The organism is Delftia sp. DLF01, from assembly GCF_014852125.1.
Taxonomy (GTDB): domain Bacteria; phylum Pseudomonadota; class Gammaproteobacteria; order Burkholderiales; family Burkholderiaceae_C; genus Comamonas; species Comamonas acidovorans.
The window spans coordinates 1,183,442-1,239,122 of the sequence record NZ_JACVAZ010000003.1 but is presented as its reverse complement, the minus strand read 5'-3'; the positions used below and the strand labels follow the sequence as shown (position 1 = coordinate 1,239,122).

Genomic DNA, 55,681 nt, shown 5'->3' with positions numbered 1-55,681 from the left:
ATGTGTGATCTCTGATTTGGTGCAGGCATTAATTGGCAATATCGCCAAGAAAAAGACGCTCGCGTATTTCACGAATAATAATGGCTGGAATATCCATTGATTTGAATTGATTCAAGCGCTCAACTATCCATTTTGAGCATTCTTCTTTGGTAAGATCGTTGTGAGCAATCCTTTCATACAAGGCAACCGCGCTCATGCGGGAAAGGCCGAGTTCCATAAGCGAGAGAAGTGTCATTGAAGAAACGCCGAATTCGAGTTGAGTACCGATATCCAAGCCATCGTCAATCAAATCTTCACGGTTCGTTTCTCGAAGATGCAAATGCAGCACATCCATATAAGCGGAGAGGTATTTTGGCGCCCTAAATCTGGCAATTTGTTCTACTAGTTCCATCGTGCTGCGGATGAGTTCCGGTAGTTTGAAAGATTTACCTGCTTCTTGATGCCATTTAATGCTATCACTAATTATTCTGGCTAATGAATACCCTTTTAACCATTTGAAAACAATTAATGCATATAGCCTAATGCGCCCTTCGGGTGTAAAGGCTGGGAATAAATGGGTGTTTATTCTTCCCATAATTGTGATTAGCCGGTCGTAGCTGTCATTGCTGGCTATCTCTGCTAATAGTAGGTTTTCGATATCACCGGCATATGATCGAAAGGCTTCGAGAAGGCGTTGAAGACCGATTGCGCTAACTCCTGGATGTCTAGCCGCTAGATTGACGTCGATTTCTATCTTTGCTGCCGAGGCAGCGAGGGTCTGATCTAGTTTTTCGATCAATGCCGTGTCATGACGTTTTGAAAAGCTCGCCGCTGATATGGAGCCTATTCGCATGAAGGTGGTGAGTAAATAAGCGCCAACTTGCTCAAACTTTTCCATATCAGAAATACTGGAAAAATTCGATTCCCAGCGCTCGGAAAGGTAGTTTTCCATGCCTCCTCCAAGCTCGAGTACGGCATCGCTTTCACGTTTAATTGGATAGCGTGCTCGGCTAGGAACTCCTCCGGGCCAGGCTTGCAGGTCCTCCGGATCAATACAAATAATATTTCCCTGAAATTCATCGCCCCATCGACCGGCACGGCCTGCCAGATTCCAGAAATCGTGCGGCTCCATCGGGTGGCCTTTCCCCTTCCTTGGACCTCGCACAACGATTGTGCGGCATGACAGGTTGACACCCTCGATTAAAGTTGAGGTGCATACCAAGAAGCGGATTTTTCCTGAGCGGAATAGCCTTTCTATCTCTAGCCGAAGCAATGATGGCATGTTTCCGTAGTGGAAAGCAACTCCTTGAACAACTAACGGTGCAATCCGAAAGTCCTGATGTACGCCCTTTCGAGCAAGTTCAGCAAGCTCTAAAAGCTCCAAATCGTTGGAGTCAAGTTTTGGCAAGAGCTGGCTAATCAGATCAGCAACCTCTTCAGCCTCTCCAGCACCATTGGCGTAGACGAGCGTTCCACCTCTTTCTCCGACAGCAGCGGCGATGAATGCGAGACGCTTTTTGAGTCCATCCGGCGTGCTTGCCAACTGAAGGATTCCTACTGGGAGTGCCCCCCCTTCCTGTCGAAGAGTAAGCGTCCAGAGTTTTGATTTTCGCGGTACCTGGGTTGCAACCATCAAATTCTGAAGAACAGTCGAGGAGTCGCTATCGACGGTGACAGTTTGCATGCCCTCGGGCGCATCCGAGAGTAACTCTTCCGGGTTTTGGGTTGCCGGACTGATAAATACAGCCTTCAGATTCGGATTGGCGCGGGTGGCGCGCTCTATTGCATCCTGCAAAATGACGCCGCGCTGGTTGTCACCGATCTTGTGTGCTTCATCTACAATGAGTAGGTCGATAGAGAAAACGTCACTGAGAACGTTGGCGAGAAAATGCAGCCGCTCCTGAGTAAAAACGAGAATTAATCTTGAACCCCCAGAGCAAGCAGATTTATATTTTTCGGGAAGAGGTAGGGATGACACCTCAATCACCTTGATATTTTCCAGGAGTATTTTAAGATTTGTCTCGATTTCAGAAACTAAAGCTCTTGTCGGTGCGAGGTAAACGGCAACCCTTACCTCATTCGCTAATATTTGATCGATCAACCACTGAAGTACGAGAAATGTCTTGCCCGATGCGGTGGGGGCGGATGCCGAAAGCCAACACTTTCCATCAGCATTTTTCCAGAAGCGTTGCTGAAAATCGTTTACTTGTAGCCAGGCACCGCTCGACTGAATCAAAATTGATCGTTCCATCTCACGGCGCTGAGATTCGAGACGTAATGCGACGCCTAATCGTTCATCAAGATTGGCGTTTAGCAGGTTCCGATTGGTGGCTAGTGAAATAGCCCTGAAGTTGGAGAGCTTACCCAAGAGGACTGCGCCTGCATCTTTTAGAGATTGACTGTCTGATAAAGAAATTACGGCGGTTGCTATTCGGAGTGCGGCTTCTTGATCGCTCCTTTGATCAGATCGAGCTAAAATGCTACCTGCAAGCAGCATTCTGGGCCAATCAATTGCTATTGAGGACGATGCGGAAGGATCCGGAACCAGATTATCTAATTCATTGCGTACTGTAAGCCGAGTGATTGCATTGAGCTCGTCTCGAACGCCTTCTTGGAGAAGCCATGATTGGAGATCGGTGAGACTCATTGGTTATTTATCCCCATTGCCTTGAGAAAGGCTGTGCGGAAACCCTCTGCTGATGGCAAAGGGATGCAGAATATTTCGATATCCATCTGCTCAAGCTTTTCCAATTTGAGCCGCTCTCCAATCCGATCGCGCCAACCTGTGAGCTCTGTCCGAGATGCCTTGACAATTTCCTCAGCAACTGCCTTTGCACTGTCTTGCGGGTAGAAGGGCGCATCAAAACCTACAAGAGCCATGCCGCAATATTGAACCCGCTTCGACATGACCGACGACTTGTCAAAATATTTCTTCAGCGCATCGGTTAGCGTAGGATTGCTCAGATCAGCTTTGTCGCTCAGGAGCATCAAATCGCGCTCCCGCCCCGCTTCTTCGTGCTCAAGCTCTGTTAGAAAGGGGGCCAGGGAATTAATGCACGCGCGAATCGCAGCGCTTGCATCTTGGTAGATTTTTGATTCACCCCAGTAGAGCTTCAAAGTCCCTTCCGATGTCACCCCTGCATAGACTCCATCCGCGCCGTGATAGTGCATCCGCGTGTCCGTCTTGAGATCCATCTTGCAAAGAATTTGTGGCAGCTTTAGGAAGCGCTCTGCCAGTAGGAACAGCAACATCTCTCCACCCTCACCAGTGTTCGCCAGGTCCGTAAACGAGCGCTTGGCTCGTTCGACGAGTTCGGCGACTGCCTCGGTGCTGTTAAACCTGTTGTCGCGCGCTTTTGCATCTGCAAGCTTGGAGCGCGGGATCGCATAGTCAACGACGGCGTTCCGCATGAACTCAGCTAGGCGATGTGGTTGAACACGGCCATTACCGTCAACGGAAAGGCAGTGACAGTGAATTTTGACCACATTTCCTTCGATAGACACGTCTCGCTCTACAAGCGTGAGATGAACTTCAAGTGCTTCTGGGTTTCCTGTCAAAGCAGATTCGAGATCGGTGCTGGTGATGGTTGACAAATGGCCTCCATATCGTCTATCCGTCAGATGGATTGCAGCAAGCAAATGTAACCTCATGAGCGGCCGTAGTCCATGGATTGGCTGACCTTCAAGTCACTTTAAGATGTACGGTCCCAGGAAGTCATGGTGCATTCTTCAGCCTGAAACCATTGTTCTGTGTTTCACTGCGGTCGTCCGCTTCTTGCCGGGAGCGGTAGCGAAGCCGGGCGCCAGTCAGCAGCCAGTCATGTCCCGCAGCAGCGGTGTTCGAACCAAGACTGCGGGATTTTCACCACGTCAGATCTCCGTCTGCTCGGAGATCGCAAGGGCGTCATCTACCTCAATGCCGAGATATCTCACGGTCGACTCTAGCTTGGAGTGCCCCAGGAGCAATTGCACGGCGCGCCAATTCTTGGTGCGCCGATAGATCAGCGTCGCCTTGGTTCTGCGCATCGAGTGCGTCCCATAGTCGGTGCGGTCCAGCCCGAGTTCATCGACCCAGTGGCCGAGGATCCGTGCGTATTGCCGCGTACCGAGGTGTGGTGAGCCGTGAAGTCGGCTGGGGAAGAGGAAATCCTCGTGCTTCAGCCCAGCCTGCTTGATCCACGCCTGCAACGCCTCCCGGGTGGTCTGGGGTATCACGAACTGAACCGGGCGCTTGGTCTTGTGCTGCATGACGATGGCGCGCGTCGCCACCTGATCGCCATGGCACACGTCCCGAACCTAGAGAGCGACGAGGTCACAGCCGCGCAGCTTGCTGTCGATGCCGAGGTTGAGCAAGGCGAGTTCACGAACCCTGCCGTCCATTTGGAGCCGAACGCGTAGCGCCCAAATGTCCTTGAGTTTGAAGTGCACCTTTTGGCTGACGAGCTTGCCATTGTTCCATGGTTCGCGATGAATGAAGTTGCCTGTGGTTTCCATGATGGTCTCCCATCGGGTAAAGAACACTGCAGGATGCACTTCTCAACGGACCGAAGTCGTCGCGTTGCCGGTGCTCCACGCCGGCTACGCGGGAATTTTCGACGTCGGCTGACCTGCGTGCTTTTGGAATGTCAGTCTCGGCCAGAAGAGGACATTCCATCAGCGGTCTTTGAACTACTTACAGCAAGTTCCAACCTCGAAATTTTTAGGTTTGCCTAAAAAGTTTGTTTGCGATTGCTCACTCTCATAAATTCGAATAGATTCAATCTTATGAGCACGACAAGATTTTGTGCCTGTCGTGTAAATCTAGTTAGAAGTTTCGAAAGAGGATATCTTGAATCAATACATAAATGTTAGCAGTTGGGTCCTGGGTGGTATTCCGACATTTGCTATATTTTTCTTTATTTGGACCAACCGAGGTGAACCTTGGAGAATTAGTAACTTACTGTCAGCACTTATTCTCATCGGAATATCCGCCTTCATGATTGGACTGCTTACGGACATGATCGCTTTAGTCGAAGAATTGCATAAGAAAGAGAAAATTACCGATAGCTTAATTAAAGAGTTGAAGACATCTGGTGCAATTTGGTTAGTCATTTTCCCCGCAGTAGCCGGTGGCGTTGGAGTCAATACTCTCTACAGTTTTCTTTCTTCGAAGAAACTATAATTTCTAACCCCGCGCTCAAGCCGACTCGCCTTCGGCGGTCGGCTTAGTTTGTTCATTAAGCCCGATAAGCAAAAATTATGGACATATAACGCGTTAATGCTCTTGGAGCAACCGTACCACATTCGCTTTGCTTTCAAAGTCTTTGTGGCCGTGGAACACTTATGTCCGAACACTACCTTAGCCAGCCTATTGGCGAATGTTTGCTACATCATCACTCCGGACCGCTAGATTCCGAAGTTGACCATCCAAACCTCAATCCTGCTGGGAGGCGCGGTCGTCCTCGTTACATCGACTTCTGCCTTTCCAGTCGAGAGACAAACCGACTTACAGCCGCTTTTGAATTGAAGTGGGTTGGCGATGGTGCCTTTGACAAGCAGCGGGTAACTGATGATTTACTAAGGCTTGAGGCCTTACGCAATGTAGAGTCCCAGCACGTTTTTCGCTATTTCCTAGTGTCAGGTGAAACAGAAAACTTCGAAAATAACTTCCAGAATTCAAAGGCAAACCTAGGGGCCGGCGGCGGTAGAGTAGATTTGTTTTCAGAATTTCTGGATTTTTCAACCAACAATGACAAAACAATTGTCGTCAATTCTCTAAGTGCCCCACAACTTGAAGCTTTCAATGAATTCTCTAGCTACTACCAATCACGATGTCCTCGTCGTTTCATAACTCATCGAGTTCATGCAATAAGCATGAATGGATTTACTGTTTAAATTTGGCGCATAAGAAGTGCTAAGCACCGTACAACGATGCCACCCCCCACTACGCAGCCATAAATGCGGCCCCTAACAAGTCCATGAAGTAGACCCGCCAAAGGGGGGCGCTTATGTCCAGCGTTAGTGATATAAGTGGCTGCTTTGGGTCGGCCTACGACAGCCGCAAGCGGCCAAAAGCAGTCATTTTTTATAGCCTTCAGATTCTCGATCTGACTCGTTGTTAATATCGCTATGGCTTCCGCCGTTGTACAGTTCGAGCACTGAAGAAGAAAGCCAGAATTGTTAAGCCATCGAACTTAGGTAGAGATTTAAATTTATACAGGGAATTGCTTGTTAAGTGTTTATTTAGCGGTAAAGATCCTGATGCCAAAGAACATGAGGTGCCATTGTGGCTTCAAAAAAGAATGAAGCTTGGAAAAGGAATTTATAAGCTTCCAAATAATTCTTTATTGCAGTACAGGCATGCAGTAGTTCCCGCGAAAAGCTCCCACAATACAAAGTTCTCGGAAATCGAATCGAGAATATCTCAAGGCATCTTGAAAAGTGAAGAGGTTTACCTTTGGGTGTTAAAGATTTACGTAGGACTTCTGACCATAGACTTAAACCTTAGAGATGATATCAAAGACCAAAAATCAAAAAACTATAATTGATTTGAATGGATTTGGTTATCATGTAAATGTATTTCGCACTTTGTACCAGAATTGGGCTAATGAAGGATCTACTGATCCATCTCCATTCGGGAGCGTGTTTATCCTCGACTCGTTGACCACGGAAGACCATTTCGATTTATTCCATTGCGGATACACTGGTGCGCTAGGTATTGATGTAGGTAAGAAATTTATATTTGTCACTTTTTGAGATCGAGGGAGAAGCTTAAAATCAAATGCGCTGGCCCTGCGGCACGAAAATCAAGTTCTTCGAGTTGGGGAATTGAAAGACACTTCAGAGCATGGCGGGCAATGCCACCTAACGCATCGAGTCTGGCCCTGTGAAATAGCATTTTTTCAATTTCTGACCAGGCCGAACTCCATGACGATACTGAAAACTCCAAATAAAGTGGCTGTACCTCCGTATCCGATTATTCCCGATCGCCTAGTTGACGTACTTGAGTATGTTCGAGTGTGCAAAAATTTTGGTCTTCAGCGGGATTTGTCGAGAGGGAAAAACTCATATACTCAGTTCACAACCATTGAATAAGCTCTAGAGGCTGCAAACCTTAAAGTCGCTACCAAAGACTAGGCAAATTAGAGCGCTAGGCAGGTGCTAGTTCATTTGGGGCTGAGATGTACTATTTTCAAATGGCCGTTATGGGTCGACAGGAGCCAACCGCGCTGCGCGAAGTCGATCCTTCAAACCGATGCAGGACGAATCGAGCAATCGGCTGGCAGCTTCCAAGGATGGAGCGGTCGCCCATGACTGGAGTCGCTCAACGACCGGTGTTGGTTTTTTCGGTCACTCGCGCACTGCACCGTGAATGGCTCAGATCAGCCTTAAGCCGCCGCTCCAAAGTCTGCCGTGGCTTACCACTCCTGACCGAGCGCAGCGACTAAACCTCATTTCCGGCAGCGACAAATCCATCTTCGCTCGGAGCCCATCGGATTCCTTGTACCGCTTCCTTCTTGGCAGTCTCCAAGTCAGCGTAGAAGGATGACTCTGACGGGCAGGAGGCCCACCCCTCGATGCCGGCGGCTGCGTTGTCGAAGTAATACTGTTCGACAAATCCAAAACTTCCCACCTCTCGACGAAAAAGCGCGATGCGACGTTGGCGGTCTTGAGAATAGAAAAAGCAGATGTCTTGATCCATTGCGCACTCAGCAAGGAAATAGGTTAATTCTGCCTCAGCGCCAACCCATCTCTTTTGGCGGTGTAGTCAACCGGTCAATGAAGCAGTTTGAAGCGCGGCTCTTTAGAAGTCACCGTCAAGGCGGAAGCCATCAAGCTCGTGGGCGCGCCGGCGCGCCTGTCCACTGCCTTTGGTCTTTTGGCCAGCGAGCACGCGAACCTCAAATCCTTCACGCTAGAAGTCTTTGCCGTAGAAGTCTGCCTGGAGATCGCCGAGGGCTGAGCGGCCAGCCCATTCGCTGTCCGTCCCGCGCTTGGCCAGGCCAGAGTAGCTTGTAATCAATGCCGGTGGACAAGAGGCAGGCACTACTTGGTGCCTGCGCCTGAGGGGGATTGGGTCGGCCTGCAGCAACCCTCCACAAGCACCTCAACAGTGGGCGCTGCGGGTCGCCGCAGCGCCCCTCAGAAGCTATGCATCAACCCCGCAGTCACCCCCGTAGCCACATCCTTGTTCTGCCCGCCCTGAAACCCTCCACTCCAGTGCGTACGGTCCAGCTCCGCATACAGCTTGCTGCGGCGTGAGAGCTTGTATTCCGCAAACAGCAGGGCACGGGTGTAGCCGTCTGCGGCGCGGCCGCTGCGTTCGCGTTCCACGCGGTACAGGGCGGCGGTCAGGTCCAGCGTGCTGCGGGCGGACCAGGTGGCGCCCAGCGAGTGCACGCGCTGCACGGTGCGGCTGGTGGTGGCGTTGGTCTGGCCGTCGCTGCGCGCAGTGTTCAGCGCAAGGCGCAGGTTGTCCCATTTGTAGCTGGCGCCCAGGGTGGCGGCTTTCAGCTCCCACTGGTCTGCGGTCTCGAAGCGCTGGTAGGCGCCGGAGACCGTCCATGTCTGCGTGCCATAGGCCAGGCCTGCGCCGGCCGATGAGCGGGCGGAGCCGCCTTGTGCCGTCTCGCCAAAGCTGTACATGGCGCGGGCGGTGAGGCCGCCGAAGCGGCCCGTGTACTTGACCGAGTTGTCCAGCCGGTACGAGCCGGTGGTGGCGCCCGCGCTGCCGTATTCCACGCCCAGGCCGTGGCTGCTCAGGGCCGCTGTGGCGATGTTGGGGTTGAAGGCGGCGAAGCGCATGCCCCCGGGGTCCACGGGGCTGATGGCATCTGCCAGCAGGTTGGTCTGGCGGCCGGCCGTGACCTGGCCCCAGCTGCCGCCCAGGCCCACGATGGCCGCGCGGTCGAAGAATTTGCTGGAGTTGGCGGTGGTGCCGGTGTCCAGGTTCAGGCCGGTTTCCAGGTTGAACAGGGCGTACATGCCGCCGCCCAGGTCTTCGCGCCCGCGAAACCCGAAGCGGCTGGTGGTGTTGACGCCGCTGGACAGCGCGGCGCCCGAGGTGTTGCTGGCCGCGTTGGCGGCGGTGAGGCCGCTGGTGTAGCGCACGCCGGTATCGGCAATGCCGTAGAGCGTGATGCTGGATTGCGCAAGGGCCGACAGCGGTGCGGCGGCGAGGGTGATCAGCACCAGGGTTTTGGTGTTCATGGGTGTGGCGAGGGTGATAAGGCTGGGCAGCGGCATGCCGCAGCAGTGCCGTTGCAGCGCCGCTGAATGGAGGTCGAACTGGGGAGGGGTGAAGGCCCCCTGTGTGTCGAGGGCCTAGAGGGCCTTGAGTGCCTAGAGAGCCTTGAGGGCTCGGGGGCCTGCCGTCAGGGCTTGGCCGCCGGCTCCATGCCGGTGCTGCGCACGATGGGCGCTGCGGCGGGGGCTGCCAGGAAGCGGATCAGGTGGCGTGCCGTCTCAGGGCTCTTGGCGCCGGTGGCCACGCCTGCGGAGAAGAAGACGCGCTGCTGCACTTCATCGGGCAGGGGGCCGACGAATTCCAGTTCCTTGAACGGCAGCAGTTCGCTGACCTGCTGGAAGCCGATGTCCGCATCGCCCCGCAGCACCACGGCGCCCACGCGCTCGCTGAGGATGCGGGTGGCCTTGCCCTTCATCTGCTCGGCCACGCCCAGGCGCGGGAACAGTTCGTTGGCCAGATAGGTGCCGCTGGCGCTGGCCGAGTAGGCAATGGTCTTGGCATCCAGCAGGGTCTGCTTGAGCGCGTCCACAGTGCTGATGTCGGGCTTGGGCGTGCCCTTGCGCACGCTCATGCCGATCATGGAACGCGCCAGGTCCACGCGGCTGCCCGCTTCCACCTTGCCTTGGGCGGCCAGATTGTCCAAGGCTCCATCCGCAAGGATGACGATATCGAACTGCTCGCCCCGCGCCAGGCGGCTGGGAATGGAGTCCTGCGCATTGCCCATGGAGGCACCGCGCGAGGTGACGACCTTGTGGCCCGTGGCCTGCTCGTACAGGGGTATCAGCTGGTCGTAGGCGGCAGAGAAGCCGCCCGAGGTGACCACGCGGATTTCATCTGCGGCGGCGGTGGAAGGCGTGGCAGCGCCCAGGGCCAGGCCCAGGCTGAGGGCGCCGCCCAGCAGCGCGCCCAGGGTGCGGCGGCGCAGGGTGGATGGCACGGAGGACTGCAGAGAGGACTGCTGGGGGGTGGAACGGATGGCGGTCATGGTTTGTCTCCTGGTTTTTTATGGTTGGGGAACGGCTAACGGCTGCCGAGGGAATCAATCGGCGGTGATTTTTCGCTCGCGGATGATGCGGCCCCACTTGGCGTGCTCGGCGGCAATGAACTGGCCCAGTTCCTCGCGGGTGCCCGGGGCGGCGGTCTGGCCGTGCTTGAGCAGGTTGTCGCGCACTTCGGGGGTGTTCAGCACCTTGACCAGCTCGGTGTTCCAGCGGTCCAGCAAGGGCTTGGGCGTCTTGGCGGATGCCACGAAGGCGTACCAGTTGGTGGCGTTGAAGCCGGGGAAGCTTTCGGCCACGGTGGGCACGTTGGGCAGGTAGGCCGGGCGCGTGAGGCCCGTGGTGGCCAGCGGAATGAGCTTGCCGGATTCGATGTGGGGCAGGGCCGTGGGCGGGGCTGCGTAGAAGGAGGTCACGCGGTTGCCCAGCACGTCCTGCAGCGCGGGCGCGCCGCCCTTGTAGGGCACGTGCAGGGTGTCGATCTTGGCGACATCGTTGAGCAGTTCACCGGCCAGGTGCGATGCGGAGCCGGGGCCGGTGGAGGCGAAGTCCAGCTTGCCGGGTTCGCGCTTGGCCTTGGCCACGTATTCGCCCAGGGTCTTGATTCCCGTGGCGGCAGGCACGACGAGCACGTTGGGAAAGTTCACGCCCATGGTGATGGGGGCCAGGTCCTTGAGCGGGTCGTAGCCGATCTTCATGAAGTGCGGCGCAATGGCCAGCGGGCCGATGGAGCCGAAGAGCAGCACCGAGCCGTCGGACGGGCCATTGGCCACCTGCGTGTGGGCCAGGTTGCCGCCCGCGCCGGGCTTGTTTTCCACGACCACGCTCTGGCCGATGTTCTCGCCCAGCTTCTTGGCGATGATGCGCGCGGCAATGTCGGCCGAGCCGCCTGCGGCGAAGCCGACCACCATGACCACGGGTTTCTTGGGGGGGAAGTCCTGGGCCTGGGCGGTGCCCACGGCCAGGGAAAGAAGGGCGGCCAGGGCGCTGCCTGCGATCAGTCTGCGTTGGTGCATGTCGTCTCCGTTTGTTGGTCTTGCCTGCCCGCAGGGGGCAGCGTTATCAAGGGCGCCATCCTATGCAGCGGGTGTTATTCTGTGAATTGCAACTTTTGGAAGGACTGTTGCGTGCAGCGCATCAAATTCGACATGGGGGAATTGATCGCCTTCGTGACCACGGCCGAGAAAGCCAGCTTTCGCCTGGCCGCAGAAGCGCTTTTCCTGTCGCCGCCTGCCTTGAGCCGGCGGGTGGAGCGGCTGGAGTCCGTGCTGGGCGCGCGGCTGCTGGAGCGCACCACGCGGCGTGTGGAACTGACCGAGGTGGGCCATGAATTCCTGCAGGAGGCGCGCAGGGCCCTGGCCGGCCTGGACGAGGCCGTGCAGCGCGTGGATGACCAGCTGAAGCTGCGCCGTGGCAGGGTGACGGTTGCCTGCGTGCCTTCGGTGGCCACCAATCTGCTGCCGCCCGTGCTGAAGACCTTTGCCGTGGAGCAGCCCGATGTGCAGGTGCATGTCATCGACGAGAGCGCGCAGCAGGTGGTGGAGGCCGTGCTGCGCGGGGATGCGGACTTTGGCCTGAGCTTCACGGGCAGCCAGGAGCCGTCGCTGCGCTTTGAGGCGCTCACGCGCGAGCGCTATGTGCTGGCCATGCCGCGCAGCCACGCCTGGGCCGGGCGCAGCCAGGTGGAGTGGGCCGAGCTGGCGGGCAAGCGCCTGGTCTCCGTCTCCCACAAGAGCGGCAACCGCCTGCTGCTGGACCAGGTGATGGCCGGCCTGCCCGAGCAGCCCGTGGCCTGGCACGAATGCAACCACGTCACAGGCGCCCTGGCCCTGGTGGAAGCCGGCCTGGGCCTGGCCGCCGTCCCCCAACTGGCCCTGCGCCAGGACCACGCCCAGGTCTGCGGCGTGCCCCTGACCGCGCCCGATGTCTGGCGCACCCTGGGCCTGCTGCAAAGGCGTGACCGCGTGCTGGGGCCGGTGGCGCAGGCGTTGCGGGAGTGCCTGGTGCAGGTACAGGGCGCGGGCGGCTGAACTGGCCTTGGATTCACTGCGTTGCAACCCTGTTGCGCGCAGGCCCTGGCATGGCTGCCGCTTAGCGCAGTGCGCAGAAGGATGGGATCACGCTTTTACATGAGTGCAGCTCATGCATCTGTGAATTAAAACCATTTTACTTCATCGATTCGCATCCCTACCATTCGCTCCCATTGTTCGTTTGCATTTTGGGAAGCAGTCATGGTCATCACCACACCCTCGGATCGCATGGATGCCGGAGCCGGATCCCGCGCTGAACTTGGCCATCTCGCGTGAAAGCAGCCATGTCACGTCCGCTCCGTCTGGTCGCCGTTTCCGGTGGACTGCAACGCCCCTCCAAATCTGCCGCCCTGGCAGAGCATCTGTCTGATCTGATCGCCGACGAAGTTCCGTGCGAACAACGCCTGGTGGAACTGGGCCAGCTTGCGCCGCAGCTTGCCGGCGCGGTGTGGCGCTCGCAGTTGCCCGAGATGGTGGAACGTGAGCTTGCGGCGGTGGAGCAGGCGGATGTGCTGGTGGTGGCCACGCCGGTCTTTCGTGGCGCCTACACCGGACTGTTCAAGCACTTCTTCGACTTCGTCCACCAGGACGCCTTGATCGACAAGCCCGTGCTGCTGGCGGCCACCGGTGGCAGCGAGCGCCATGCCCTGGTGATCGACCACCAGCTGCGGCCGCTGTTCAGCTTCTTCCAGGCGCGCACGCTGCCGCTGGGCGTTTACGCGACCGACAAGGATTTCGTGGACTACCGCCTGCACGACGAGGCCCTGATACAGCGGGCCGCGCTGGCGGTGCAACGGGCATTGCCGCTGGTCGAGCTGATGCACCGCGCCAGGCCCTGCCTGGCCGAGGAAATGGCTGCGGCCTGAATCAACCCACGTTTTTTTATTTCTAAATCAGGTCATTGGATCACCATGAACGCAGAACTGCACTTCAGCCTCAAGAGCATCCGTTTCGATGAGAACTATCACCCATCGGACAGCACGCGCATTACCACCAACTTTGCCAATCTGGCCCGGGGAGCGAGCCGGCAACAGAACCTGCGCCATACGCTGAGGATGATTGACAACCGCTTCAATGACCTGGCGCATTGGGACAATCCGACGGGAGACCGCTATTCAGTCGAGCTGGACATCATCTCCGTGGAGATGGGCATGGGTGCCGAGATGGGAAGTGGCGTATTTCCGTTGATCGAGATATTGAAGACCAGCATTCTCGACAGAAGATCGAACAAGCGCATAGCCGGCATTGCAGGGAATAATTTTTCTTCCTACGTGCGTGACTATGACTTCAGTGTTCTGCTGCCGGAGTACAACATCAACCGCCAGGAGTTCGGCACGCCGGACGATTTTGGCGACCTGCATGGCAAGCTGTTCAAGCAGTTCGCCCGTTCGAGCACGTACAGGGAGCACTTCAACAAGCCCCCGGTCATCTGCATCAGCGCCTCTACCAGCAAGACCTATCAGCGCACCGGAAACCAGCATCCCGTACTGGGTGCCGAGTATCAGCAAAATGAGCTGTCATCGACGGACCGGTATTTCGGGAAGATGGGAATGCAGGTTCGATTTTTCATGCCACCCAATAGCGTTGCACCCCTGGCCTTCTATTTTCAGGGCGACTTGCTGGCCGACTACACGAATCTTGAGTTGATCGGCACCATCAGCACCATGGAAACCTTCCAGAAGATTTACCGCCCCGAGATCTACAACGCCAATTGCGCGGCAGGAAAAATCTATCAGCCGAGCCTGAAGAACCATGATTACTCGTTGACGCAGATTGTCTATGACCGCGAAGAGCGCAGCCAGCTGGCCGTCAAGCAGGGCAGGTTTGCGCAGGAGCATTTCATCAAGCCGTACAGGAATGTTCTTGAGCAATGGGCAGCCGATTGCGCGCTCTGACCGGCCAGACAGACATACCATTTTTCATTGATTGCGCAGCGGCTTGGGACAACGGTCCTGAAGTACGCTGGCACCACCCCTCTTTGCCTTGAAGGAATTCTCCGATGTTTGAAACCTCTATCGCCGGCAGCCTGCCCAAGCCAGCCTGGCTGGCCGAAACCAACAAGCTCTGGCCCCAGTGGCAGGCCGAGGGCGATGCGCTTCGCCAGGCCAAGGCCGATGCAACCCTGCTGTGGATCAAGGCCCAGGAAGATGCAGGCCTGGACATCGTGTGCGACGGCGAGCAGTCGCGCCAGCATTTCGTGCATGGCTTTCTGGAGCAGGTGGAGGGCATCGACTTCGACAACAAGGTGAAGATGGGCATCCGCGACAACCGCTACGACGCGATGGTGCCGCAGGTGGTCGCCGCCCTGCGCCTGAAGGGCCGCGTGCATGCCTTCGAGGCGCAACTGGCGCGTGCGCACACCAGGAAGAAGCTGAAGTTCACGCTGCCCGGCCCGATGACCATCGTCGATACCGTGGCGGACCGCTTCTATGGCGACAAGGTCAAGATGGCCTTCGCCTTTGGCGAGCTGCTCAACCAGGAGGCCCTGGCGCTGCAGGCCGACGGCGTGGACATCATCCAGTTCGACGAGCCCGCCTTCAATGTCTACATGAAGGATGCCGCCGACTGGGGCGTGCAGGCGCTGGAGCGCGCTGCGCAGGGCCTGACCTGCACGACGGCCGTGCATATCTGCTACGGCTACGGGATCAAGGCCAATACGGACTGGAAGAGCACGCTGGGCGAGGAATGGCGCCAGTACGAGACGGTGTTTCCCGCGCTGGCCAGGAGCCGCATCGACCAGGTGAGCCTGGAATGCATCCACTCCCACGTGCCGCCCGACCTGATGAGGCTGCTGGCCGGCAAGGACGTGATGGTCGGCGTGATCGACGTGGCCAGCGACGTGGTGGAGACACCCGAGGAAGTGGCGGACACCATCGGCCGGGCACTGGAGTTCGTGCCGAAGGAGCGGCTGTTCCCCTGCACGAATTGCGGCCTGGCGCCCATGGGCCGGGACGTGGCGTGGCGCAAGCTGAAGGCGCTGGCAGAAGGCACGAAGCTGGCAAAGGAGCGGCTCGCCAAGGCCTGATGCCCTGCGTGGCCAAGCGCAGGGGAAGATGCCAGGGGGTGCCAGGGGGTGCCAGGGGGTGCCAGGGGGTGCCAGGGGTTCATGGTTTGCCCTGTATCGGATTCAGGCAACTGTCTGAAGTCAAGACACTGAATCTGTTCAATATTCGGGCACTCGCTGCCCGTGCTCTGCCCGTGCCCGCCATTGCGTCTGCATGGCCCGCCTGGGCCTGCCTGGCACAAAGCATGCATGGTCCCTCCTCACAAAAGCAGCGGGCGCCAGCCCAGCCGCCAACCCAAGGAGACAAACCATGCAACGCCGCCCCTTCCTGCATTCCGCCCTCGCACTCTCCGCCATGGCCACCATGGCCGCTGCGGCTCCTGCCGCCATGGCCCAGCAGGGCGAGATCCGCATCGCCCACGTCTACAGCAAGACCGGCGCGCTGGAGGCCTATGGCAAGCAGACCCAGGCCGGGCTGCTGATGGGGCTGGAGTACGCCACGGGCGGCAGCATGGCGGTGAATGGCAAAAAGCTGGTGGTGATCGAGAAGGACGACCAGGGCAAGCCCGACCTGGGCAAGAGCCTGCTGGCCACGGCGTATTCCGATGACAAGGCCGATCTGGCCGTGGGGCCCACGTCGTCCGGCGTGGCGCTGGCCATGCTGCCGGTGGCCGAGGAGTACAAGAAGATCCTGCTGGTGGAGCCGGCCGTGGCCGATTCGATCACGGGCGACAAGTGGAACAAGTACATCTTCCGCACGGGCCGCAACTCCAGCCAGGACGCCATCAGCAATGCCGTAGCCATCGACAAGGCGGGCGTGACGATTGCCACGCTGGCCCAGGACAACGCCTTCGGGCGCGACGGGGTGAAGGCCTTCAAGGACGCCATCAAGAAGGGCAAGCTGGCGCATGAGGAGTACCTGCCCGCAGCCACCACGGATTTCACGGCAGGGGCGCAGCGGCTGATCGACAAGCTCAAGGACCAGCCGGGCAGGAAGATCATCTGGATCGTGTGGGCCGGGGCGGGCAATCCGTTCAAGATCGCGGACATGGATCTCAAGCGCTACGGGATCGAGATCGCCACGGGCGGCAACATCCTGCCCGCCATGGCGGCCTACAAGAATCTGCCGGGCATGGAGGGCGCCACGTACTACTACTACGGCATTCCCAAGAACCCGGTGAACGAGGCCCTGGTGTCCATGCACTACAAGCAGTACAAGACGCCGCCGGATTTCTTCACGGCGGGCGGTTTCTCTGCGGCCATGGCCATCGTGACGGCGCTCAAGAAGACAGGTGGAGACACCAAGACCAACGGTCTGATCAAGGCCATGGAGGGCATGAGCTTCGACACGCCCAAGGGCCAGATGACCTTCCGCAAGGAAGACCACCAGGCCCTGCAGAGCATGTACCACTTCAAGATCCGCGTGGACCCGGCGCTGGCCTGGGGCGTGCCCGAGCTGGTGCGCGAGATCAAGCCCGAGGAGATGCAGGTCCCCATCCGCAACGGCCGCTGAGCAATGTTGCGCACAGAGGATCTGACCATCCGCTTCGGGGGCCATGTGGCCGTCAACGGCGTGAGCTGCGCTTTCGAGCCGGGCACGCTGACGGCCATCGTGGGGCCCAACGGGGCGGGCAAGACCACGTATTTCAACCTGATCTCGGGGCAGCTCAAGGCCACGGCAGGGCGCGTGCTGCTGGGCGGGCGCGAGCTGACGGGGCTGGCCCCCTCGGCGCGCACGCGGGCCGGGCTGGGGCGGGCGTTCCAGCTCACCAATCTGTTCCCGCACCTGAGCGTGCTGGAGAACGTGCGCCTGGCCGTGCAGGCGCGTGACGAGGGCCCGCACCGGCGCGGCCTGAACCTGTGGAGCATCTGGAGCGACCACCGCGCGCTCACGCAGCGGGCGCTGCACATCCTCGACCAGGTGGCCCTGTCCGCCCGGCGCGACGAGGCCGTGGCCGCGCTGCCGCATGGCGACCAGCGCAAGCTGGAGGTGGCCTTGCTGATGGCGCTGGAACCCCAGGTCTATATGTTCGACGAGCCCACGGCGGGCATGAGCCATGACGAGGCGCCGGTGATCCTGGACCTGATACGCAAGCTCAAGCAGGACCGCAGCAAGATCATCCTGCTGGTGGAGCACAAGATGGATGTGGTGCGCGAGCTGGCCGATCGCATCATCGTGCTGACCAATGGCACGCTGGTGGCCGATGGGCCGCCGGCCGAAGTGATTGCCTCGCCTGTGGTGCAGCAGGCCTACCTGGGTGTGATGCCGGAGCAGGGCGCCGTGAAGGAGGCCGCATGAGCGCTGCCGCCAACCTCAACCCAAACCCCAACCTGCTCGAACTGTCGGGCGTGCACACGCATATCGGGGCCTATCACATCCTGCATGGCGTGGACCTGGCCGTGCCGCGCGGGCAGCTGACCATGCTGCTGGGGCGCAACGGCGCGGGCAAGACGACCACGCTGCGCACCATCATGGGCCTGTGGCGGGCCAGCCAGGGGCGCATCGCCTTTGGCGGGGCCGACATCACGGCCCTGCCCACGCCCGCGATCGCGCGGCTGAACATTGCCTATGTGCCCGAGAACATGGGCATCTTCGCGGACCTGACGGTGCAGGAAAACCTGCTGCTGGCCGCGCGCGGCGCCTCGCGCGCCGACCGCATGGACGCGCAGCGGCTGCAGTGGATCTTCGGCATGTTCCCGGCCGTGGAGAAGTTCTGGAACCACCCGGCCGGCAAGCTGTCGGGCGGGCAAAAGCAGATGGTGGCGGTGGCGCGCGCCATCGTGGAGCCGCGCGACCTGCTGATCGTGGACGAGCCCAGCAAGGGCCTGGCACCGGCCATCATCGAGAACATGATCGCGGCCTTCGCCCAGCTCAAGGCGGGCGGCACGACGATTGTGCTGGTGGAGCAGAACCTGGGCTTTGCGCGCCGCCTGGGCGACCGCGTGGCGGTGATGGACAACGGCCGCGTGGTGCATGCGGGCGGCATGGCCGAGTTCTCGGCAGACGCGGCGTTGCAGCAGTCGCTGCTGGGGCTTTCGCTATGAACAAGCTGAACAGGCTGGATGTGGATTTCAAGCCGTTGCTGCTGGTGCCCGTGCTGGCCCTGGTGGCGCTGCCGCTGGTGGGCTCGGCCTCGACCTGGCTGACGCTGACGGTGGCGGGGCTGGCCATGGGGATGATCGTGTTCATCATCGCCTCGGGGCTGACGCTGGTGTTCGGGCTGATGGATGTGCTGAACTTCGGCCACGGCGTGTTCATCGCGCTGGGTGCCTTCGTGGCTACCAGCGTGCTGGGTGCCATGGGCGACTGGACGGGGTCCGAGCAGCTGTGGCGCAACCTGCTGGCCGTGCTGCCGGCCATGGTGGTGGCCATGCTGGTGGCGGGCGCCATCGGGCTGGCGTTCGAGCGCTTCATCGTGCGGCCCGTGTACGGCCAGCATCTCAAGCAGATCCTGATCACCATGGGCGGCATGATCATCGGCGAGGAGCTGATCAAGCTCATCTGGGGCCCGCAGCAGATTCCGCTGCCGCTGCCCCAGGGCATGAAGGGCGCCTGGCTGCTGGGCGATGCCGCCGTGGAGAAGTACCGCGTGGTGGCCGTGCTGGTGGGGCTCGCGGTGTTTGCCCTGCTGGCGTGGACGCTGTCGCGCACCAAGATCGGCCTGCTGATCCGCGCGGGCGTGCAGGACCGCGAGATGGTGGAGGCCCTGGGCTACCGCGTGCGCCGCCTGTTCGTGGGCGTGTTCGTGGCGGGCTCGGCCCTGGCCGGGCTGGGCGGGGTGATGTGGGGCATGTACCAGCAGAGCGTGGTGCCGCAGATGGGGGCGCAGGTGAATGTGCTGATCTTCATCGTGATCATCATCGGTGGGCTGGGGAGCACGGGCGGGGCGCTGATCGGCGCGCTGCTGGTGGGGCTGATGGCCAACTACACGGGGTTCCTGGTGCCCAAGGTGGCGCTGTTCTCCAATATTGCGTTGATGGTGGCCATCCTCTTGTGGCGGCCTCAGGGCGTCTATCCCGTGGCGAATCGCTGAAGGAGTGATCGACATGCTCAACCGATTGCTTTCCGGCGACCTGCCGCGCAGCCGCGTGCTGGCGGTGCTGCTGCTGTTGATCTTCCTGGGGCTGGCGGCGGCGCCGTTCGTGTTCCCTGGCGTGAAGGCGCTGAACGTGGCGGCCAAGGTGCTGATCTTCGTGGTGCTGGTGGCCAGCTTCGATCTGCTGCTGGGTTACACCGGCATCGTGAGCTTTGCGCACACCATGTTCTTCGGCATTGGCGCCTATGGCGTGGCGATTGCATCGTCGCGCATGGGCGCGGGCTGGGGTGCGCTGGCGCTGGGCCTGGGCGCGGCGCTGCTGGTGTCGCTGCTGCTGTCGCTGGCCATCGGCCTGTTCTCGCTGCGCGTGCGGGCCATCTTCTTTGCCATGATCACGCTGGCCGTGGCGGCGGCGTTCCAGACGCTGGCCTCCCAACTGTCGGAATGGACGGGCGGGGAGGACGGGCTGAGCTTCAAGCTGCCCGAGTGGCTGTCGCCCAGCTTCGAGCCCTTCGAGAACGAGGTGCTGGGCGTGCTGATCGACGGGCGCATCATCACCTACTACCTGCTGTTCGTGCTGGCCGTGGTGCTGGTGCTGGCGCTGCTGCGCATCGTCAATTCCCCGTTCGGCCGCGTGCTGCAGGCCATCCGCGAGAACGAGTTCCGCGCCGAGGCCATCGGCTACCGGGTGGTGGTGTACCGCACGCTGTCCAGCGTGCTGTCGGCCCTGTTCGCCTGTGTGGCCGGTGCCATGCTGGCGCTGTGGCTGCGCTATAACGGTCCCGATACCTCGCTGTCGTTCGAGATCATGATGGACTGCCTGCTGATCGTGGTGATCGGCGGCATGGGCACCATCTATGGCGCGGCGATCGGCTCGGTGCTGTTCCTCATCGCCCAGAGCTATCTGCAGGACCTGCTGCGCGTGGCCAGCGAGGCCGCGCACAGCCTGCCCTGGCTGGCCGCGCTGCTGTCGCCCGACCGCTGGCTGCTGTGGCTGGGCGTGCTGTTTGTGTTGTCGGTCTACTATTTCCCCACGGGCGTCGTGGGGCGTCTGCGTTCTTCCCGCGCCGGAGCCTGACCAGGGCCCCTGGCGCATTCGTGCATCAGAGAACTACCACAAGGAGATGGGCATGTTGAAGCGTGAAGAGATGGTGTCGTCGATTCCTGCAACCCCGTGGCGCTGGGCCTTCACGGCGCTGGCGGCGGCCGCGCTGGCGGCCTGCGGCAGCGGCGAGCATGAGCCCAGCAACGATCTGCCCAAGGGCTTTACCGAGCTGGGCGCCACGGTGTATCCGGCCACGGCCACCGGCACGGGCGCCACGGCGGCCACGCAGGACTTGCTGACGGGCGGCCTGGGCAAGACCGGCCTGGGCGCCGCAGCCGCGCCCCTGTACGCGGACCCTGCCAATCCCACGGCGGCGGAGCTGCGGCGCAATGCGCTGTACTCCAACTACCGTGGCATCCTGGACCCCACGGCGGGCGGCGGCTACGGCACGCTGTACGGCCCCAACATCACGGCAGACGGGCAGGTGACCACGGGCGAAGGGCTGATCCCCGGGCGCGAGTACCTGGCCGTGCTGGACGACGGCACCGGCCGCAAGCAGACCATGGTGGCCGTGCAGGTGCCGGACAGTTTTGACCGCAACCGGCCCTGCATCGTGCTGGGCCCGTCCTCGGGCTCGCGCGGCGTGTATGGCGCCATCGGCACGGCGGGCGAGTGGGGCCTGAAGAAGGGCTGCGCCGTGGCGCTGACCGATGCGGGCAAGGGCGTGGGCCTGCACAACCTGAGCGACGACACCGTCAACAAGCTGGACGGCACGCGCGCCACGCGCACGGACGCCGGCAGCCTGTCCTTCTTTGCCGCGCGGCTGACCGATGCGGCGCGCGCCGCCTACAACGCGGCGTTTCCCAACCGCATTGCCATCAAGCACGCGCACTCCCAGCAGAACCCTGAAAAGGACTGGGGCAACGACACGCTGGCCGCGGCCCGCTATGCGCTGTACGTGCTCAATGCCCGCTATGGCACCACGCAGGACCCCGTGCCCTTCGGCAAGGACAACACGCTGGTGCTGGCGGGCTCGGCCTCCAACGGCGGCGCGGCCGTGCTGCGCGCGGCCGAGCTGGATGCGGACGGCCTGATCGACGGCGTGGTGGCCTCCGAACCCGTGACCGAGATGCCCACGCGCCAGGGCTACACCATTGCCGTGGGCAATGCGACCATGCCCAACCCGGGCCGCACGCTGGCCGAGTACACCACCTACGGCAACATCTACCAGCCCTGCGCGGCGCTGGCCCCCGATGCGGCGCTGACCGAGACATCCATCTTCAACTACATAGGCCTCACCGCCATGACGGCGCGGGCCGAGGCACGCTGCACCAGCCTGGCTACCAAGGGCCTGGTCATTGGCAGCACCACGGCCGACCGCGCCGCCAATGCGCTGAGCAAGCTGCGCCTGTACGGCTGGACGCGTGACCACGACCGCATGCACAACGCCCACTACGCGCTGGGCAACGGCCCCATCCTGTCGGCCATGTACACCATGGCCTATGGCCGGTTTGGCGTGGATGCCAACCTGTGCCGCACCAGCTTTGCGGCCGCCAATGCCACGGGCGACGTGGTGCCCGCCACGGGGGCTGCGCTGGCCCAGAGCTTTGCCACGGCCAATGGCACGGCCAACGGCACGCCCGCCACGGTGGTCTACAACGACTCGGTGGGCGGGGCCAAGGCCTGGCAGTTTGCCGTGTCGCCCTCCACGCGCGTGGCCGACCTGGGCCTGGACAACGCGCTGTGCCAGCACGCGCTGGTGACGGGCTTCGATCCGGTGACCGGCTTCAATCTCTCCGAAAGCAGCGTGCCCACGCGTGCCCAGAGCGACGCCGTGCGCGCCGGCATCAACGAGGTGCTGCACACTGCCAAGCTGCGCGGCAAGCCCACCATCATCGTGGCGGGCCGCAGCGATGCGCTGGTGCCGGTCAACCACAATGCGCGCGCCTACACGGTGCTCAACCGGGGGCTGGACGGCAGCAACACGCGGCTGCGCTACATCGAGGTGGTGAATGCCCAGCACTTCGATGCCTTCCTGCCGTTCTCCGGCTTCGACACGCGCTTCGTGCCGCTGCATCCGTACTTCAACCAGGCCATGGATGCCGTGTGGGCCAACCTGCGCAGCAGCACCGCGCTGCCCGCCAGCCAGGTGGTGCGCACCACGCCGCGCGGCGGCCAGCCGGGCGCGGCGCCCGCCATCACGGCGGCCCAGGTGCCGCCCTTCGTGGCGCGGCCCAGCACGGCCAACACCATCGAGGTCAGCGACGGGCTGATCCGCATTCCTGAGTGAGCCAGGCCCTGGAGCGGCCGGCGGCCAAGGCGGCCTGCCGCTCCTGCACAGCAGAGATTTCTCCCATGGCTTCCAAAGCATCTTCCTCATCCGCGCCCGTACCCGCTTCCTGCTACACGCAATGCGCGGGCTACGAGATCCACTACATGGACTGGCAGCCCGCGCCCGATGTGGCTCCAGCGGGCACCGTCGTCGCCTGGCACGGGCTGGCACGCACGGGGCGTGATATGGATGCACTGGCGCAGTTCCTGGCAGGCCAGGGCTGGCGCGTGATCTGCCCCGACACGCCGGGCCGGGGCCTGAGCCAGTGGAGCCGCGCGCCGCGCGAGGAATACCGGCTGGGCTTCTACGCCCGCATCGCGCGCGGGCTGTTCAATGCGCTGGGGCTGGAGCGCGCGCATTGGGTGGGCACGTCCATGGGCGGGGCGATTGGCACGGTCTGCGCCTCGGGCCTGTTCGAGCCGTCGCTGCGCGCACGCATTGCGACGCTGGTGCTCAATGACAATGCGCCGCAACTGGCTGAGTCGGCGCTGGCGCGCATCAAGGCCTATGCGGGCGAGCCGCCGGCCTTCGACACCGTGGGCGAGCTGGAGGCGTTCTTTCGCCAGGCCTACCGGCCCTATGGCTGGCTCAGCGATGCCGAGTGGCGCAAGCTCACCGAAACCAGCGTGCGCCGCCTGCCCGATGGGCGCGTCACGCCGCACTACGACCCGGCCATGATCGAGCAGTTCACGGCCCATGACGACGACTACGGCATCTGGCCGCACTACGACGCCCTGCAGATCCCCGTGCTGCTGCTGCGCGGCGTGGACTCGGACCTGGTGCTGCCCGAGGTGGCCCGGGAAATGACCACGCGCGGCCCCGGCGTGCGTGGCCTGCTGCACTGGCAGGAGGTGCCCGGCTGCGGCCATGCGCCGGCGCTGAACGTGCCCGCGCACTGGCAATGGGTGCTGGAGCATCTGCAGCGCGGCTGAGCATCAACCCGGGCCGGGCGCGGATGTTGCTGCCGCGCTAGCATTTGCGACGGGTGCAGCCTCGCCTTCTTTTCGGGCGCGGGCACCGTCTGGGCAAGAGAGGCCTGACATGGGTTTTCTGGTGGAGCTGATCCGCGAGTACGGCTTCGGCATCGTCTTTCTCAATGTGTTCGTCGAGCAGCTGGGTGCGCCGATTCCGGCCTACCCGGTGCTTGTCGTGACCGGCGCGCTGGAAGGCGCTGACTGGGTGCGCCTGCTGTGGCTGGTGGCCGTGGCCGTGAGCGCCGCACTCATCGCCGACCTGTTCTGGTACCAGGCCGGCAAGGCCTACGGCCACCGGGTGCTGGGGCGCATCTGCCGCATCTCGCTGTCGCCCGACGCCTGCATCCGCCAGACCGAGACCGTCTATGGCCGCTGGGGCGCAAGGTCGCTGCTGGTGGCCAAGTTCGTGCCGGGGTTTGCCTCCATCGCCAGCGCGCTGGCCGGCGTGATGGGCACGCCGCTGCGCAGCTTCGTGCTGTATGACGGGCTGGGCGCGCTGATCTGGGTGGGCTCGGCCGTGTACCTGGGCTCGCTGTTCAGCTCCACGGTGGAAGACCTGCTGGGCGTGCTCACGGCGCTGGGCCAGTGGGGCCTGTTGCTGCTGGGCGTGGCGCTGGGGCTGTTCATCGTGCGCAAGTGGTGGCAGCGCCATCGCATGGTGCGTTCATTGCGCATGCCGCGCATGTCGGTGCGCGAGCTGGCGGGCCTGCATGCCCAGGGCATGGAGCCCACGGTGATCGATGTGCGCGCTCTGCCGCAGTACCGCCAGGGCCATATCCCCGGCGCCCAGTCCTGGGAACTGCGCCCGCGCGATGGCGGCGAGTCGCATGCGCACCTGCTGCCCCAGCACGACCATCCCCACGGGCTGGTGATCTACTGCGACTGCCCCAACGAGATATCCGCCGCCCGCCTGGCGCGCCAGCTGCAGCGCGCCGGCTTTGCCAACGTGCGCCCGTTGGTGGGCGGCCTCAAGGCCTGGCAGGCGGCTGGCTTCGACGTGGAAACCGCGCCGCTGCCCGTGACGGCCAGCGCGGACGAGGGGCCCGCGCCCAGCGTGCCGTAGTGGCTGAAGGTCCTCGGATTGCTGCCGGATTGAGGGCGAGAAAACGTTAACGTTCACACGAAGTTGATAACGAGTCGTCTGTTCTGGTAGAGACGTCAGCGGGCTGGACCTGAAGTGGTCCTTGCTCTCTCTCTGATGCGCTCCTCGCCCTATCGCTTGCCAAGATGCAGGATGGTCACCTAGCGTTTGCTGGTGCCTGAAGCGCGCCATGCTTCAATGTTTTAATTTGTTACTATTGCCGTTCATTTGAATGAGGGCATGGTCATGACATTGCTGATTCTCTTGATTCTTGGCGCTGTTGGATATTTCTATTTGGCGCATGTCTTGAATGAGAAGAAGAGGGCGCGGCTTATGGAGAAGTACGGCGATGCGGACATTGTCGAGCGCATCATGAAAAAGATGTTCTGGCAGGGGCAGACAGAGGAGCAGCTATGCGATTCGCTTGGAAGCCCAGTCGACATCGACTCCAAGGTCATGAAGACGAGACATCGTCAGGTGTGGAAGTACCAGCCCTCAGGCCGGAACCGGTATCGGCTGCGTATCACGGTGGATGACGGGTATGTCGTCGGATGGGATCACAAATAGGCAGCTTCCTCGTCTCACCCGTTGCAGTTCAATTTTTTATCCTTGTCTCAGGTTCGTTCCAGAAGAAATATGAAGTACGTTGTCTACATCGGCGCCGTGATGGGTGTCTTTTTCATGCTCTCAACCATTGGCGTCCAGGGAGCACCGCAAGAGGCGGCACTTGCAGCTATGGCCTGTGCTTTTTGCATCATCCCCTACGTTGTTTTCAGGGTCCGGCAGTCGGCGGTGGAAGAAGAGCAAAGGAAGAAGATCATCGAGTTGCTGAGAGTCATCGCTCAAGACAAATAAAACCTGCTCCTGAGGGGGCGTGCGAAGCAAAAAAGCCCCTTGGCACTGCCAAGGGGCTTTTTCATTCAGGCGAATTCAGTCGTGAGGTCCTGCCATCAGCAGACCTATTTGCCCGCCGGCATCGAGCAGTGCCCGCCTTGCGTGGCCTTGCCCGAGCCAGCCGCGATCAGCGGCGCCTCGAAGCGCAGGTCCACGCGCGGCGAGTGCAGGTGGTCCCAGGCCAGGAAGAGCACCAGCACGGCCCAGAAGACCGCGCGCAGGGTGTTTTGCTGTGTCATGGCGGGTCCTCTCAGAAATTGAAATGGCGGCGGATGCGCAGGCCGAAGATGGTGCCGGCAAAGGCCAGCGGCACCCAGATCCAGCCGTGGATGCTGCCCGTGGAGATGCCCGAGAGCATGGCGCCCACGTTGCAGCCGAAGGCCAGGCGCGAGCTGTAGCCCAGCACCAGACCGGCCACCAGGGCCACCATCCATTGCGTGCCCGTGAGCGGCTTGGCATTGACGGGCTTGGCGGCAGCCACCCACAGGGCGCCGCCCAGGATGCCGATGTTGGTGATGCTGGTCACGTCCAGCAGCACGGTCTCATGCAGGCGCGCGGCGTTGCCGGGCTGGCTCCAGAACCAGTTGCCGGCCAGGTCCACGGCGCCTGTGGCGTTGGCGATCTTGGCGGCCCACAGGCCGAAGCCGTAGACCACGCCCCAGGGCTGGCCCGCAATGACGAGGTTGAGCGTGGCCAGCACGGCCAGCAGCACGGCACCCACCACCCACTTGCGCACGAACAGCGGCTTGGCCGGGCGCTTGAGTGCCATGTTGGCGCCACGCACATACCAGGCCACGCCCAGCGCGACCACGGCCAGCGCCGCCAGCGTGGCCAGCAGGGCAGGGGCCCAGCCCCAGGCCGTGACCAGGCCCACGGGCTGGGTGTTGCCCAGGTCCAGCCACCAGCCCAGGTGCAGGCTGCCCAGGAAGCTGCCGATGGCAAACACGGGCAGGATGGCCGCATTCATGGGAATGCCCATGCCGGCCTTGTACAGGGTGCCGCTGCCGCAGCCGTCCGCGATCTGCATGCACAGGCCGAAGACGAAGGCGCCCACCAGCAGGCTGATGCTGGGCGGGCCCAGAGCGGCCGTGAGTTCGGGATAGTGGCCCAGCAGCGGCATGGCCAGCGCGGCGGCCAGCGCCAGCAGCAGCAACTGGCCGAAGACGCCGCTGGCGTCCTTGTCCTCGATCAGCATGCGCCAGCCCGTGGTGAAGCCGAAGCGCTTGCCGGCCAGCACCGCGCCCAGGCCCAGGCCCACGGCGAACAGCGCGGCCTGGCGCACCGAGACGCTCCACAGCAGCCAGCCAAAGAAAACGGCCAGGATGGCCGCAAGAGGAAGTCGTTTCATATCATTTTTCTCCATGCAGTCGCCCTCCCCCGCGAAGCGGGTAGAGAGGCGCCGTGCCACGGGGGAAGGCGCGCAAGCGCCTCAGGGCGTGTTTACTTGAACTTTTTTTCCCACCACTGCTTGGCGTCGTAGGCCAGGGATTCGGCGCGGCCGGGCTGGTTGGCCATGGGCGGTGCATCGGCCTGCTGCGTCCAGTCCACCATGGAACCCGCATACAGCTTGACGCCCGGCAGGCCTGCGACTTCGGACAGGCCGAACCAGTCGGTGGCCGCCCAGTGGCCGGTGTTGCAGAAGGCCACCATGTCCTGGCCCTGCTCGCGCTTGACCTTGGCCGCGATCTGCTTGGCCGTGGCCGTATCGACAAAGGTGGAGGTGCCGGGCACGAACCACTGGTTGAAGTCCAGCTGCTGCGCACCGGGCAGGGTGCCCGAGATCTTGGCGGCAGGCGCGCGCGTCTTGCCCTGGTAGAAGGCATCGGGGCGCGAGTCCACCAGAGCGGCGTTGCTGAGCCTGACGTGCTGGCCCACGTCTTCGCGCGTGGCGATCAGGCTGGTGTCGAGCTGGGGCTGGTAGCTGCTGCGGGCCACTTTGACGGCCTCGTTGTCCTGCGGGAGCTTTTGCTCGTTCCAGGCCTTCATGCCGCCGTTGAGCACGGACAGCTCCTTGAGGCCCAGCAGCTTGAGCGTCCAGTACACGCGCGCTGCGGCGCCGAAGTCGGTGGCGTCCGCGCCCGTGGAGACCACGATGGCGTGGGTGGCGGGCGTCAGCCCCAGGGACTGCACGAGTTCGGTGAGCTTGGGCAGCTCGGGCAGTTCACCGGGGTTGGTCGCGGGGCCGCGCCATTTGCCGTAGGGGGCGTTGAGCGCGCCGGGAATGTGGCGCTCGCCATAGGCCTTGGGATCGCGGATGTCGATGATGCGCACGGCGTCCTGGCCGGCGGCGGCCTGCACGCCGGCAGGGGTGAGCAGGGGTTCGGCGGCGTGGGCCGTGCCGAAGGCGGTGCAGGCGAGGCCCAGCGCCAGCAGCGGGGCCGCCAGGCGCAGAGCGGGGGAAAAGGTCTTGGTCATGATGGCTGGGGCCGGTCATGGAAGACCGGCGGAACAAGCAACTGGAGTGCAATTGTCCCGCTTGCAGCATCTATATACAAAGACGCTTATGCATTCTGCTCATGAGGCAGGGTTATATGGCACGGCGCAGAAGATGCAGGACGGCCTCAGCGCTGTGCGCCCACGGCCTTGGCACGCTCCAGGCTGGCGTCCAGTTCGGCCTGCGGCGCCTTCTGCGTGGGCCAGCCCTGCATATGCTGCTGGGCGATGCGGCTCAGCGCCGTGATCCAGGGCGCGCTGTCGTTGAGGCAGGCGATGTACTCGAACTGCTCGCCACCGGCATGCATGAAGGCCTCGCGCGCTTCCTGGCTGATTTCTTCCAGCGTTTCCAGGCAGTCGCTGGTGAAGCCGGGGCAGACCACGTCCACCCGTTTGGTGCCGCTGCGTGCCAGCTCGATCAGCGAGGGCTCGGTATAGGGCTCCAGCCATTTGGCCTTGCCAAAGCGCGACTGGAAGGTCACCAGGTATTGCGAGGGCGACAGGCCCAGGCGCTCGGCCAGCAGGCGGGCGGTCTTGCGCGATTCGCAGTGGTAGGGGTCGCCCAGGTGCAGCGTGCGCTCGGGCACGCCATGAAAGCTCATGACCAGTTTCTCGCCACGGCCGTTGCCGCGCCAGTGGGCCTCGATGCGCTGGGCCAGCGCATCGATGTAGGAAGCGTCGTCGTGGTAGCGGTTGACGAAGCGCAGCTCGGGAATATGGCGCTGGGTGCGGGCCCAATCGTAGACCGCGTCGAACACGCTGGCCGTGGTCGTGCCCGAGTACTGCGGGTACAGCGGCAGGATGAGGATGCGCGTGGCGCCCTCGGCCTTGAGGGCATCGAGCACGCTGGGGATGGACGGGTTGCCGTAGCGCATGGCATGGCGCACCAGCACGTTGTGCCCGGCCTCGCCCAGCCAGCCGCGCAGCAGCAGGGCCTGGCGCGCGCTCCAGTGCTGCAGGGGGGAGCCGTCCTTCTCATGCCAGACGGTGGCGTACTTGGCCGCCGACTTGGCCGGCCGCGTGCGCAGGATGATGCCGTGCAGGATGGGCAGCCAGGCAATCCTGGGAATCTCGACCACGCGGTCGTCGCCCAGGAACTGCGCCAGGTAGCGGCGCACGGCCGGGGCCGTGGGCGCATCGGGCGTTCCAAGGTTGCACAGCAGCACGGCGGTGCGCTGGGGTTGGTCGTGGCGGAATGGAGGTTCTGGCGCGAAGCGGGAAGGCATGGGGCCGATTGTGGCAGGACGGAGCCGCCTGCCACGCGAGTCGGATGACCCGGCTGCAGCCGGCAACGGCTGCCTTCGCTATGCTCGAACCATGTCCCAAGCCACCATCGCCCCCCTCGCCGAATCCTCTCTTGACCCTGCATTGGCCGCCTTGCAGCAGCTGCGCCGCAGCGGCCGCATCCGCGCCATTTCCATCGATCTGGACGACACGCTGTGGCCCGTGTGGCCAGCCATCTCGCGCGCCGAACAGGTACTGCTGGACTGGCTGCACGCCCATGCGCCCACCACGGCCGCAGCGCTGCGCGACGTGGCCACCCTGCGCGCCATCCGCGTGCAGATCGAGCGTGACCGCCCGGACCTTGCCCACGACCTGAGCGGCCTGCGCCGCGAGTCCATCCGCCTGGCGCTGCAGCGCAATGGCGACGATGGCGGCCTGGCGGAAACGGCCTTCGACATCTTCTTTGCCGAGCGCCAGCGTGTGGACCTGTACGAGGACGCGCTGCCCGCCCTGCAGTTCCTGGCCGCGCGCTGGCCCGTGGTGGCGCTGAGCAACGGCAACGCCAGCGTGCACGTGGTGGGCATTGGTGAGCATTTCCATGCCGCGCTGAGCGCCACCAAGGCCGGCATGGCCAAGCCCGATGTGCGCTTTTTCCACGCGGCAGCGGCGGCGGCAGGCGTGGCGCCTGACGAGGTGCTGCACATTGGCGACGACGCGCGGCTCGATGCGCTGGGCGCCATGGATGCGGGTATGCACGCAGTCTGGCTCAACCGCACGGGCGTAGCATGGCCTCACGAGGGGTCCACGCCCCACGTCACGGTGGCCAGCCTTGCGCAGTTGTGCCAGGGGCTGGCTGACAGCTGACCCTGCCTGCCCGCGAAGCCGCGCCATGCCATGCCCACCAGCCACAGCACCGCTTTCTTCCACCCCCCCGTCCTTCCCGCCGTGCGCAGCATCGGCTGGAAACACCCCCTGAGCTGGCTGGCGCGTGGCGCGCGCGACATGGCCAGGGCGCCCTGGCTGAGCCTGGCACATGGCCTGGTCTTGACCTTGATCGGGTTTTTGATCTTGACGCTGGGGCACAATCGCTTTTGGCTGATGGCCGGGGCCCTGTCGGGGTTCCTGATCGTCGGCCCTGTCGTGGCGACCAGCCTCTACGCCATCAGCCGCGCGCTGGAGCGCGGCGAGGCTGCCGATCTGTCCCTGGTGCGGCGCACCTGGACGCGCTGGCAAAACGGCCATGCGGCCAAGGCCGAGGGGCAGGGCGGCTACTGGTGCCTGGTGCAGTTCGGGCTGCTGCTGTCGCTGGCGGCCACGGGCTGGGTGCTGGTGTCGGCCTCGCTGATCACCGTGCTCTCACCCGTGCGCATCGCCACCCCGGCGGATTTCGTGCAGCACGTGGTGCTGGCCCGCGACGGGCAGTTGTTTGCGATATGGCTGGCGCTGGGCAGTTTTCTGGCAGCGCCTATTTTTGCGTCCAGCGTGGTGGCCATGCCGCTGATGCTGGACAGGCGGGTGACGGTGCGCCAGGCCGTGCTGACCAGTTGGTTGGCCGTGCTGGCCAACCCTGTGCCTCTGGCACTGTGGGCCGCCCTCATTGTGTTGTTGACCCTGCTGGGCCTGGGCAGCTGGCTGCTGGGACTGGTGGCCGTGATGCCTCTGCTGGGGCACGCGAGCTGGCACGCGTACCGCGATCTGGTCGATGCGTCGGCCTTCCCGGCGCGTTGAGCCGGGCGGGCCCGGAGCGGCCGGGCCTGCAGGGGAGGATGTAGGACGGTGTTGTCGTGATATTCGGGTATACAGAAGAACAGATCGCCCATTTCTTCCTCACCTATGGCGTGGGGGCCTTCATCCTCTTCATGGTGTTCATCATCCTGCAGCTGGCGCGCCAGTCCAAGGCAGGAAAGTTCGGCACCTTCGTGATCTTCCTGGGCCTGGGCGTGGGCTTTGTCGGCTACATCGCCAAGATCGTCATCCAGTGGTGGATGGAAAAATGATCGTCACCCCCTGAGCCGCTGCGCGGCTTCCCCCTCTCTCGCTTCGCGGGAGGGGGACGACACCCTCGCGGCGGGGCGGCCCTTGCTCGGTGTCCCAGGCTTTGGGCTGCGTCGGGTTTTTGTGCCCTGCTCAGCGCGCCTATCTTCCTGGCCTGCCTGCTCCTTGCTGCGCCTCTATTCCGCCTTGGCCCCCGCAGCCTTGATCACCGGGTCCCAGCGCTTGATTTCGGCGGCGGTGTGCTGGCGCAGGGCGTCGGGGGTGAGGCGGTCTGCGGGCGGGATGATGACGCTCATGTCCGTGAAGCGCTTGACCAGGGCGGGCTCGGCCAGGGCGGTGCGCAGGGATTTGTTGAGGCGTTCGATGACGGCCTGGGGCGTGCCTCGCGGGGCGTAGAGGCCGTGCCATACGGCAAGCTCGAAGCCGGGCTGGCCAGCCTGCGCGAAGGTGGGCACATCGGGCAGGGAGGGCAGGCGTTCGCGCGTGGCGACGGCGTAGCCCTTGAGCATGCCCGCCTGTATGTGCGGGCCGGTGGCCACGGGCTGGTCGCAGATGACATCGACATTGCCTGCCACCAGGTCCTGCAGGGCCGGGCCGGTGCCACGGTAGGGCACCAGGGTGGCCTCGGTGGAGGTGGTCTGCAGCAGCAGCATGGCGCACAGGTGGGAGGTGGCGCCTACGCCGGCATGCGAGAAGCGCACTTCGCCCGGTTTGGCCTTCATGTGGGCGATGAAGTCCGCCAGCGTGGCGGGCGCAAAGCCTTTGCTGCGCACCAGGATCATGGGTACGTCGCCTGCCAGCGCGATGGGTTCCAGGTCGCGCCTCACATCGAAAGCCAGCTTGCTGTAGAGCGCGGGTGCCGTGGCAATGCCCATGTTGTGCAACAGCAGGGTGTGGCCGTCGGCCTGGGCGCGTGTGACGCGGCTGGTGCCGATGGTGCCACCGGCGCCGCCCAGGTTCTCGACGATGACCTGCTGGCCCAGGTCGCGCGTCATGGCCTCGGCCAGCACGCGGGCCAGTACGTCGGTGGAGCCTCCGGCCGCGTAGGGAACGACGATGGTGACGGGCTTGTTGGGGAAGGCCAGGGCGGCAAGGCTGGCCGCTGACAGCGCGGCGGCGAGAAGGGTCTGGGCAAAGGGATTGCGGATGAGGGGGCGCATGGGTTTGTCTCCTGGAGGCGCGTGCAGGGGCCGCCGGCTCTGTGCGGCCGGTTGTCGGTGGCGTGTTTGGTGGCGTGAGGCAGGAAGGCAAGGGCCGCATGCGGCCCTTGACGACGGCGAGACGGCGCAGGCTCAGGCCGGGGCCACGTACCTGTACAGCTCGGTGTGGTCGGCGGCGGGTCCCAGGGACCTGGAAGCCTCGGCCGCCATGGCGCTGACCTGTTCGGCCAGTGCCATGGGCGTGTGCATGGCCTGGCCCAGCGACAGGGCAATGCCCACGTCCTTGGCCTGCAGCGCCAGCGAGAAGCCCGAGTTGAAGGCGCCGTTCAGCATGAACTGGTGGGCCTTGTTTTCGGTGGTGTTGTTCTTGCCGGTGGAGGCGTTGATCACGTCCACGATGGTGGCCGGCGCAATGCCGAAGGCCGCGCCTGCATGAATGGCCTCGGCCGTGGCGATGAGGGCCGCTGCCGAGACATAGTTGTTCAGCGCCTTGAGCGCATGGCCCGCGCCCACGGGGCCGACATGGGTGATGGCCTGGCCCATGCGTTGCAGCAGCGGCAGGTGCTGGGCGAGCAGGTCCGCATCGCCCCCGACCATGATGGACAGCGTGCCCGCAATGGCGCGCTTGACGCCGCCGGAGACCGGCGCATCCAGCAGCCCGATGCCGCGCTCGCTCAGCAGGCCGGCTAGCGCGCGCGTGCGGTTGGGGTCGGCCGAGCTCATGTCGATGATGCAGGCGCCGGGCGGCAGGTGCGGTGCCAGTTCGCCGACCACGGCATCGACGATGCGGGAGTCGGGCAGCATGGTGAAGACCACGCTGCAGCCGGCAAAGTCGGCCGCGCCGGATGCCACGGCCACGCCCGCATGCTCCTGCGCGAATCGTGCGGTGGCGGCGGGCACGGCGTCCCGGATGACCAGGGCGTGGCCTGCGGCGTGCAGCAGGTGGGCCATGGGCTGGCCCATCATTCCGAGGCCGATGAATCCTATGGTGGTCATGCTGCGTGCCTCAGATGTCCATCTCTTTGAAGACTTCCGAAGCCACGCGGAAGGAGTCGATGGCGGCCGGCACGCCGCAGTAGATGGCGGTCTGCAGGAAGACCTCCTTGACCTCTTCCTTGGTCAGGCCGTTGTTGATGGCGCCGCGCACATGCAGCTTGAGTTCATGCGGGCGGTTCAGCGCCGTGATCATGGCCAGGTTCAGGAAGGAGCGCGTCCTGCGGTCCAGGCCGGGGCGGTTCCAGACATCGCCCCAGCAGTACTGGGTGACCAGCTCCTGCATGTCGATGTTGAAGTCCGTGGCGTTCTGGATGGACGCATCGACATATTCGGCGCCCAGCACCTCGCGGCGGGTGGACAGGCCCTGGTCGAAGAGGGCGGGGTTCTTGGGTGCATAGGCTCGGGTCATGAAAACTCCTGATGGAAGGCGGTGAAGGTGTCTTTCGATGGAGTGGATTTAATCAGATTGTCAGACAATCCTACTTGATGAAAATCGGGATTGCCTGCCGGGCCAGGTGTGTGTATGACAATCCGTCAGTCCGTCCGGCCCCTGGATTGGCGGGTAGGATTCGTCCCATGAACCAGATACTGCGTGTCCCCCGCGAAGAAACGTCGCTGCGCCTGCGCACGACGCAGACCCTGCGCACGGCCATCCTCGATGGCGTGTTTGCGCCGGGCCAGAAGCTGTCCGAGCGCGAACTGTGCGAGAGCCTTGATGTGAGCCGTTCGTGCCTGCGCGAGTCGCTGCAGCACCTGCAGGCCGAGGGGCTGATCACCATCGTTCCGCACCGCGGCCCCGAGGTCACGGACATCTCGGTGCAGGAGGTGCGCGATATCTACGAGGTGCGGGCCAGCCTGGAGGGGCTGGCCAGCCGGGGCTTTGCGCTGCATGCCTCGGCAGGCCAGCGCGCCGCGCTGCGCGCCAAGCTGGGCGAGCTGGCCGTGCCCGCCGTGGCCAGCGACAAGGTGGCCCTGCTGGCGATCAAGAACCAGTTCTACGACATCCTGATCGAGGGCTGCGGCAATCTGGTGGCCGGCCAGATGCTGCGGCAGCTGAACAACCGCGTGACGGTGCTGCGGCGCATCTCCATGTCCCAGCCCGGGCGCCTGCCGCAGACGCTGGCCGAACTGGACGCCATCGTGGCGGCGATAGAGCAGGGCGATGCGGATCAGGCCGCGCGCCTGAGCGCCGATCACGTGCAAAAGGCCGGCCAGGGCGTTCTGCGCGCCATGGCCGAAAAAGCTGGCCCGGCCAGCTGATGCCGGGGCCTGCGCCTGTACCTGGGGGTGTCAGTCCGTGTGCGCTCAGTCCGGCTTGACCTGGGCGCGCTTGAGCACCTTTTGCCAGCGCGCCTGCTCGGTGGCAATGAACTGCGCGAACTGCTGGGGCGTGCTGCCGATGGGCTCGGCCGCATCGCCCTGCAGGCGCTTGAGCGCGTCGGGCGCCTTGACGGCCTTGGCGCATTCGGCGGCCAGCTTGTCCACGTGGGATCGGGTCATGCTGGAAGGCGCGAGCATGCCGTACCACTGCGTCATCTCGAAGCCCGGGAAGCCCTGCTCGGCCACGGTGGGCACGTCGGGCAACTGGGGCAGGCGCTGGGTCGATCCCGTGGCGATGCAGCGCACCTTGCCCGCCTTGATGAAGGGCAGCAGGGCGGCGGCGCCCACGGATGCAGCGTCCAGGCGGCCTGACATCAGGTCCGTCATCATGGGCCCCGTGCCGCGATAGGGCACGTGCAGCATGAAGATCTCGGCCGTCATCTTGAGGTACTCGAAGGCCAGGTGCCCGGCGCTGCCATTGCCGGCCGAGCCGTAGCTGAGCTGGCCGGGTTTCTTCTTGGCGTAGGCGATGAGTTCGCGCAGGTTCTTGACCGGCACATCGGGGTGGACCACGTACAGGCTGGGCACCTTGGCCAGCAGGCTGACGGGCTGGAAGTCCTTGTTGGCGTCGTAGGGCAGCTTGTCGAAGATGTAGGGATTGACGGCCAGGGTGCCGATGTGGCCCAGGATGACGGTGCTCTGGTCATCGGCGCGCGCCACTTCCTGCATGGCGATGTTGCCGGCCGCGCCGGGCTTGTTGTCCACGAAGACGTTCTGGCCCAGGGTCTTGGACAGCTCGGCCGCCGTGGAGCGCGCCACGATTTCCGAGCTGCCGCCCGGCGCAAAGGGCACGACAAAGCGGATGGGACGCGTGGGCCAGGCGTCCTGCGCCAGCGCGGCCGCAGGCAGCAGGCCCGACAGGGCCATGGCGCCCGTGCCGGCCAGCAGTTGGCGGCGGCCGAGCGGGGGCAGGTCTGCGTGGTGAAGAAAGTCGCGCGAAGGCATGTCTGGTCTCCTGGCTATCGTTGTAGTGAATGGGCAGCGGATGCGGCGCCAGCGATGGTGGCGCCGGCGGCTGTCAATCTGCTGTCAAACCAGGGTCTGCAGGCTACGGAGATACCCGGGGGATCAGGCTTTTCCCTCGGCACCCAGGGCCTGGCCGATGGCCTCGGCCGCCTGCAGGCCGCTGCGCACGGCGCCCTCGATGGTGGCCGGGTACGGTCCATCCACATGGTCGCCGCAGGCCCACAGGCCGTGGCCCAACTCCATGCCGGGGCGCTGCAGCTGCGGCAGGCAGGCGAAGGTGGCGCGCTTGTCGATCACGGTGCGCAGCGCAACCAGTCCATGCCAGCCCAACTGCGCCTGGGCCTGGGCCAGCACCTGGGCCTGCAGGGTTTCGCGGTCCGATGCGCTGTCGCTGATGACGAAGGCCATCAGGCCCTGCGGGCCGCCGAGTTGCCCACGGTCGAAGACGAATTGCGCAGGCGCATCGGGCGTGGAGCGCAGCGCCAGCCAGGGCGCGCCCGGGGGCAATGTGTGGGAGGGATCGCCGGTCTGCGCATAGACGGTGGCAATGGGGCGGTGCTGCAGTTCCTGGGCCAGTTGCGCCCAGCGCTGCAGGGCAATGCCGTCGCGCGCAGGCAGGCTGTCGTGCTCGGCAGCGGTGAGTGCCAGGCGCGCCGCCTCGGGCGCGGGGCAGGCCAGCAGCACGGCGTCGAAGGGCGCGTCTTCGCCCTGGGCTGCGCCCAGCGTCCAGTGCGGGCCCTGGGGCTGCAGTTCGGCCACGCGGCTGCCCAGGCGCACGGCATGGCCGCGCTCTTGCAGCCACTGCGCGGCCGGCGCGGGGAACAGGCTGCCCAGGTCACGGCGCGGCACCAGGAAATGCGAGCCGCCACGGCCGCTGAACAGCGCATCGCGCAGCACGCGCAGGAACACCGTGCCGCTGGCCAGGTGAATGGGTGTGTTGAGCGCCGAGATGCACAGCGGGTCGATGAACTCGGTGACCAAGCGCTGCGGCAGGCCGGCGCACAGGTCGGCCACGGTGGCCTGCGGCGCGCAGCGAAAGCCCGCCAGCCGCCAGCGCACGGCGCGCGCCAGCAGGGCTGCACGCTCGCCCAGGCTCCAGCCGCGTGCGGTTGCAATGCCGGCCAGCGCATCCAGCGGCGCAGGCCAGTCGGGAAAGCGCAGGCCGCTGCCATCGGCATAGGGGAGGGCCATGGGCTGGCGGTGCAGCGCCCGTTCAGGGTCCACGCCCACTTCGCGCATGAGGCGCAGGCTTTCGGTGTAGGCACCGATGAGGATGTGCTGGCCGTTGTCCACGCGCAGCGGGCCCTGTGGCGTGTCGAGGTCCATGCCGCGCGCACGGCCGCCGGGCTCGCGTGCGGCCTCGTGCAGGGTGATGTGCCAGCCGCTGCGCGCCAGCGCAAGGGCGGCGGCAAAGCCGGCCCAGCCGCCGCCGATGATGGCGGCGCGCGGCCTGTGCCTTGTGCTCTCGCGGCTCACCGCGCCATGCGTCCCAGCGCCTGCATCTTCCAGGCCAGCCACAGCTTGCGCAGCGGCGGCAGGCTGATGCGCTGGTGCAGCACGCGGAAGTCGTCGGCCTCGATCTCGCGCAGCAGGGTGCGGTAGATGCTGGCCATCATCAGGCCGGGCTTTTGCGTGCGGCGGTCGGCGGCGGGCAGCAGGGCCAGGGCCTCGTCGTAGAGGCGGTGGGCGCGCTCGGCCTGAAAGCGCATCAGCGCGGTAAAGCGGTCCGAGTACTCGCGCTTGGTGATTTCATGCGCCTTGACGTCGAACTGCTGCAGCTCGCTGATGGGCAGGTAGATGCGTCCGCGCATGGCGTCCTCGCCCACGTCGCGGATGATGTTGGTCAGCTGGAAGGCCAGGCCCATCTTGTGGGCGTAGGCCGTGGTTTCTTCCTGTGTCTGGCCAAAGATGCGCGCGGCCACTTCGCCGACCACGCCTGCGACCAGGTGGCAGTAGCGCGTCAGGCCCTGGAAGTCCAGGTAGCGGGTCTGCTCCAGGTCCATGCGGCAGCCGTCGATGACCGCCTGCAGGTGGCGCTCCTCGATGGCGTAGACCGGGGCGTGCGGCATGAGCGCCCGCATCACGGGATGGGAGGGCTTGCCTGCAAAGGCCTGGTGCACTTCGTTTTGCCACCAGCCGAGCTTGGTGGCGGCCACGCCGGGGTCGGAGACTTCGTCCACCACGTCGTCCACTTCGCGGCAGAACGCATAAAAGGCGGTGATGGCGGCACGGCGCTCGCGCGGCAGGAAGAGGAAGGCGTAATAAAAGCTGCTGCCCGAGGCGGCAGCCTTGTCTTGGACGTACTGATCCGGATTCATATGGGGCCGGATTGTCCCATGGACGGCTGGGAGCCAAAGCCTGGGTGTCGCAACGGCCGGCCTGCCATCACATGCGCAGGGCGCGCCACAGCAGCAGCGGCGCATCGGCCTTGCCGACGGTGGGGCGGCGGTAGAGGCTGGCGCCCTGCAGTGCATCGACCTTGTCCAGGATGCGCAGCCCGCCCTGCACGACCAGACGCAGCTCCCAGCCGATGCGGCCCGGCAGGCGGTGCACCAGTGGTGCGCCGGACTGCATCAGTGCGCGCGCCCATGCCGACTGCTCGGCCAGCAGTGCACGCACGGCAGGGGTCAGTGCAGCGGGCTCGGCGCGCAGGTCTTCACGCCGCACGCAATGGGCGGTGCAGTCGGCATCGGTCAGGTAGTGGCGCCCGCGCGGCAGGTCCACGCTGAAGTCCTGCCAGAAATTGATCAATTGCAGGGCGGTGCAGATGGCGTCGCTGCGGGCCAGCGATTCGGCATCATCCACCCCGTACAGATGCAGCAGCAGCCGGCCCACGGGGTTGGCCGAGCGGCGGCAGTAGTCAAGCAGCTCGGCGCGGTCGGCGTAGGTGGTGCCGGATTCGGTCTTGCGCACGTCCTGCGCGAAGGCGCTGAGCAGGTCGTCCATCAGCGCCAGCGGCAGCTGGTGGGCGCGTACTTGCGGTGCCAGCCCCGCAAAGACGAGGGGCCAGGCCGTGCGGGCGAGCATGGAGGCCTCGCCTTCGGTGCCCAGCGCCATCAGGTCGGCACGGTAGGCGGCCAGCGCGGCCAGGCGCTCGGACGGCGTGGCGTCGCCCTCGTCGGCCAGATCGTCTGCAGTGCGTGCGAAGTGGTAGAGCGCGGCAATCGGCGGGCGCAAGCGGGGCGGGCACAGCCAGGACGCCACGGGAAAGTTCTCGTAGTGCGTGACCGGGGCGGGGGAGGCGGGCAGGGTGGGAGCGGTGGACTTCACGGTGGCCGATTGTCGATGCTGCGCGCAAGGCCATGCATTTCACTTGACGGGCTCAAGGGCTTCTCCTAAATTACTAACCCGTCAGTCAGTAAACGGCGCCAGCCAGCTGCCGCGGCATGTTGCCCGGATCTTGCAGCCCGCAGCCGCTTTTCGCACCAGCCCTCCCGGATCCACATGCCCGACTTGCCATCGAACCCTGCCGCGCGCGCTTTGCCGCGCCATCTTCTTCTTGCCCCTCTGTGCCTGGCCGCCGCGCTGGCGCTGGGCGCCTGCTCCAAGGCCGAGCCGCCGCCCGAGCCGGTGCGCGCCGTCAAGCTGCTCACCGTAGGCGTGGGCGCGCTGGACACGCAACTGGAGTACGCGGGCGAGGTGCGCGCGCGCATAGAGTCGCGCCTGGGCTTTCGCGTGGCCGGCAAGCTCGTTCGCCGCGAGGTGGAACTGGGCCAGCACGTGCAGGCAGGCCAGTTGCTGGCGCGGCTCGATGCCAGCGACTACCGGCTGGGAGCTGACGCCGCGCGCGCCCAGGTGGCGGCCGCGACCACGCAGCGCGATCTTGCCGCCGCCGATGTGAGGCGTTACTCGCAGCTGAAGGCACAGAACTTCATCAGCGGTGCGGAGCTGGAGCGGCGCGAGGCCACGCTCAAGTCCGCCCAGGCCACGCTGGACCAGGCCAAGGCGCAGCTGGCATCGCAGAGCAATCAGGAAGCCTATGCCCAACTGCTGGCCGATGTGCCCGGCGTAGTGACCGGCATAGACGCCGAGCCCGGCCAGGTGGTGTCGGCCGGCTCGCCCGTGGTGCGCATTGCCCAGGATGGCCCGCGCGACGTGGTGTTCGTGGTGCCCGAAGACAAGCGCGGTGCCATCCGCGTGGGCCAGAAGGTGAATGTGCGCCCCTGGTCGGCCGGCATGCAGCCGCTGCAGGGCCAGGTGCGCGAGGTGGCGGCCAGTGCCGATCCGGTCACACGCACCTACCAGGTGAAGGTGGCACTGCCCACTTCGGACGCCGCCGCCGTGCCGCCGCTGGGTGCCACGGTCCACGCATTGCCCGAGGGCATGGGCCCCACGGGCCAGCCCGTGATCAAGCTGCCGACCACGGCGCTGCGCCAGGAAGGCGGCGGTGGCCAGGGCACGGCCGTGTGGGTGTTCGACGCCGCCAGCAGCACGGTGAAGCTGCAGCCCGTGCAACTGGCCACGGCCGATGGCAACGAGGCCGTGATTGCCGCTGGCCTGACGCCCGGCATGCAGGTGGTGGCCGCCGGCGTGCATGTGCTCACGCCAGGCCAGAAGGTCACGGTCTATCAGGACCGTTATGACAAGGCCCCGCAGCCGGCACAGCAGCAGCCGGCTCAGCAGCGGCCGCAACAGACACAGCCTGCACAGGCACCTGCCGCCGCAGGCGCTGCGCCCAGCGGAGCGGCCCAATGAGCGGGCCCAAACACAAGGCGCCGCAGGGCGCGCACTTCAATCTTTCGCGCTGGGCGCTGGACCATGTGGCGCTGACGCGCTATTTCATCGTCGTGCTGCTCCTGCTGGGCTTTGCCTCGTACTTCCAGCTGGGGCAGGACGAGGACCCGCCCTTCACCTTCCGCGCCATGGTGGTGCGCACCAACTGGCCCGGCGCCACGGCGCAGCAGATGGCCGAGCAGGTCACCGACAAGATCGAGCGCACGCTGCAGGAGGTGCCCTACGCCGACAAGATCAGCAGCTACTCCAAGCCCGGCGAGTCGATGATCATCTTCCAGCTCAAGGACAACTCGCGCCCCGGCGATGTCCAGCAGCTGTGGTACACGGTGCGCAAGAAGATCGGCGACATGCGCTACACCCTGCCGCAGGGCGTGCAGGGGCCGTTCTTCAATGACGAGTTCGGCGATGTCTATGGCGTGATCTACGCCCTGCAGGCCGACGGCTTCAGCTACGCCGAGCTCAAGACCATGGCCGACGACGTGCGCCAGCGCCTGCTGCGCGTGCCCGATGTGGCCAAGGTCGAGCTGTTCGGCGTGCAGGACGAGAAGGTCTACATCGAGCTGTCGCAGCGCCGCCTGTCGCAGCTGGGCCTGGACATGAACCAGGTGCTGGGCCAGCTGGGCCAGCAAAACGCCATCGAGGGCGCAGGCGTGCTGCAGACGCCGCGCGAGGATGTGCAGGTGCGCGTGGCCGGCCAGTTCCTGGCGGTGGATGAGTTGCGCGCCATGCCGATCCGCGGCGCATCGGGCGCGCAGCTGCGCCTGGGCGATATCGCCGAGATCCGCCGTGGCTATGCCGATCCGGCCAATGTGAAGGTGCGCCACCAGGGCCGCGAGACGATTGCCCTGGGCGTGTCCATGACCAAGGGCGGCGACATCATCCGCCTGGGCAAGTCCCTGCGCGGCGCCGTGGGCGACATCGCGCGCACGCTGCCGGCCGGCGTGGAGCTGGCCAACATGCAGGACCAGCCCAAGGCCGTGGCCGACTCGGTCAACGAGTTCCTGCAGGTGCTGATCGAGGCCGTGGTGGTGGTGCTGGCCGTGAGCTTCATCAGCCTGGGCCTGCACAAGCGCGAAGGCCACCAGCCGCTGTGGAAGCGCTGGTACATCGATCCGCGCCCGGGCCTGGTGGTGGCCATCACGATTCCGCTGGTGCTGGCCGCGACGTTCCTTGCCATGTGGTACTGGAACATCGGCCTGCACAAGGTGTCGCTGGGCTCGCTGATCATCGCGCTGGGCCTGCTGGTGGACGACGCCATCATTGCGGTGGAGATGATGGTGCGCAAGATGGAGGAGGGCTACGAGAAGTACCGCGCCGCCACCTTTGCCTACGAGATCACGGCCAAGCCCATGCTGACCGGCACGCTGATCACGGCGGCGGGCTTCCTGCCCATCGGCATGGCCAAGTCCATGACGGGCGAGTACACCTTCGCCATCTTCGCGGTGACGGTGATTGCGCTGGTGCTCAGCTGGTTCGCCTCGGTGTACTTCGTGCCCTACCTGGGCATGCTGCTGCTCAAGCGCCCGCCGCACGCGGCCACGCTGCCGCCCGAGGTGGCCTCGGGCGAGGTGCCCATCGAGGAGACCAACCTCAATGCCTCGTCGGCCGAGCATGAAGTCTTCGACAGCCCGTTCTACAACCGCTTCCGGCGCGCCGTGAACTGGTGCGTGACGCACCGCTGGCTGACCATTGCCATCACGGTGCTGGTCTTCGCGCTGGGCCTGGTGGGCATGTCGCGCGTGCAGCAGCAGTTCTTCCCGGATTCCAGCCGGCCCGAAGTGCTGGTGGACATCTGGTTCCCCGAGGGCACGTCGCTGGCCGCCAACGAGGCCGTCACGCGCCGCGTGGAAGAGCGCTTCATGCAACTGGACGGCGTGCGCACGGTCAGCGAGTGGGTGGGCTCGGGCGTGCCGCGTTTCTACCTGCCGCTGGACCAGGTGTTCCCGCAGAACAACGTCTCGCAGTTCATCTTGGTCGCCCAGGACCTGCCCACGCGCGAGCGTCTGCGCAAGGCGCTGCCGGCGCTGCTGGCCCAGGAGTTCCCCGAGGTGCGCGGCCGCGTCAAGCTGCTGCCCAACGGGCCTCCCGTGCCCTATCCGGTGCAGTTCCGCGTGTCCGGCACCGATCCGCAAAAGCTGCGTGCCTATGCCGACGAGGTCAAGCAGGTCATGATCGCCAACGCCGACATGCGCGGCGTCAACGACAACTGGAACGAGTCCGTCAAGGCCGTGCGCCTGGAGGTGGACCAGGACAAGGCGCGCGCCCTGGGCGTGAGCAGCCAGGCCATCGCACAGGCGGCCCGCGTCATGCTCAGCGGCTCCACCGTGGGCCAGTTCCGCGAGGGTGACAAGCTCATCGACATCGTGCTGCGCACGCCGTATTCGGAGCGCGACGCGATCACCGACATCGCCAACGCCTACCTGCCCACGGCGTCGGGCAAGTCGATCCCGCTCACGCAGATCGCCAAGCCCGTGATGGTCTGGGAGCCCGGCGTGATGTGGCGAGAAAAGCGCATGTTCGCCATCACCGTGCAGGGCGATGTGCGCGAGGGCCTGCAGGGCGCAACGCTGACCCATGCGCTGCTGCCGGGCCTGCGCGAGATCGAGGCGCGCTGGCACGCTGCGGGCGACACGGCCTACCGCATCGATGTGGCCGGCGCCGTGGAGGAAAGCTCCAAGGGCTCGGACGCCATCGTCGCCGGCGTGCCGGTGATGCTGTTCCTCACCTTCACGCTGCTCATGCTGCAACTGCGCAGTGTCAGCCGTTCACTGCTGGTGTTCATCACCGGGCCGCTGGGCATTCCCGGCGTGGCGGCGGCGCTGCTGCTGTTGGGCCGGCCCTTCGGCTTCGTGGCGCTGCTGGGCGTGGTGGCGCTGATGGGCATGATCCAGCGCAATTCGGTGATCCTGATCGACCAGATCGAGACCGACCGCGCGCGCGGCGTGCCGGCCTGGGACGCCATCATCGAAGCCGCCGTGCGCCGCCTGCGCCCCATCGTGCTGACGGCTGCCGCCGCCGTGCTGGCCATGATCCCGCTGTCGCGCAGCGTGTTCTGGGGCCCCATGGCCGTGGCCATCATGGGCGGGCTGATCGTGGCCACCGTGCTGACACTGCTGGCGCTGCCGGCCATGTACGCCGCCGTGTTCCGCGTGCGCCGCGAGCCCACGCATTGAGGCGGCGAGAACGCAGAGGCCGCCGCTCAAATCCGGGGTATGGCAATGCACCCCGCAATTGCGGCTAGAATCTGCGCCCTGACCTAGGAGCCGCCGCGCAGGCGGCTCCCCCAAGAACCAGCGCGGGTGGCGAAATTGGTAGACGCACCAGGTTTAGGTCCTGACGCCAGCAATGGTGTGGGGGTTCGAGTCCCCCCCCGCGCACCACAATAGAGAAATGGCAGAGTACGCCTAATCTCACTTAAACCCGTTTTCTTCGACGAAAACGGGTTTTTTTTCGCCTCTGCATGTCACGGACGTGGGGGTAACAGGTGTGTGGATGTGATGCCGCTATGCCACAGCAACGTTCTTGGAAGGCTTGTAGCGAGATAAATGAAAATATCACCTAAGCATGATATATTTGTTATATTATCTTGAGGTAATAATTTCAATTCATCATCTTGAGATGATATTTTGAATGCCCTGGCCAGGAGAACACCATGGACCACCTGTTGCAACTGCCCGATCAGCTTGCGCTGCACCTGAAGTCGCTGCGCAAGGCCGCTGGCGTGAGCCAGGCCCAACTGGCACAGCGGCTGGGCGTGTCCCAGTCGCGTGTGGCGGCGATAGAGCGTGACCCGGCCGCCATCAGCGTGCGCCAACTGATGGAGATCCTGCAGCTGCTGGATGCCGATCTGCTCATGCGGCCCAGGGCGGATGCGGTGGCTTCTCCTGCGTCTGCACCTGTGCCTGTGCCTGCTGCGTCGAAGGTTGCCGAGCCAGCTCCACAACCGTACGCGGGTGACAACGTGCCCCGCAAGCCCGCCGACCGCCCCGTGGCCTTCAAGCCGCAGGCGCTGCCGCCGCACTGGCAGGACCGCAAGCCGAAAGGGTCCTGGTGATGGCGGCGCTGGGCGTCTGGATGAATGGGGAGCGGGTGGGCACCTGGGAGGTCACGCGCACGGGCCGCCATGTGTTCGCCTATGACCCGGCCTGGCCGCAGAGCGCGCATGCGCGGCCGCTGTCACTGTCCATGCCCTTCACCCGCGACCTGACGGTGGCGGGCGAGGTGGTGGCCCACTATTTCGACAACCTGCTGCCGGACGGCGAGGGCATTCGCCGGCGCATTCACCAGCGCTTCGGGCTGCGCGGGGCCGATGCGTTCTCGCTGCTGGAGGCCATTGGCCGCGATTGCGTGGGGGCCGTGCAGCTGCTGCCCGAGGGCGTCGTGCCCGAAGGGTTCGACCAGGTGCGCTTCGAGCCGCTGAGCGAGGCGCAGATTGCAGAGCACCTGGCCAGCCTGGGTGGCGGGTTTGGTGCGCTGGAGGTGGACCAGGAGTTCCGGCTGTCCATTGCCGGTGCGCAGGAGAAGACGGCGGTGCTGCGCCAGGGCGGCCAGTGGTGCCGCCCGCTGGGTGCGACGCCGACCACGCATATCCTGAAGCCGGCCATCGGCGTGGTGCCGCACTGGCACTACGACCTGAGCGAGTCAGTGGCCAATGAGTGGCTGTGCGCCCGCCTGCTGGCCGAGCTGGGCTTTGCCGTGGCCGACAGCAGCATCGAGACCTTCGGCGGGCAGCAGGTTCTGTGCGTGGAGCGCTTTGACCGCGCCTGGACGGCACAGGGCTGGATTGCGCGTCTGCCCCAGGAAGATTTCTGCCAGGTGCGCGGCGTTGCCAGCGCCAACAAGTACGAGACCCACGGCGGGCCCGGCATGATGCAGTGCCTGCAGGTGCTGCAGCATGGCAGCGAGCCTGCCCAGGATTGCGCCCGCTTCGTGATGGCCCAGCTGGCGTTCTGGCTGCTGGCGGCCACGGACGGGCATGCCAAGAATTTCTCGGTGTTCCTGCAGCCGGGCGGCGGCTATGAGATGACACCGCTGTACGACGTGCTGTCGGCCTGGCCCATCATCGGTCACGGCCACGGCAAGATTGCCCGCCAACGCGCCAGGATGGCCATGGCCCTGCCGGGGCGCAGCCGCCACTACCGCCTGGCCGAGATCCAGCGCCGCCACTGGAAGGCCCTGGCCGAGACCACGCGCATCGCAGGCCTGTGGGAGAGCATGGTGGAGATGGTCGAGGCGCTGGACGGCGCCATCGACCGGCTGCAGCCGCGCCTGCCGGCCAGCGTGCCGCAGCCTGTGGCCCGGCAGATCTTCGACGGGGCGCGCGACCAGGCGCGGCGCTTTCTGCTTAGGGGTGATCACTGAGCCATATGGGTGGCTGGCTCAGTGCCGCGATGTTGCTGTGCATCGAATTCTGACAATGGCATGGCTGCCATCTGTCGTGCGACTTCCCGGCGCTTGATGTGTGTGCTTATCGGAAGTATCACAGACGGATTGGGGATGGCGCTGGGAGAGATAGTGCGGTTGATCTCCGTCACTGCTGAAAATACGTGGCCACATTCGAAGTTGCGGCACTGGAATATGGTTTCCCGGCTGGTGTTGGTCAATTGCAAGCTGGTGCGTGTGTACGCGTGTTCATTGCAGTGTGGGCACATCATTCGCATGGGTCATGTTCCTTTCGAGGCCAGTTGACGGTATGAGCGGCTGTTCAACAGCAGGGCTTATGGGATGCCAGGCTTCCTGGTCTTGGGGTGAGCACTTGCGTTGCACGCATGCGGGCGTAGCCGCCTATCCAGGCGTCCAGCGTGATGCCCATGCTTTCGAGGCCCTTTGGACATTGTTTTTCACCAGCGATGGCAATCTGTTGGGCAACGCGGTAGGGCATGTCATGCAAGGCCTCCTGGATGAACTCGGCGACCCAAGGCGGTCCGTAGTTTTCCAGCACGTAGGCATCCAGGTACTCGGCGAGATACTGCTCGTGGCCTTCGCTGCTGGCATGGCTGGATGCCGCCGTGTGGGCCCAGCAGGCTGTAGACGCGTTTGCTTTCATGGCTGTCTGCAATCGATGTGGCAAGGCGAGGTAGGTGTGCGTGGTTGCTGGAACCGATGTCTTGAATATACCTTAAGGTTCTGTTTTTGATGGTTCTTTGGGTATTGTCCTTTGGGTATTAGTGGGTATTGTTGACAAAAAAAGCCACCCCTGAGGGTGGCTTGGTAGTCTTCTGTGCGGGTTAGTAGACTTTGCTTTCCCAGGCACGCAGCACCTTGGCCAGGATCTGAAGGTTCATGCCGGGTTTGATGTACCACTCCCGGTATTTCTTGTTCTCGCTGATCACCAGAATGCCCTCACCGGGAATTCGCTGAAGGCGCTTGATAAAGCCTTCTCCGTCGACCGAGAAGAAGTAGACACCATCGAACTCGCACTCCCTGACGCCAGTGTCCACCAGGAGCGGATCGCCTGGATTGAACATCCCCAGCATGGAGTCTCCAAAGCCCGTCACGATGGCCAGGTTGTCGTAGGACGTCACGTAGGGGAGGTTTTTCTGGGCCCACTCACTGTTCACGCTCCAGCTGTTGATGACGCCGGGCTGGTCTCGCAAGACCAGTCCGCCGCCCATGGCGCCACCTGTGGAGTACTGTCGAATCACTATTTCATCTCGTGTGAGTTTCTTGTTGGTATTTTCCACCAGGTCGGGGGTGTGCTTTAGAGCTGCGGCTGCCTCATTGGGTGTCATTTCCCAAAATCCGCGCGGCAGATCGAATGCCGTCCGCGTGGCTTCCATCAACTCTTGCCCAATTCCTTTGGCGCCCTTCTTGTCTTGAGGGTAGAAAAGTCGGTTGACGTAGCTTGCGTCCTTTCCTATGGCGCGTGCCATCGCGGCCCGATTGCCTTGGGTGAATTCCGAGCAGACGATTGTAAGAAGTTGTTGCAGGCGTGTGTGCTGATCCATGGCCTGATTTTCGCGTTGAGTACCTGTGGGTACAAGATACCTTTGGGTATCTTTTTGTAGGTTCCTTGGGTATCATGTGCTGCATGAACCCATTCAAATTGTTTTTTTGTGAGCTGGATCGTCGCGGGCGTGCCGAGTTCGCCGAGCGGTGTGGCACCACGCCAGGGCTGCTGAGCAAGCTGGTCTATGGCGGCGGGAAAGTGGAGTTGGGGCTGGCTGACGTGATGGTGGCTTTGGGGGGCGGCAGGTTTTCCCTGGATGCGCTGCCATTGACCGAAAGGGCTCGTTTCCAGAACGAAGCTCGCTCGATAGGCCATGGGAGGTGCGCATGACAAGCCAATGCAATGCCGTTCTGCCTGATCCCATGGTGCCCTGCGACTGTGATCTTTCCGACTTTCCGTTCATGCCACTGGATGTCGCCCGGCTGAGAGATTCGGACCTGGCGGCCAACGAGACTCCCGATGCATGCTGGGCCGCCGTGCTGCTGTGGTCTGCCGCCTGGCACCAAGTTCCCGCTGGCTCCATGCCGGACAACGATGCCTGGATCGCGAAACAGGCGGGCTATGCCCTGCGGGGACGTATTGACCCCAAGTGGAAACGCGTGCGTGAGGGAGCCATGCGAGGCTGGGTGCTATGCAGCGACGGACGCTACCACCACGCGGTGGTAGCGGAGAAGGTTCGCGATGCCTGGAGTGCCAAGTTGCTGCAGCGTTGGCGCACCGAATGCAGCCGCATCAAAAAGCACAACGACAGGCACGGGACAGATGTGCGCCGTCCATCGTATGAGGAATGGATAGATTGCGGCCGTCCCACTGGACAGGTGCTGTCCATGTCCGGGGACGGTTACGCATGTCCGGGGGAACAAGATGACAGTGTCCCTGGGGACAGTGCTCCGGTGTCCCGTGGAGGCTGTGTTGCGGTCTCTGCAGAAAGCGCCTCCAAGGGACAGGGAAAGGGAAAGAGACAGGGACACCCTGATGTTCGCTCCAATCCTGGCGGTTCGATCCGCCAGCCCGTTCCTGCCAGCGACTGCAGCGAGATCATTTTCGGCTATGGGCTGTCTCTGCTGGTCAACTCGGGTACGCCGGAAAGACAGGCTCGGTCCTTCCTTGGCGGGTTGCGCAAGGTCCATGGGGACGATGCGTTGATCGACAGGCTGCGTGCCTGCGCCCAGGCCAGGCCGCTGCAACCGCTGGAATGGCTGGCTGCCGCACTGCCGCCACCGACGAGGGCCGCTATTCGTCGCTCCGTCCCCGTGGGCAGGCACGGCGCAGCCTACGCGGCCATCATGGAGGCGTAGGCATGCAGAGCATTTCCGCCCTGTCGTCCGTTGCGATAACGGGAGAGCTCCGGCAGCAGGCCGCGAGTTCCGCCGTGAAAAACCTGTTCCTGGTCATGCAGGGGTCCTACGGTTCGCTGTTTCTGAGCAAATTCGCCACAGGCGTTCTGGATGATGGCGGGCGAGATCTCGGGGTCCGCGCGGCCATGCGTGTCTGGAGTGCAGCGCTGGCGAAATACGACTCCAGTGTGATTGAAACTGCCGTGGCCCGACTGCCTGCGGCCCATCCGGATTTCCCGCCGCATCTGCCTCAGTTTGAAGCGCTGTGCCGTGCCGCCACCCCGCGCAGCACACATGCCGAGTTGCAGGGGTGGACTCGTCTGCCAGCACCTGGTGCTTCGCCTGTCCGTGTGCAACTGGTGCCTGTAGGCGATGGCAAGGACTGGGCGCGCCGCATCCTGGCCCGAACCCGGGCCGGTGACCAGACCATCACCCGCGCAGTGCTTCGCAATGCCATGCAGGCCATGGGCATGGATGGGTGGCCGCGATGACTGTCCAGACTTGTCCGAATGCCCTCCACAGCCTATCTCCGTCGTCCTGACGTCCCTACCTGCTGCGCTGTGGCACCAATCGCCCCCTGCCGTGCCCAGAGCCGCCCCGTTTCCCAGCCTTCCATTGAAAGGGTAGAACCTTGAATTCCACGCTTTTTCGCAACAACGTATTCCAGTGGCCTGAACGGCGCGGCCCGGTGTGCGCCATCCATGCCGGATCGGCTCGTTGGTTGCCACATCTGAGCCTGGCTGAAGCCCGTGCAGGAAAGGTCTGAACGTATGGGAGACGAAGCGATCAACTGGCTGGCGGGGCAACTGCAAGGCCGAAAGGATGGCAGGCCCAGGAATCACAACCCTCGCCCTGCCGGAGTCGTGCGCCCAGGCAGTGGTACGGACGCATTGTTGCGCCATCTGCAGCAACTGCCGGACCGCTGGTTCTTCCATTGCGAACTGGTGCTTGCGCTAGGGCGTTCAAAAGGAGAGATCGATTGGGCGCTGCAGTACCTGACGGGGCGGAGCCTGGTCCAAGCCAAGCTCACCGAATTGCCCGGGCGCAAGCCTGTTCTGCGCTACCGACTGATCTGCGACCGTCGCGAGGTGCCTGCGAATTCTTCGGGCCTGCCTGATGGCGCGTCCCAAGCCTGACAGGTTCGCAGGCATGAAAACGCTAATCTCCAACACCGTCCTTTCCGGGGGGGAGCAAGTCTCCTCCTCCCGTCAGCACAGCAGCACGCAGGAGCGGCATCGTCGCTTTGCACGGGAGTACGTTGCATCGGGTTTCAATGCCACGCGGGCGGCAGTCGCCGCAGGCTACAGTCCATCCTCTGCGGCATCTCAGGGCGCCAGGCTGCTGAAGGATCCACGGGTGCAGGACTATGTCAGGGAGTGCAGCCAACGCGTCGCGGAGCATGCCGAGGTTCGGGCCGAGGAAGTGGTGCGCCGGCTCCATGAAATGCTGATGGCCGATCCGCGCGATCTGGTCGAGGTTCACGTATCGTGCTGCCGGCATTGCTACGGAGCCGCCCATGGCTACCAGTACACGCTGTCCGAGTACAACTCCAAGCGTGAAAAGTGGATTGATGCCGGCAAGCAATTTCAGGACTTTCCCGAGCTCGGCGGGGTGGGCTACGAGGCCCACCGTCCCCCCCTGGCGGAGTGCCCTGAGTGTTTTGGCGCCGGCCTGCCACGCACGGTCGTCAAGGACACGCGCGGCCTTGGGCGCGGTGCGCTGGCGCTGTTCGGTGGCGCAAAGGAAGGCAAGTACGGCACGGAGATCAGCCTCCGCAGCCAGTTGGATGTGATAGAGAAACTGATGCGCTATCACGGCCTGTACCAGCGGGACACCGCTCAGAAAAGCATGGGCATGGGGCACTTCGAAGTGCATTTCATTGAGCCACCCCGGCGCAGTGACGATCCTCGCGAGGAGCGAGCATGAGCACCATGTCTGATGAATTGCCGATGCTCGCGCTCGACAGCCTGCCTTCGGGCGAGCCTCCTGATTTTGCAGCCGATTATGAGGTCGAGCGCTCGCGCGTCACCGTCGAGTTCCCGCTCAAGCTCAGGCCGCTCTTCGAGCCGCGGCGGTTCAAGGTCATGTACGGTGGCCGCGGAGGGGCGAAGTCGTGGTCCGTTGCCATGGCCTTGCTGGTGCTTGGCAGCAACCGCCCCTTGCGCATCCTTTGTGCCCGCGAGGTGCAGAAGTCCATGCGCGAGTCTGTGCATCGCCTGTTGCAGGACCAGATCGAGGCCCTGGGGTTGGGGGCGTTCTACGAGGTGCTGGGTACGGAAATCCGCGGAGCCAACGGAACACTGATCCTGTTCGCAGGCCTGCAGGCCCATACGGTGAACTCCATCAAGTCGTTCGAGGCGATCGATATCGTCTGGGTGGAGGAGGCGCAGGGCGTCAGCGCGGGCAGTTGGGAGGTGCTGGTGCCCACCATTCGGCGTCCAGGATCCGAGATCTGGCTGACGCTCAATCCTGGCCTGGCCAGTGACCCAACCTATGACCGCTTCATCACCCATGCGGATGGTGATACTTGGCTCTGCGAAATCAACTGGCGCGACAACCCATGGTTTCCCGATGTGCTGGACAAGGAACGGGGACGCCATTTCAAGCGTGATCCAGACAGCTATTGGAACATCTGGGAGGGCCGTCCCAGACGCAGCCTGGCTGGTGCCATCTACGCCAAGGAGGTGGAGCGCCTGCACAACGACGGCCGCGTTTGCCCCGTCCCCTGCAATCCCAGGTTGCCCGTGCATACTGTCTGGGACCTGGGATGGGCCGACGACATGGCGATCGCTTTCGTGCAGCGAACGGCCGTGGACTTTCGGATCATTCATTTCATGCAAGGCCACCAGAAGACCTTGGAGTGGTACGTGCAGGAGATGGAAAAACTCCCCTATCTATGGGGCACAGACTTCCTCCCGCACGATGGCGCGCACGGAGACTTCAAGACCGGGCAGACTTCGCAGCAGATCCTGCAGGATATGGGCCGAGAGGTCGAGGTGCTCGAGCGATTCGGGCTGGAGGCCGGCATACGGATGGCGCGCGGCATCTTTGCCCAGGCCTATGTCGATGCCGGCAGGTGCGCCCAATTGCTGGATTGCCTGAGCCGGTATCGGCGCCAGATAGACCCCCGAACCCAGGAGCCTGGCGCGCCGCTGCATGACGACGCCAGCCACGGCGCAGATGTGTGGCGCTATCTGGCCATGGCCCTGCCGCGCATGGATAACGCGACCCAGGGCGCGATGAGAAATCGGCGGCGCGGAGGCGGCATGGCGCGTTGAGACCGTGCCAAGCCTGCCATTGTCATGGCATGCCTGCATGCATCGATCTTCGCAAGTCCCACCTCCACCGCCGGCACGGCGACCTGCTGGCCATCTACACCTGGATCAATGGAGAGAGGGCCCTGGTCCTGATCCCCAGTCTGCGTCCCAAAGCGCCCTGGTATGTGGTGATGGAGAGCGCCGCCTATCTCTATGACCATCCGTCTTACCTTGCACGCATGTGCGTGAAGGCTTGCGAGGTTTTGGGTATTGAACCCAGCCGGGCCAACTGGGTGCGGGTGGCCACCATCATCAATGAAGGGTTGCCTGATCTGGTGGCCATGCCCAGCGAGCCGCCATGGGAGCGCCGGGGCCGCGAGTTCGGTCACCTGGTGATCAAGATGGAAGGCAAGGAAATTGCAGCGCAGGCTTTGACCGTTCCTGATGTGGGGGCCGAGTATGTCCCTGCTTGAACCCCGCTTCAACCGCCGAGCAGGCGTGGGCGAGCACGTCCTGAACGATGAGCCGCTGGCTTTCGATGTGGTGGACACAGCGCCACAGCATCCGCTGGACCAGGCCGAGGCCCGCAATACGCTGCGAAAGCTCCTGAGCTGGTACTACCGCGAACGCGAGATCCAGGCCGAGAACCGCCTGCAGATGTCCATCGACGCCGACTACTACGACGGCGACCAATGGGATCCTGCCGACGCAGCCACGCTGGAGGGGCGCGGCCAGGTGCCCCTGGTATTCAACGAGGTAGCCGTGATGTGCGACTGGCTGATTGGTACGGAGCGGCGCGCGCGCGTGGACTGGAGCGTGCTGCCACGGACCGAGGAAGGCGTGCAGATGGCTGACATCAAGACCAAGGTGCTCAAGTACGTGTCCGATGTGAATCGCACGGGCTTCAACCGCAGCCGGGCTTTTGAAGACACCATCAAGGTGGGTGTCGGCTGGCTGGACGACGGGGTACGGAACGACCCAACCAAGGACATCATCTACTCCAAGTACGAAGACTGGCGCAACGTGCTCTGGGACTCCATGGCCATGGAAAACGATCTGAGCGACGCGCGCTATATCTTCCGCACCCGTTGGGTGGACGAGGATGTGGCCATCACCATGTACCCAGCTCGCCGCGACGTGCTGCAGCGTGCAGTGGAGCAGGGACAGGAGCACAGCGCGCAGCAGTGGGCTGAGGACGCATTCCATTACCAGGGCCATTCCTCCAGTCAGCATTCGCGGGGTGGCCTGGCCAGTGGCTACGGCGATGCCGATGACGAGCAGCGCCGCCGCGTGCGGTTGATCGAGTGCCAGTTCCGCATGCCGGCCTCGGTTCGCGTCGTGACCGAAGGGCCGTTCAAGGGCGCGTTCGTCGAACCCTGGGACCAGGCTTTGATGCAAGCCATCGGTCAGGCTGGCGGGGCCATCGTGGACCGGGTGGTCATGCGCATGCACGTGGCCGTATTCACCGAAGGCCATCTGCTTGCGCTGGGGCCCATGCCCATGCGGCACAACAGCTTCAGCCTCACGCCCATCTGGTGCTATCGCCGCGGCCGCGATCGCATGCCCTATGGCGTGGTGCGGCGTGTACGCGATCTGCAAATGGACCTGAACAAGCGGGCCAGCAAAGCATTGTTCCTGTTGTCCACCAACCAGATATTCGCCGAGAAGGGCGCCTTCGACGATATCAACGAGGCGCGCGAGGAAATCAATCAGCCCGATGGGGTCGTGATCTATCGCGCCGGACGGAAATTCGAGGTGCACCGCGACAGCGAGATGGCCTCCGGCCAGATGCAGATGATGAACCTGGATACCCAGGCGATACAGAAGTCCGCCGGCATCGGCAGCGAGAACCTGGGCCGGCAGACGAATGCCAGCTCCGGCATTGCGATCAAGGCGCGCCAGATGCAAGGATCGGTCGTGACCACACAGCCATTCGACAATCACCGGCTGGCTGTGCAGATCCAGGGCGAGAAGCAACTGAGCCTGATCGAGCAGTGGTACACGGAGGAAAAGGTCATTCGTCTGTCAGGCCACAAAGGGCGTCTCGACTGGGTACGCATCAACCTGCCCGAGCTGCAGCCGGATGGCAGCGTGCGCTACCTCAACGACATCACAGCAAGCCTGGCTGATTTCATTGTGTCCGAGCAGGACTATGCGGGCACGTTGCGCCAGGTCATGTTCGAGTCGCTTTCACAGATGGCCGGCCGCATGCCGCCCGAGGCTGCGTTGCGCCTGTTGACCATCGCCATGGACTACTCCGACCTGCCCAATAGGGAGCAGATCGCAGATGAGATGCGCAAGCTGACCGGCGAGCGCGACCCCGCCAAACCTCTTACACCCGAAGAGCAGCAACAGATGCAGCAGCAGATGCAGGCCCAGGCCGAGGCCCTGCAAATGCAGCAGGAGGGCGCGCGCCAGGCGCTTGCCGAGCAGGTGGCCAAGGTCCGTGAAGTCAATGCCCGTGCCGAGAAGCTGGAGGCCGAGGCCGAGCACATGCGTGCCAGCGGCGGGGACCAGGCTCTGGCCTTGCGCATGGCGGGTGCGGCCGCCTCAGTGCGGCGCGATGCGGACGTTGAGCTGGACAACATGCGCCAGCAACTTGCCAAGGCCAATGCAGACCTTGCCAACAAGACGCTGCAGATCCGGGCAGACGAGGACGTGCGCCTGCAGGTGGCGTGCATCGAGGCCGATTCGCGCGAGCGCGTGGCGCAAATCCAGGCCTTGAGCCGCCAGCATCTCGATTCGATGTCGGGTCGCCTCGCCCAGTTTGAACAACAAGGAGTGATGGATGGGCAATGACGTCACGCAGGCCGCGCTCGAAGCTGCGGCCAACGCAACAAACGCTGGGGCGGCGGCGGCCATGAGCAGCAAGGTCGGCTGGAGCGGACTCGGGCTGGGTGGCTTTGGCTGGCTCTTGACCTCCGAAGCCGGTGTCGCTATCGGCATAGTGGTGGGGGTCGCAGGCTTTTCGGTCAGCTGGTACTACCGCCGCAAGGAGTTTCAACTGAAGTTGGCGGAAGAGGCTCGTGATCAGGCCGAGCACGAATTGCGCATGAGCCTCATGCGCCGCAGCGGTACGCGCAATGCCCCAGACGAGGAGGGGGGGCAATGACGCAAGATCGATGGACCACCGCCTTGCCTGGGCGAACTGCCGGGCCATGGGTGCATGCCCAGGGGAATGCATGATGGCTGAGCAGACTTCCAAGGTGCCGGCATGGCTGGCAGGCCGGCTGGCTGCGCTGGTGTTGCTGGCCGGGTTGGGCAGTGGAGGGGCAATCGTGGCCCGGCACATTGACGGCCCGGCACTCAACGATCCCTATGTGCAGGCCGTTGCGGCAGATACTGAAACCTCGCCCGGTGTGAAGGTTGCGATGGTACTGGGCTCGTTCTACGAGAGCAGCGGGCGCCATGTGGGAATGCCCTATGTCGACAAGCTGGGCAAGGGCCAGCCACTGACTGTCTGCAATGGCATCACTGGAGAGGGGGTCACGGCGGGCCGCTGGTACAGCTCCTCAGACTGCTATGCACTGGAACTTGGCCGCTACCTGATTGCAGAGCGCCATGCACGGCAAATGCTTGTGGACTGGGCGGCGTATGACCCATTCGTGCAAGGGCAATTCATCGACTTCGTGCACAACAAGGGGGCGGGT

Annotated in this window: 55 protein-coding genes, 1 tRNA gene and 1 pseudogene (1 of these 57 only partly in view); 36 read left to right on the top strand and 21 right to left on the bottom strand. The window is 63.7% G+C overall.

The window, feature by feature from the left end; all coding sequences use genetic code 11:
* Positions 1-28: 28 nt before the first annotated feature.
* The 3 genes and pseudogenes from IB269_RS20955 to IB269_RS20945 all read right to left on the bottom strand — a co-directional run bounded on the left by IB269_RS20955 (position 29) and on the right by IB269_RS20945 (position 4,473).
* Positions 29-2,626 carry a DEAD/DEAH box helicase gene (locus tag IB269_RS20955; protein WP_192368163.1) on the bottom strand — a complete coding sequence of 866 codons (2,598 nt, stop codon included), beginning with the start codon at positions 2,624-2,626 and terminating at the stop codon, positions 29-31.
* Positions 2,623-3,573 carry a DUF1837 domain-containing protein gene (locus IB269_RS20950; RefSeq protein WP_192368162.1) on the bottom strand — a complete coding sequence of 317 codons (951 nt, stop codon included), beginning with the start codon at positions 3,571-3,573 and terminating at the stop codon, positions 2,623-2,625. The genes IB269_RS20955 and IB269_RS20950 overlap by 4 nt, the downstream gene beginning before the upstream one ends.
* 276 nt (positions 3,574-3,849) lie before the next feature.
* Positions 3,850-4,473, bottom strand: a pseudogene (locus tag IB269_RS20945) (tyrosine-type recombinase/integrase).
* 334 nt (positions 4,474-4,807) lie between these two features.
* Between IB269_RS20945 and IB269_RS20940 the strand changes: the two are divergent.
* On the top strand, positions 4,808-5,140 hold the full coding sequence (locus IB269_RS20940) for a hypothetical protein (RefSeq protein ID WP_192368161.1): 333 nt from the start codon (positions 4,808-4,810) through the stop codon (positions 5,138-5,140).
* 161 nt (positions 5,141-5,301) lie between these two features.
* A complete protein-coding gene (locus IB269_RS20935; protein WP_192368160.1) occupies positions 5,302-5,853 on the top strand; it encodes a hypothetical protein in 552 nt (183 codons plus the stop codon).
* 1,549 nt (positions 5,854-7,402) lie between these two features.
* Here IB269_RS20935 and IB269_RS20930 read toward each other — a convergent pair.
* On the bottom strand, positions 7,403-7,660 hold the full coding sequence (locus tag IB269_RS20930) for a hypothetical protein (protein WP_192368159.1): 258 nt from the start codon (positions 7,658-7,660) through the stop codon (positions 7,403-7,405).
* A gap of 87 nt (positions 7,661-7,747) precedes the next feature.
* On the opposite strand from IB269_RS20930, the gene IB269_RS20925 reads away from it, so the two are divergent.
* Positions 7,748-7,921 (top strand): hypothetical protein, encoded by a 174-nt coding sequence (locus IB269_RS20925; protein ID WP_192368158.1) that lies wholly within the window; start codon positions 7,748-7,750, stop codon positions 7,919-7,921.
* A gap of 179 nt (positions 7,922-8,100) precedes the next feature.
* On the opposite strand, the gene IB269_RS20920 is transcribed toward IB269_RS20925, so the two are convergent.
* The 3 genes from IB269_RS20920 to IB269_RS20910 all read right to left on the bottom strand — a co-directional run bounded on the left by IB269_RS20920 (position 8,101) and on the right by IB269_RS20910 (position 11,219).
* On the bottom strand, positions 8,101-9,204 hold the full coding sequence (locus tag IB269_RS20920) for a porin (RefSeq protein WP_192368157.1): 1,104 nt from the start codon (positions 9,202-9,204) through the stop codon (positions 8,101-8,103).
* A gap of 128 nt (positions 9,205-9,332) precedes the next feature.
* Positions 9,333-10,190, bottom strand: a complete 858-nt coding sequence (locus tag IB269_RS20915; protein ID WP_192368156.1) for a substrate-binding domain-containing protein — start codon at positions 10,188-10,190, stop codon at positions 9,333-9,335.
* A 54-nt stretch (positions 10,191-10,244) separates the two neighbouring features.
* A complete protein-coding gene (locus IB269_RS20910; RefSeq protein ID WP_192368155.1) occupies positions 10,245-11,219 on the bottom strand; it encodes a Bug family tripartite tricarboxylate transporter substrate binding protein in 975 nt (324 codons plus the stop codon).
* A 111-nt stretch (positions 11,220-11,330) separates the two neighbouring features.
* On the opposite strand from IB269_RS20910, the gene IB269_RS20905 reads away from it, so the two are divergent.
* From IB269_RS20905 to IB269_RS20840, 14 genes are all read left to right on the top strand, one after another.
* Entirely contained in the window at positions 11,331-12,233 is a 903-nt protein-coding gene (locus tag IB269_RS20905; RefSeq protein WP_034391636.1) for a LysR family transcriptional regulator, read from the top strand.
* 284 nt (positions 12,234-12,517) lie between these two features.
* The gene (gene msuE / locus IB269_RS20900; RefSeq protein ID WP_071954854.1) at positions 12,518-13,099 is read left to right on the top strand and encodes an FMN reductase; all 582 of its coding nucleotides are present in this window, start codon (positions 12,518-12,520) and stop codon (positions 13,097-13,099) included.
* Positions 13,100-13,144: 45 nt separating this feature from the next.
* Positions 13,145-14,128 (top strand): DUF1852 domain-containing protein, encoded by a 984-nt coding sequence (locus tag IB269_RS20895; protein ID WP_192368154.1) that lies wholly within the window; start codon positions 13,145-13,147, stop codon positions 14,126-14,128.
* A gap of 104 nt (positions 14,129-14,232) precedes the next feature.
* Positions 14,233-15,258, top strand: a complete 1,026-nt coding sequence (locus tag IB269_RS20890) for a methionine synthase (protein ID WP_192368153.1) — start codon at positions 14,233-14,235, stop codon at positions 15,256-15,258.
* A gap of 289 nt (positions 15,259-15,547) precedes the next feature.
* The gene (locus IB269_RS20885) at positions 15,548-16,750 is read left to right on the top strand and encodes a substrate-binding domain-containing protein (RefSeq protein WP_013803330.1); all 1,203 of its coding nucleotides are present in this window, start codon (positions 15,548-15,550) and stop codon (positions 16,748-16,750) included.
* A 3-nt stretch (positions 16,751-16,753) separates the two neighbouring features.
* On the top strand, positions 16,754-17,536 hold the full coding sequence (locus IB269_RS20880; protein WP_043791655.1) for an ABC transporter ATP-binding protein: 783 nt from the start codon (positions 16,754-16,756) through the stop codon (positions 17,534-17,536).
* Positions 17,533-18,282, top strand: coding sequence for an ABC transporter ATP-binding protein (locus tag IB269_RS20875; RefSeq protein WP_016454051.1), 750 nt, complete (start codon positions 17,533-17,535; stop codon positions 18,280-18,282). The genes IB269_RS20880 and IB269_RS20875 overlap by 4 nt, the downstream gene beginning before the upstream one ends.
* The gene (locus IB269_RS20870; RefSeq protein ID WP_034391650.1) at positions 18,279-19,271 is read left to right on the top strand and encodes a branched-chain amino acid ABC transporter permease; all 993 of its coding nucleotides are present in this window, start codon (positions 18,279-18,281) and stop codon (positions 19,269-19,271) included. Before IB269_RS20875 ends, IB269_RS20870 begins: the two co-directional genes overlap by 4 nt.
* Before the next feature lie 13 nt (positions 19,272-19,284).
* Positions 19,285-20,352 carry a branched-chain amino acid ABC transporter permease gene (locus IB269_RS20865; RefSeq protein WP_013803326.1) on the top strand — a complete coding sequence of 356 codons (1,068 nt, stop codon included), beginning with the start codon at positions 19,285-19,287 and terminating at the stop codon, positions 20,350-20,352.
* Positions 20,353-20,404: 52 nt separating this feature from the next.
* Positions 20,405-22,609, top strand: a complete 2,205-nt coding sequence (locus IB269_RS20860) for a 3-hydroxybutyrate oligomer hydrolase family protein (protein ID WP_192368152.1) — start codon at positions 20,405-20,407, stop codon at positions 22,607-22,609.
* A 65-nt stretch (positions 22,610-22,674) separates the two neighbouring features.
* Positions 22,675-23,583, top strand: coding sequence for an alpha/beta fold hydrolase (locus tag IB269_RS20855; protein ID WP_192368151.1), 909 nt, complete (start codon positions 22,675-22,677; stop codon positions 23,581-23,583).
* Positions 23,584-23,692: 109 nt separating this feature from the next.
* Positions 23,693-24,688, top strand: a complete 996-nt coding sequence (locus tag IB269_RS20850; protein WP_012204475.1) for a rhodanese-like domain-containing protein — start codon at positions 23,693-23,695, stop codon at positions 24,686-24,688.
* A 264-nt stretch (positions 24,689-24,952) separates the two neighbouring features.
* A complete protein-coding gene (locus tag IB269_RS20845; RefSeq protein ID WP_013803323.1) occupies positions 24,953-25,273 on the top strand; it encodes a hypothetical protein in 321 nt (106 codons plus the stop codon).
* A 69-nt stretch (positions 25,274-25,342) separates the two neighbouring features.
* Positions 25,343-25,561, top strand: a complete 219-nt coding sequence (locus IB269_RS20840) for a hypothetical protein (protein ID WP_013803322.1) — start codon at positions 25,343-25,345, stop codon at positions 25,559-25,561.
* A gap of 104 nt (positions 25,562-25,665) precedes the next feature.
* Here the strand turns inward: IB269_RS20840 and IB269_RS20835 are convergent, their stop codons facing one another.
* The 4 genes from IB269_RS20835 to hemH all read right to left on the bottom strand — a co-directional run bounded on the left by IB269_RS20835 (position 25,666) and on the right by hemH (position 29,259).
* Positions 25,666-25,839: a hypothetical protein gene (locus tag IB269_RS20835; RefSeq protein ID WP_192368150.1), complete on the bottom strand. Its 174-nt coding sequence runs from the start codon at positions 25,837-25,839 to the stop codon at positions 25,666-25,668.
* 11 nt (positions 25,840-25,850) lie between these two features.
* Positions 25,851-26,948 carry a YeeE/YedE thiosulfate transporter family protein gene (locus tag IB269_RS20830; protein WP_043823824.1) on the bottom strand — a complete coding sequence of 366 codons (1,098 nt, stop codon included), beginning with the start codon at positions 26,946-26,948 and terminating at the stop codon, positions 25,851-25,853.
* A gap of 92 nt (positions 26,949-27,040) precedes the next feature.
* Positions 27,041-28,015: a sulfurtransferase gene (locus IB269_RS20825; protein ID WP_012204478.1), complete on the bottom strand. Its 975-nt coding sequence runs from the start codon at positions 28,013-28,015 to the stop codon at positions 27,041-27,043.
* A 146-nt stretch (positions 28,016-28,161) separates the two neighbouring features.
* Positions 28,162-29,259 carry a ferrochelatase gene (gene hemH, locus IB269_RS20820; RefSeq protein WP_013803319.1) on the bottom strand — a complete coding sequence of 366 codons (1,098 nt, stop codon included), beginning with the start codon at positions 29,257-29,259 and terminating at the stop codon, positions 28,162-28,164.
* Positions 29,260-29,350: 91 nt separating this feature from the next.
* Between hemH and IB269_RS20815 the strand changes: the two genes are divergently transcribed.
* Genes IB269_RS20815 through IB269_RS20805 form a run of 3 tightly spaced genes read left to right on the top strand, consistent with a single transcriptional unit; the run spans position 29,351 to position 31,254 of the window.
* Complete coding sequence (locus IB269_RS20815; protein WP_013803318.1) at positions 29,351-30,121, top strand: HAD family hydrolase; 771 nt, start codon at positions 29,351-29,353, stop codon at positions 30,119-30,121.
* A gap of 30 nt (positions 30,122-30,151) precedes the next feature.
* The gene (locus IB269_RS20810; protein WP_097202882.1) at positions 30,152-30,985 is read left to right on the top strand and encodes a DUF2189 domain-containing protein; all 834 of its coding nucleotides are present in this window, start codon (positions 30,152-30,154) and stop codon (positions 30,983-30,985) included.
* A gap of 56 nt (positions 30,986-31,041) precedes the next feature.
* Positions 31,042-31,254 (top strand): DUF2788 domain-containing protein, encoded by a 213-nt coding sequence (locus tag IB269_RS20805; RefSeq protein ID WP_012204482.1) that lies wholly within the window; start codon positions 31,042-31,044, stop codon positions 31,252-31,254.
* Positions 31,255-31,428: 174 nt separating this feature from the next.
* Here IB269_RS20805 and IB269_RS20800 read toward each other — a convergent pair whose 3' ends face one another.
* The 3 genes from IB269_RS20800 to IB269_RS20790 form a co-directional block, all read right to left on the bottom strand.
* Positions 31,429-32,412 (bottom strand): tripartite tricarboxylate transporter substrate binding protein BugD, encoded by a 984-nt coding sequence (locus tag IB269_RS20800; protein WP_043823819.1) that lies wholly within the window; start codon positions 32,410-32,412, stop codon positions 31,429-31,431.
* Positions 32,413-32,544: 132 nt separating this feature from the next.
* Positions 32,545-33,408: an NAD(P)-dependent oxidoreductase gene (locus tag IB269_RS20795; RefSeq protein WP_192368149.1), complete on the bottom strand. Its 864-nt coding sequence runs from the start codon at positions 33,406-33,408 to the stop codon at positions 32,545-32,547.
* 10 nt (positions 33,409-33,418) lie between these two features.
* Positions 33,419-33,817 carry a carboxymuconolactone decarboxylase family protein gene (locus tag IB269_RS20790; RefSeq protein ID WP_012204485.1) on the bottom strand — a complete coding sequence of 133 codons (399 nt, stop codon included), beginning with the start codon at positions 33,815-33,817 and terminating at the stop codon, positions 33,419-33,421.
* Between the two features lie 167 nt (positions 33,818-33,984).
* Between IB269_RS20790 and IB269_RS20785 the strand changes: the two genes are divergently transcribed.
* Positions 33,985-34,668 carry a GntR family transcriptional regulator gene (locus tag IB269_RS20785; protein WP_192368148.1) on the top strand — a complete coding sequence of 228 codons (684 nt, stop codon included), beginning with the start codon at positions 33,985-33,987 and terminating at the stop codon, positions 34,666-34,668.
* A 45-nt stretch (positions 34,669-34,713) separates the two neighbouring features.
* On the opposite strand, the gene IB269_RS20780 is transcribed toward IB269_RS20785, so the two are convergent.
* The 4 genes from IB269_RS20780 to hpnC form a co-directional block, all read right to left on the bottom strand.
* Positions 34,714-35,733: a Bug family tripartite tricarboxylate transporter substrate binding protein gene (locus tag IB269_RS20780; RefSeq protein WP_192368147.1), complete on the bottom strand. Its 1,020-nt coding sequence runs from the start codon at positions 35,731-35,733 to the stop codon at positions 34,714-34,716.
* Positions 35,734-35,856: 123 nt separating this feature from the next.
* A complete protein-coding gene (gene hpnE / locus IB269_RS20775; protein WP_192368146.1) occupies positions 35,857-37,230 on the bottom strand; it encodes a hydroxysqualene dehydroxylase HpnE in 1,374 nt (457 codons plus the stop codon).
* A complete protein-coding gene (gene hpnD, locus IB269_RS20770) occupies positions 37,227-38,072 on the bottom strand; it encodes a presqualene diphosphate synthase HpnD (RefSeq protein ID WP_013803312.1) in 846 nt (281 codons plus the stop codon). The genes hpnE and hpnD overlap by 4 nt, the downstream gene beginning before the upstream one ends.
* Positions 38,073-38,139: 67 nt before the next feature.
* On the bottom strand, positions 38,140-39,024 hold the full coding sequence (gene hpnC, locus IB269_RS20765) for a squalene synthase HpnC (RefSeq protein WP_192368145.1): 885 nt from the start codon (positions 39,022-39,024) through the stop codon (positions 38,140-38,142).
* A 174-nt stretch (positions 39,025-39,198) separates the two neighbouring features.
* Between hpnC and IB269_RS20760 the strand changes: the two genes are divergently transcribed.
* The 5 genes from IB269_RS20760 (at position 39,199) to IB269_RS20740 (ending at position 45,849) form a co-directional block, all read left to right on the top strand.
* The gene (locus IB269_RS20760; RefSeq protein ID WP_192368144.1) at positions 39,199-40,449 is read left to right on the top strand and encodes an efflux RND transporter periplasmic adaptor subunit; all 1,251 of its coding nucleotides are present in this window, start codon (positions 39,199-39,201) and stop codon (positions 40,447-40,449) included.
* Entirely contained in the window at positions 40,446-43,661 is a 3,216-nt protein-coding gene (locus IB269_RS20755; RefSeq protein WP_013803309.1) for an efflux RND transporter permease subunit, read from the top strand. The genes IB269_RS20760 and IB269_RS20755 overlap by 4 nt, the downstream gene beginning before the upstream one ends.
* 120 nt (positions 43,662-43,781) lie before the next feature.
* Positions 43,782-43,868, top strand: a tRNA-Leu gene (locus tag IB269_RS20750).
* A 272-nt stretch (positions 43,869-44,140) separates the two neighbouring features.
* On the top strand, positions 44,141-44,542 hold the full coding sequence (locus IB269_RS20745) for a helix-turn-helix domain-containing protein (RefSeq protein ID WP_123692020.1): 402 nt from the start codon (positions 44,141-44,143) through the stop codon (positions 44,540-44,542).
* A complete protein-coding gene (locus IB269_RS20740; RefSeq protein ID WP_192368143.1) occupies positions 44,542-45,849 on the top strand; it encodes a type II toxin-antitoxin system HipA family toxin in 1,308 nt (435 codons plus the stop codon). Before IB269_RS20745 ends, IB269_RS20740 begins: the two co-directional genes overlap by 1 nt.
* Here the strand turns inward: IB269_RS20740 and IB269_RS20735 are convergent.
* From IB269_RS20735 to IB269_RS20725, 3 genes are all read right to left on the bottom strand, one after another.
* Positions 45,843-46,139 (bottom strand): ogr/Delta-like zinc finger family protein, encoded by a 297-nt coding sequence (locus IB269_RS20735; RefSeq protein WP_225614239.1) that lies wholly within the window; start codon positions 46,137-46,139, stop codon positions 45,843-45,845. The two genes, IB269_RS20740 and IB269_RS20735, sit on opposite strands and share 7 nt — an antisense overlap.
* Positions 46,140-46,192: 53 nt before the next feature.
* Complete coding sequence (locus tag IB269_RS20730) at positions 46,193-46,534, bottom strand: hypothetical protein (protein ID WP_225614209.1); 342 nt, start codon at positions 46,532-46,534, stop codon at positions 46,193-46,195.
* Between the two features lie 181 nt (positions 46,535-46,715).
* A complete protein-coding gene (locus tag IB269_RS20725; protein ID WP_013803304.1) occupies positions 46,716-47,435 on the bottom strand; it encodes a helix-turn-helix transcriptional regulator in 720 nt (239 codons plus the stop codon).
* A gap of 83 nt (positions 47,436-47,518) precedes the next feature.
* On the opposite strand from IB269_RS20725, the gene IB269_RS20720 reads away from it, so the two are divergent.
* From IB269_RS20720 to IB269_RS20675, 10 genes are all read left to right on the top strand, one after another.
* Positions 47,519-47,767: a hypothetical protein gene (locus IB269_RS20720; RefSeq protein WP_141441628.1), complete on the top strand. Its 249-nt coding sequence runs from the start codon at positions 47,519-47,521 to the stop codon at positions 47,765-47,767.
* Positions 47,764-48,735 carry a DUF1376 domain-containing protein gene (locus IB269_RS20715; protein ID WP_034391688.1) on the top strand — a complete coding sequence of 324 codons (972 nt, stop codon included), beginning with the start codon at positions 47,764-47,766 and terminating at the stop codon, positions 48,733-48,735. The genes IB269_RS20720 and IB269_RS20715 overlap by 4 nt, the downstream gene beginning before the upstream one ends.
* Positions 48,736-48,737: 2 nt before the next feature.
* A complete protein-coding gene (locus IB269_RS20710; protein ID WP_013803302.1) occupies positions 48,738-49,265 on the top strand; it encodes a hypothetical protein in 528 nt (175 codons plus the stop codon).
* Positions 49,266-49,544: 279 nt separating this feature from the next.
* Positions 49,545-49,910, top strand: coding sequence for a hypothetical protein (locus tag IB269_RS20705; protein WP_123692012.1), 366 nt, complete (start codon positions 49,545-49,547; stop codon positions 49,908-49,910).
* A gap of 13 nt (positions 49,911-49,923) precedes the next feature.
* Positions 49,924-50,700, top strand: coding sequence for a terminase small subunit (locus tag IB269_RS20700; protein ID WP_192368142.1), 777 nt, complete (start codon positions 49,924-49,926; stop codon positions 50,698-50,700).
* Entirely contained in the window at positions 50,697-52,052 is a 1,356-nt protein-coding gene (locus tag IB269_RS20695; RefSeq protein WP_013803299.1) for a PBSX family phage terminase large subunit, read from the top strand. Before IB269_RS20700 ends, IB269_RS20695 begins: the two co-directional genes overlap by 4 nt.
* Positions 52,053-52,081: 29 nt before the next feature.
* Positions 52,082-52,504 carry a hypothetical protein gene (locus IB269_RS20690; RefSeq protein ID WP_192368141.1) on the top strand — a complete coding sequence of 141 codons (423 nt, stop codon included), beginning with the start codon at positions 52,082-52,084 and terminating at the stop codon, positions 52,502-52,504.
* Positions 52,491-54,830, top strand: coding sequence for a hypothetical protein (locus IB269_RS20685; RefSeq protein ID WP_192368140.1), 2,340 nt, complete (start codon positions 52,491-52,493; stop codon positions 54,828-54,830). The genes IB269_RS20690 and IB269_RS20685 overlap by 14 nt, the downstream gene beginning before the upstream one ends.
* Positions 54,820-55,143 (top strand): holin, encoded by a 324-nt coding sequence (locus tag IB269_RS20680; RefSeq protein WP_051940599.1) that lies wholly within the window; start codon positions 54,820-54,822, stop codon positions 55,141-55,143. Before IB269_RS20685 ends, IB269_RS20680 begins: the two co-directional genes overlap by 11 nt.
* 70 nt (positions 55,144-55,213) lie before the next feature.
* Positions 55,214-55,681, top strand: partial view of a lysozyme gene (locus tag IB269_RS20675; RefSeq protein ID WP_063326677.1) — the 5' portion only. 180 nt of this gene lie beyond the right edge of the window; only the first 468 of its 648 coding nucleotides appear in the window; its start codon is at positions 55,214-55,216; the stop codon falls past the right edge of the window.

Bases quoted from the DNA above. Each gene is read 5' to 3' on its own strand.
- IB269_RS20815 (WP_013803318.1), top strand. From the start codon at position 29,351: ATGTCCCAAGCCACCATCGCCCCCCTCGCCGAATCCTCTCTTGACCCT.
- IB269_RS20840 (WP_013803322.1), top strand. From the start codon at position 25,343: ATGAAGTACGTTGTCTACATCGGCGCCGTGATGGGTGTCTTTTTCATG.
- IB269_RS20685 (WP_192368140.1), top strand. From the start codon at position 52,491: ATGTCCCTGCTTGAACCCCGCTTCAACCGCCGAGCAGGCGTGGGCGAG.
- hpnD (WP_013803312.1), bottom strand. From the start codon at position 38,072: ATGAATCCGGATCAGTACGTCCAAGACAAGGCTGCCGCCTCGGGCAGC.
- IB269_RS20715 (WP_034391688.1), top strand. From the start codon at position 47,764: ATGACAAGCCAATGCAATGCCGTTCTGCCTGATCCCATGGTGCCCTGC.
- IB269_RS20790 (WP_012204485.1), bottom strand. From the start codon at position 33,817: ATGACCCGAGCCTATGCACCCAAGAACCCCGCCCTCTTCGACCAGGGC.
- IB269_RS20760 (WP_192368144.1), top strand. From the start codon at position 39,199: ATGCCCGACTTGCCATCGAACCCTGCCGCGCGCGCTTTGCCGCGCCAT.
- IB269_RS20910 (WP_192368155.1), bottom strand. From the start codon at position 11,219: ATGCACCAACGCAGACTGATCGCAGGCAGCGCCCTGGCCGCCCTTCTT.
- IB269_RS20740 (WP_192368143.1), top strand. From the start codon at position 44,542: ATGGCGGCGCTGGGCGTCTGGATGAATGGGGAGCGGGTGGGCACCTGG.
- IB269_RS20780 (WP_192368147.1), bottom strand. From the start codon at position 35,733: ATGCCTTCGCGCGACTTTCTTCACCACGCAGACCTGCCCCCGCTCGGC.
- IB269_RS20915 (WP_192368156.1), bottom strand. From the start codon at position 10,190: ATGACCGCCATCCGTTCCACCCCCCAGCAGTCCTCTCTGCAGTCCTCC.
- IB269_RS20680 (WP_051940599.1), top strand. From the start codon at position 54,820: ATGGGCAATGACGTCACGCAGGCCGCGCTCGAAGCTGCGGCCAACGCA.
- IB269_RS20880 (WP_043791655.1), top strand. From the start codon at position 16,754: ATGTTGCGCACAGAGGATCTGACCATCCGCTTCGGGGGCCATGTGGCC.
- IB269_RS20710 (WP_013803302.1), top strand. From the start codon at position 48,738: ATGCAGAGCATTTCCGCCCTGTCGTCCGTTGCGATAACGGGAGAGCTC.
- IB269_RS20920 (WP_192368157.1), bottom strand. From the start codon at position 9,204: ATGCCGCTGCCCAGCCTTATCACCCTCGCCACACCCATGAACACCAAA.
- IB269_RS20875 (WP_016454051.1), top strand. From the start codon at position 17,533: ATGAGCGCTGCCGCCAACCTCAACCCAAACCCCAACCTGCTCGAACTG.
- IB269_RS20700 (WP_192368142.1), top strand. From the start codon at position 49,924: ATGAAAACGCTAATCTCCAACACCGTCCTTTCCGGGGGGGAGCAAGTC.
- IB269_RS20735 (WP_225614239.1), bottom strand. From the start codon at position 46,139: ATGTGCCCACACTGCAATGAACACGCGTACACACGCACCAGCTTGCAA.
- IB269_RS20825 (WP_012204478.1), bottom strand. From the start codon at position 28,015: ATGACCAAGACCTTTTCCCCCGCTCTGCGCCTGGCGGCCCCGCTGCTG.
- IB269_RS20850 (WP_012204475.1), top strand. From the start codon at position 23,693: ATGGGTTTTCTGGTGGAGCTGATCCGCGAGTACGGCTTCGGCATCGTC.
- IB269_RS20695 (WP_013803299.1), top strand. From the start codon at position 50,697: ATGAGCACCATGTCTGATGAATTGCCGATGCTCGCGCTCGACAGCCTG.
- IB269_RS20755 (WP_013803309.1), top strand. From the start codon at position 40,446: ATGAGCGGGCCCAAACACAAGGCGCCGCAGGGCGCGCACTTCAATCTT.
- IB269_RS20890 (WP_192368153.1), top strand. From the start codon at position 14,233: ATGTTTGAAACCTCTATCGCCGGCAGCCTGCCCAAGCCAGCCTGGCTG.
- IB269_RS20745 (WP_123692020.1), top strand. From the start codon at position 44,141: ATGGACCACCTGTTGCAACTGCCCGATCAGCTTGCGCTGCACCTGAAG.
- IB269_RS20705 (WP_123692012.1), top strand. From the start codon at position 49,545: ATGGGAGACGAAGCGATCAACTGGCTGGCGGGGCAACTGCAAGGCCGA.
- IB269_RS20895 (WP_192368154.1), top strand. From the start codon at position 13,145: ATGAACGCAGAACTGCACTTCAGCCTCAAGAGCATCCGTTTCGATGAG.
- IB269_RS20870 (WP_034391650.1), top strand. From the start codon at position 18,279: ATGAACAAGCTGAACAGGCTGGATGTGGATTTCAAGCCGTTGCTGCTG.
- IB269_RS20855 (WP_192368151.1), top strand. From the start codon at position 22,675: ATGGCTTCCAAAGCATCTTCCTCATCCGCGCCCGTACCCGCTTCCTGC.
- IB269_RS20885 (WP_013803330.1), top strand. From the start codon at position 15,548: ATGCAACGCCGCCCCTTCCTGCATTCCGCCCTCGCACTCTCCGCCATG.
- IB269_RS20720 (WP_141441628.1), top strand. From the start codon at position 47,519: ATGAACCCATTCAAATTGTTTTTTTGTGAGCTGGATCGTCGCGGGCGT.
- IB269_RS20955 (WP_192368163.1), bottom strand. From the start codon at position 2,626: ATGAGTCTCACCGATCTCCAATCATGGCTTCTCCAAGAAGGCGTTCGA.
- IB269_RS20800 (WP_043823819.1), bottom strand. From the start codon at position 32,412: ATGCGCCCCCTCATCCGCAATCCCTTTGCCCAGACCCTTCTCGCCGCC.
- IB269_RS20690 (WP_192368141.1), top strand. From the start codon at position 52,082: ATGCCTGCATGCATCGATCTTCGCAAGTCCCACCTCCACCGCCGGCAC.
- IB269_RS20835 (WP_192368150.1), bottom strand. From the start codon at position 25,839: ATGACACAGCAAAACACCCTGCGCGCGGTCTTCTGGGCCGTGCTGGTG.
- msuE (WP_071954854.1), top strand. From the start codon at position 12,518: ATGTCACGTCCGCTCCGTCTGGTCGCCGTTTCCGGTGGACTGCAACGC.
- IB269_RS20795 (WP_192368149.1), bottom strand. From the start codon at position 33,408: ATGACCACCATAGGATTCATCGGCCTCGGAATGATGGGCCAGCCCATG.
- IB269_RS20930 (WP_192368159.1), bottom strand. From the start codon at position 7,660: ATGGATCAAGACATCTGCTTTTTCTATTCTCAAGACCGCCAACGTCGC.
- IB269_RS20860 (WP_192368152.1), top strand. From the start codon at position 20,405: ATGTTGAAGCGTGAAGAGATGGTGTCGTCGATTCCTGCAACCCCGTGG.
- IB269_RS20865 (WP_013803326.1), top strand. From the start codon at position 19,285: ATGCTCAACCGATTGCTTTCCGGCGACCTGCCGCGCAGCCGCGTGCTG.
- IB269_RS20785 (WP_192368148.1), top strand. From the start codon at position 33,985: ATGAACCAGATACTGCGTGTCCCCCGCGAAGAAACGTCGCTGCGCCTG.
- IB269_RS20935 (WP_192368160.1), top strand. From the start codon at position 5,302: ATGTCCGAACACTACCTTAGCCAGCCTATTGGCGAATGTTTGCTACAT.
- IB269_RS20730 (WP_225614209.1), bottom strand. From the start codon at position 46,534: ATGAAAGCAAACGCGTCTACAGCCTGCTGGGCCCACACGGCGGCATCC.
- IB269_RS20830 (WP_043823824.1), bottom strand. From the start codon at position 26,948: ATGAAACGACTTCCTCTTGCGGCCATCCTGGCCGTTTTCTTTGGCTGG.
- IB269_RS20725 (WP_013803304.1), bottom strand. From the start codon at position 47,435: ATGGATCAGCACACACGCCTGCAACAACTTCTTACAATCGTCTGCTCG.
- IB269_RS20845 (WP_013803323.1), top strand. From the start codon at position 24,953: ATGACATTGCTGATTCTCTTGATTCTTGGCGCTGTTGGATATTTCTAT.
- IB269_RS20810 (WP_097202882.1), top strand. From the start codon at position 30,152: ATGCCCACCAGCCACAGCACCGCTTTCTTCCACCCCCCCGTCCTTCCC.
- hemH (WP_013803319.1), bottom strand. From the start codon at position 29,259: ATGCCTTCCCGCTTCGCGCCAGAACCTCCATTCCGCCACGACCAACCC.